The 57,044-nt window shown below is 72.5% G+C and carries 51 protein-coding genes and 1 pseudogene (2 of these 52 only partly in view); 31 read left to right on the plus strand and 21 right to left on the minus strand.

All coding sequences use genetic code 11. The features are described 5' to 3' along the window. The 3 genes in view from OG432_RS27870 to OG432_RS27880 are tightly spaced (each overlapping or abutting the next) and all read left to right on the plus strand, a layout consistent with a single transcriptional unit that may run on beyond the window. Positions 1-330 carry the 3' end of an AAA family ATPase gene (locus OG432_RS27870; protein WP_328313705.1) on the plus strand. It extends 753 nt beyond the left edge of the window, so only the last 330 of its 1,083 coding nucleotides appear in the window; the start codon falls outside the window, past its left edge; the stop codon is at positions 328-330. After that, positions 327-1,184 (plus strand): NUDIX hydrolase, encoded by an 858-nt coding sequence (locus tag OG432_RS27875; protein WP_328313706.1) that lies wholly within the window; start codon positions 327-329, stop codon positions 1,182-1,184. Before OG432_RS27870 ends, OG432_RS27875 begins: the two co-directional genes overlap by 4 nt. Next, on the plus strand, positions 1,181-2,194 hold the full coding sequence (locus OG432_RS27880) for an ADP-ribosylglycohydrolase family protein (protein WP_328313707.1): 1,014 nt from the start codon (positions 1,181-1,183) through the stop codon (positions 2,192-2,194). Before OG432_RS27875 ends, OG432_RS27880 begins: the two co-directional genes overlap by 4 nt. A gap of 6 nt (positions 2,195-2,200) precedes the next feature. Here OG432_RS27880 and OG432_RS27885 read toward each other — a convergent pair whose 3' ends face one another. The 3 genes from OG432_RS27885 to OG432_RS27895 form a co-directional block, all read right to left on the minus strand. Beyond that, complete coding sequence (locus tag OG432_RS27885; RefSeq protein WP_328313708.1) at positions 2,201-2,884, minus strand: nucleotidyltransferase domain-containing protein; 684 nt, start codon at positions 2,882-2,884, stop codon at positions 2,201-2,203. Positions 2,885-2,901: 17 nt separating this feature from the next. Continuing rightward, positions 2,902-3,369, minus strand: coding sequence for a Rieske (2Fe-2S) protein (locus OG432_RS27890; RefSeq protein ID WP_328313709.1), 468 nt, complete (start codon positions 3,367-3,369; stop codon positions 2,902-2,904). A gap of 176 nt (positions 3,370-3,545) precedes the next feature. Beyond that, complete coding sequence (locus OG432_RS27895) at positions 3,546-3,881, minus strand: DUF952 domain-containing protein (protein ID WP_328313710.1); 336 nt, start codon at positions 3,879-3,881, stop codon at positions 3,546-3,548. On the opposite strand from OG432_RS27895, the gene OG432_RS27900 reads away from it, so the two are divergent. The 6 genes from OG432_RS27900 (at position 3,839) to der (ending at position 9,091) form a co-directional block, all read left to right on the plus strand. After that, positions 3,839-4,447 (plus strand): YidB family protein, encoded by a 609-nt coding sequence (locus OG432_RS27900; RefSeq protein WP_443058472.1) that lies wholly within the window; start codon positions 3,839-3,841, stop codon positions 4,445-4,447. The genes OG432_RS27895 and OG432_RS27900 overlap by 43 nt on opposite strands. Before the next feature lie 150 nt (positions 4,448-4,597). Beyond that, the gene (gene aroH, locus OG432_RS27905) at positions 4,598-4,960 is read left to right on the plus strand and encodes a chorismate mutase (RefSeq protein ID WP_328313712.1); all 363 of its coding nucleotides are present in this window, start codon (positions 4,598-4,600) and stop codon (positions 4,958-4,960) included. Then, the gene (locus OG432_RS27910) at positions 4,957-6,042 is read left to right on the plus strand and encodes a prephenate dehydrogenase (RefSeq protein ID WP_328313713.1); all 1,086 of its coding nucleotides are present in this window, start codon (positions 4,957-4,959) and stop codon (positions 6,040-6,042) included. The genes aroH and OG432_RS27910 overlap by 4 nt, the downstream gene beginning before the upstream one ends. Positions 6,043-6,223: 181 nt before the next feature. Beyond that, a complete protein-coding gene (cmk, locus tag OG432_RS27915) occupies positions 6,224-6,931 on the plus strand; it encodes a (d)CMP kinase (RefSeq protein ID WP_328313714.1) in 708 nt (235 codons plus the stop codon). Then, the gene (locus tag OG432_RS27920) at positions 6,928-7,572 is read left to right on the plus strand and encodes a lysophospholipid acyltransferase family protein (RefSeq protein ID WP_328313715.1); all 645 of its coding nucleotides are present in this window, start codon (positions 6,928-6,930) and stop codon (positions 7,570-7,572) included. Before cmk ends, OG432_RS27920 begins: the two co-directional genes overlap by 4 nt. Positions 7,573-7,642: 70 nt before the next feature. Next, positions 7,643-9,091, plus strand: a complete 1,449-nt coding sequence (gene der / locus OG432_RS27925) for a ribosome biogenesis GTPase Der (RefSeq protein ID WP_328313716.1) — start codon at positions 7,643-7,645, stop codon at positions 9,089-9,091. A gap of 49 nt (positions 9,092-9,140) precedes the next feature. Here der and OG432_RS27930 read toward each other — a convergent pair whose 3' ends face one another. Then, positions 9,141-9,530, minus strand: a complete 390-nt coding sequence (locus tag OG432_RS27930; RefSeq protein ID WP_328313717.1) for a hypothetical protein — start codon at positions 9,528-9,530, stop codon at positions 9,141-9,143. Positions 9,531-9,811: 281 nt separating this feature from the next. Next, positions 9,812-10,579: a hypothetical protein gene (locus OG432_RS27935; RefSeq protein ID WP_328313718.1), complete on the minus strand. Its 768-nt coding sequence runs from the start codon at positions 10,577-10,579 to the stop codon at positions 9,812-9,814. A gap of 545 nt (positions 10,580-11,124) precedes the next feature. Between OG432_RS27935 and OG432_RS27940 the strand changes: the two genes are divergently transcribed. Together OG432_RS27940 and OG432_RS27945 are read left to right on the plus strand one after the other, a co-directional pair. Continuing rightward, positions 11,125-12,405: a glycosyltransferase family 4 protein gene (locus OG432_RS27940; protein ID WP_328313719.1), complete on the plus strand. Its 1,281-nt coding sequence runs from the start codon at positions 11,125-11,127 to the stop codon at positions 12,403-12,405. Then, positions 12,402-13,235, plus strand: a complete 834-nt coding sequence (locus tag OG432_RS27945; protein ID WP_328313720.1) for a hypothetical protein — start codon at positions 12,402-12,404, stop codon at positions 13,233-13,235. Before OG432_RS27940 ends, OG432_RS27945 begins: the two co-directional genes overlap by 4 nt. A 4-nt stretch (positions 13,236-13,239) precedes the next feature. On the opposite strand, the gene ctaD is transcribed toward OG432_RS27945, so the two are convergent. Further along, complete coding sequence (ctaD, locus tag OG432_RS27950) at positions 13,240-15,045, minus strand: aa3-type cytochrome oxidase subunit I (protein ID WP_328313721.1); 1,806 nt, start codon at positions 15,043-15,045, stop codon at positions 13,240-13,242. Positions 15,046-15,501: 456 nt separating this feature from the next. Between ctaD and OG432_RS27955 the strand changes: the two genes are divergently transcribed. Next, positions 15,502-15,717, plus strand: coding sequence for an I78 family peptidase inhibitor (locus OG432_RS27955; protein ID WP_328313722.1), 216 nt, complete (start codon positions 15,502-15,504; stop codon positions 15,715-15,717). A 101-nt stretch (positions 15,718-15,818) separates the two neighbouring features. Here OG432_RS27955 and OG432_RS27960 read toward each other — a convergent pair whose 3' ends face one another. Next, on the minus strand, positions 15,819-16,820 hold the full coding sequence (locus tag OG432_RS27960) for a phosphatase PAP2 family protein (protein ID WP_328313723.1): 1,002 nt from the start codon (positions 16,818-16,820) through the stop codon (positions 15,819-15,821). 523 nt (positions 16,821-17,343) lie between these two features. Here OG432_RS27960 and OG432_RS27965 point away from each other — a divergent pair. Then, positions 17,344-19,071: an MFS transporter gene (locus OG432_RS27965; RefSeq protein WP_328313724.1), complete on the plus strand. Its 1,728-nt coding sequence runs from the start codon at positions 17,344-17,346 to the stop codon at positions 19,069-19,071. Positions 19,072-19,144: 73 nt separating this feature from the next. Then, positions 19,145-20,338, plus strand: a complete 1,194-nt coding sequence (locus tag OG432_RS27970; protein WP_328313725.1) for an acyl-CoA dehydrogenase family protein — start codon at positions 19,145-19,147, stop codon at positions 20,336-20,338. A gap of 115 nt (positions 20,339-20,453) precedes the next feature. Here the strand turns inward: OG432_RS27970 and OG432_RS27975 are convergent, their stop codons facing one another. Continuing rightward, complete coding sequence (locus OG432_RS27975) at positions 20,454-20,894, minus strand: cell division protein SepF (protein ID WP_328313726.1); 441 nt, start codon at positions 20,892-20,894, stop codon at positions 20,454-20,456. A gap of 710 nt (positions 20,895-21,604) precedes the next feature. Here OG432_RS27975 and OG432_RS27980 point away from each other — a divergent pair. Beyond that, positions 21,605-22,510, plus strand: coding sequence for a S1 family peptidase (locus tag OG432_RS27980; RefSeq protein ID WP_328313727.1), 906 nt, complete (start codon positions 21,605-21,607; stop codon positions 22,508-22,510). A gap of 140 nt (positions 22,511-22,650) precedes the next feature. Continuing rightward, positions 22,651-23,130 carry a hypothetical protein gene (locus OG432_RS27985; protein WP_328313728.1) on the plus strand — a complete coding sequence of 160 codons (480 nt, stop codon included), beginning with the start codon at positions 22,651-22,653 and terminating at the stop codon, positions 23,128-23,130. Between the two features lie 20 nt (positions 23,131-23,150). On the opposite strand, the gene OG432_RS27990 is transcribed toward OG432_RS27985, so the two are convergent. After that, the gene (locus tag OG432_RS27990) at positions 23,151-24,047 is read right to left on the minus strand and encodes a DUF4231 domain-containing protein (protein ID WP_328315274.1); all 897 of its coding nucleotides are present in this window, start codon (positions 24,045-24,047) and stop codon (positions 23,151-23,153) included. Between the two features lie 236 nt (positions 24,048-24,283). Here OG432_RS27990 and OG432_RS27995 point away from each other — a divergent pair, with 236 nt between their 5' ends. The 3 genes from OG432_RS27995 (at position 24,284) to adhE (ending at position 29,041) form a co-directional block, all read left to right on the plus strand. Further along, on the plus strand, positions 24,284-25,129 hold the full coding sequence (locus OG432_RS27995) for an aminoglycoside N(3)-acetyltransferase (protein WP_328313729.1): 846 nt from the start codon (positions 24,284-24,286) through the stop codon (positions 25,127-25,129). A gap of 127 nt (positions 25,130-25,256) precedes the next feature. Further along, positions 25,257-26,129 (plus strand): slipin family protein, encoded by an 873-nt coding sequence (locus tag OG432_RS28000; RefSeq protein WP_328315275.1) that lies wholly within the window; start codon positions 25,257-25,259, stop codon positions 26,127-26,129. Positions 26,130-26,461: 332 nt separating this feature from the next. Further along, the gene (gene adhE / locus OG432_RS28005) at positions 26,462-29,041 is read left to right on the plus strand and encodes a bifunctional acetaldehyde-CoA/alcohol dehydrogenase (RefSeq protein WP_356614616.1); all 2,580 of its coding nucleotides are present in this window, start codon (positions 26,462-26,464) and stop codon (positions 29,039-29,041) included. A gap of 193 nt (positions 29,042-29,234) precedes the next feature. On the opposite strand, the gene OG432_RS28010 is transcribed toward adhE, so the two are convergent. Further along, a complete protein-coding gene (locus tag OG432_RS28010) occupies positions 29,235-30,281 on the minus strand; it encodes a DUF3533 domain-containing protein (RefSeq protein WP_328313731.1) in 1,047 nt (348 codons plus the stop codon). A 166-nt stretch (positions 30,282-30,447) separates the two neighbouring features. Here OG432_RS28010 and OG432_RS28015 point away from each other — a divergent pair, with 166 nt between their 5' ends. From OG432_RS28015 to OG432_RS28030, 4 genes are all read left to right on the plus strand, one after another. Then, complete coding sequence (locus tag OG432_RS28015; protein WP_328313732.1) at positions 30,448-31,233, plus strand: VOC family protein; 786 nt, start codon at positions 30,448-30,450, stop codon at positions 31,231-31,233. A gap of 122 nt (positions 31,234-31,355) precedes the next feature. Further along, entirely contained in the window at positions 31,356-34,853 is a 3,498-nt protein-coding gene (locus OG432_RS28020; protein ID WP_328313733.1) for a DNA polymerase III subunit alpha, read from the plus strand. Continuing rightward, positions 34,850-35,818 (plus strand): DNA polymerase Y family protein, encoded by a 969-nt coding sequence (locus tag OG432_RS28025; RefSeq protein ID WP_328313734.1) that lies wholly within the window; start codon positions 34,850-34,852, stop codon positions 35,816-35,818. Before OG432_RS28020 ends, OG432_RS28025 begins: the two co-directional genes overlap by 4 nt. 190 nt (positions 35,819-36,008) lie before the next feature. Next, a complete protein-coding gene (locus OG432_RS28030; protein WP_328313735.1) occupies positions 36,009-36,869 on the plus strand; it encodes an esterase/lipase family protein in 861 nt (286 codons plus the stop codon). Between the two features lie 73 nt (positions 36,870-36,942). Here OG432_RS28030 and OG432_RS28035 read toward each other — a convergent pair whose 3' ends face one another. Continuing rightward, entirely contained in the window at positions 36,943-38,022 is a 1,080-nt protein-coding gene (locus OG432_RS28035) for a lytic polysaccharide monooxygenase auxiliary activity family 9 protein (RefSeq protein ID WP_328313736.1), read from the minus strand. Positions 38,023-38,229: 207 nt separating this feature from the next. Between OG432_RS28035 and OG432_RS28040 the strand changes: the two are divergent. From OG432_RS28040 to OG432_RS28050, 3 genes and pseudogenes are all read left to right on the plus strand, one after another. Next, a pseudogene (locus OG432_RS28040) lies at positions 38,230-38,673 on the plus strand (GNAT family N-acetyltransferase); the annotation flags it as partial. A gap of 73 nt (positions 38,674-38,746) precedes the next feature. After that, positions 38,747-39,334 carry a class I SAM-dependent methyltransferase gene (locus OG432_RS28045; protein WP_328313737.1) on the plus strand — a complete coding sequence of 196 codons (588 nt, stop codon included), beginning with the start codon at positions 38,747-38,749 and terminating at the stop codon, positions 39,332-39,334. Positions 39,335-39,430: 96 nt separating this feature from the next. Then, positions 39,431-39,805: a GntR family transcriptional regulator gene (locus OG432_RS28050; RefSeq protein ID WP_328313738.1), complete on the plus strand. Its 375-nt coding sequence runs from the start codon at positions 39,431-39,433 to the stop codon at positions 39,803-39,805. A gap of 49 nt (positions 39,806-39,854) precedes the next feature. Here the strand turns inward: OG432_RS28050 and OG432_RS28055 are convergent, their stop codons facing one another. Next, entirely contained in the window at positions 39,855-40,958 is a 1,104-nt protein-coding gene (locus OG432_RS28055; protein WP_443058473.1) for a DUF5925 domain-containing protein, read from the minus strand. A gap of 117 nt (positions 40,959-41,075) precedes the next feature. Here OG432_RS28055 and OG432_RS28060 point away from each other — a divergent pair, with 117 nt between their 5' ends. Further along, entirely contained in the window at positions 41,076-42,521 is a 1,446-nt protein-coding gene (locus OG432_RS28060; RefSeq protein WP_328313740.1) for a xylan 1,4-beta-xylosidase, read from the plus strand. Here OG432_RS28060 and OG432_RS28065 read toward each other — a convergent pair. The 4 genes from OG432_RS28065 to OG432_RS28080 are packed head-to-tail and all read right to left on the minus strand — an operon-like array spanning position 42,494 to position 46,699. After that, on the minus strand, positions 42,494-43,819 hold the full coding sequence (locus tag OG432_RS28065) for a lipopolysaccharide biosynthesis protein (RefSeq protein ID WP_443058474.1): 1,326 nt from the start codon (positions 43,817-43,819) through the stop codon (positions 42,494-42,496). The genes OG432_RS28060 and OG432_RS28065 overlap by 28 nt on opposite strands. A 47-nt stretch (positions 43,820-43,866) precedes the next feature. Beyond that, the gene (locus OG432_RS28070; protein ID WP_328315276.1) at positions 43,867-44,640 is read right to left on the minus strand and encodes a polysaccharide deacetylase family protein; all 774 of its coding nucleotides are present in this window, start codon (positions 44,638-44,640) and stop codon (positions 43,867-43,869) included. Positions 44,641-44,672: 32 nt separating this feature from the next. Further along, entirely contained in the window at positions 44,673-45,839 is a 1,167-nt protein-coding gene (locus OG432_RS28075) for a glycosyltransferase family 2 protein (protein WP_328313741.1), read from the minus strand. Continuing rightward, positions 45,836-46,699: a glycosyltransferase family 2 protein gene (locus tag OG432_RS28080; protein ID WP_328313742.1), complete on the minus strand. Its 864-nt coding sequence runs from the start codon at positions 46,697-46,699 to the stop codon at positions 45,836-45,838. Before OG432_RS28080 ends, OG432_RS28075 begins: the two co-directional genes overlap by 4 nt. Positions 46,700-47,628: 929 nt before the next feature. Here OG432_RS28080 and OG432_RS28085 point away from each other — a divergent pair. Further along, complete coding sequence (locus OG432_RS28085; protein ID WP_328313743.1) at positions 47,629-48,438, plus strand: SGNH/GDSL hydrolase family protein; 810 nt, start codon at positions 47,629-47,631, stop codon at positions 48,436-48,438. 97 nt (positions 48,439-48,535) lie between these two features. On the opposite strand, the gene OG432_RS28090 is transcribed toward OG432_RS28085, so the two are convergent. Continuing rightward, positions 48,536-50,209, minus strand: a complete 1,674-nt coding sequence (locus tag OG432_RS28090) for a serine/threonine-protein kinase (protein ID WP_328313744.1) — start codon at positions 50,207-50,209, stop codon at positions 48,536-48,538. Between the two features lie 301 nt (positions 50,210-50,510). Here OG432_RS28090 and OG432_RS28095 point away from each other — a divergent pair, with 301 nt between their 5' ends. Then, a complete protein-coding gene (locus OG432_RS28095; protein WP_328313745.1) occupies positions 50,511-50,774 on the plus strand; it encodes a hypothetical protein in 264 nt (87 codons plus the stop codon). Positions 50,775-50,803: 29 nt separating this feature from the next. Here the strand turns inward: OG432_RS28095 and OG432_RS28100 are convergent, their stop codons facing one another. Continuing rightward, positions 50,804-52,000 carry a CaiB/BaiF CoA transferase family protein gene (locus OG432_RS28100; protein WP_328313746.1) on the minus strand — a complete coding sequence of 399 codons (1,197 nt, stop codon included), beginning with the start codon at positions 51,998-52,000 and terminating at the stop codon, positions 50,804-50,806. A 489-nt stretch (positions 52,001-52,489) separates the two neighbouring features. On the opposite strand from OG432_RS28100, the gene OG432_RS28105 reads away from it, so the two are divergent. Together OG432_RS28105 and OG432_RS28110 are read left to right on the plus strand one after the other, a co-directional pair. Next, the gene (locus OG432_RS28105; protein ID WP_328313747.1) at positions 52,490-53,503 is read left to right on the plus strand and encodes a Gfo/Idh/MocA family protein; all 1,014 of its coding nucleotides are present in this window, start codon (positions 52,490-52,492) and stop codon (positions 53,501-53,503) included. A 47-nt stretch (positions 53,504-53,550) separates the two neighbouring features. Next, a complete protein-coding gene (locus OG432_RS28110) occupies positions 53,551-54,144 on the plus strand; it encodes a helix-turn-helix transcriptional regulator (protein ID WP_328313748.1) in 594 nt (197 codons plus the stop codon). An 84-nt stretch (positions 54,145-54,228) separates the two neighbouring features. Here OG432_RS28110 and metK read toward each other — a convergent pair whose 3' ends face one another. The 3 genes from metK to OG432_RS28125 form a co-directional block, all read right to left on the minus strand. Beyond that, entirely contained in the window at positions 54,229-55,446 is a 1,218-nt protein-coding gene (metK, locus tag OG432_RS28115) for a methionine adenosyltransferase (protein ID WP_328313749.1), read from the minus strand. Between the two features lie 73 nt (positions 55,447-55,519). After that, positions 55,520-55,915, minus strand: coding sequence for a hypothetical protein (locus tag OG432_RS28120; protein ID WP_328313750.1), 396 nt, complete (start codon positions 55,913-55,915; stop codon positions 55,520-55,522). 228 nt (positions 55,916-56,143) lie between these two features. Beyond that, a protein-coding gene (locus OG432_RS28125) for an amino acid adenylation domain-containing protein (protein ID WP_328313751.1) crosses the window boundary here: on the minus strand, positions 56,144-57,044 show its 3' portion. Its footprint extends 659 nt past the window's final position; the window shows 901 of its 1,560 coding nt (coding positions 660-1,560); the start codon falls outside the window, past its right edge; its stop codon occupies positions 56,144-56,146.

Genomic DNA, 57,044 nt, shown 5'->3' on the forward strand with positions numbered 1-57,044 from the left:
GACTCCTTCGCCACCACCGTCTGGCACGAGCGCTACCTCGGCGGCCGCAACCCGCGCGTCGACGCGGTCGCCGAACGGGCCGCGCCCCACCACCTGTGGCTGCTCACCGACCACGAAGGGGTTCCCTTCGAGGACGACGGACTGCGCGACGGCGAAGAGCTGCGCCCCTGGATGACCGAGCGCTTCCGCTCCGAACTGGCCCGTACCGGCCGGGAGTTCATCGAACTGCACGGCCCGCACGAGGAGCGCCTCGCCACCGCGGTCGCCGCCGTGGACGCGCTGCTCGACCGGGGCTGGGCCCTCGCCGACCCGCTGCCGGAGCGACGATGAGCACCGCCGGACGGGCCGCCAGGGGCGAGCACCGCACGCCGGTCGCGACACCCGGCGAGCCCGACGTCACGGTGTCCGACGCCACGGTGTCCGATGCCACCGGGCCCGACGCCACGGTGTCCGAGGCCACCGTGCCCGAGGGGTACGACCCGGGCGCCTTCGAGCCGTTCGCCGTCACCGTGGACCTCGCCGTGTTCACCGTGCGCGGCGGCGCCCTGCACGCGCTGCTCATCCGGCGCGGCCAGGACCCGTACGCCGGGGCGTGGGCGCTGCCCGGCGGGTTCGTGCTGCCGCGCGAGTCCGCCGAACGGGCGGCCCGGCGCGAACTGGCCGAGGAGACCGGCCTGCCTGACGACCTGGTGGCCGGGCTGCACCTGGAACAACTGCGCACCTACAGCGAGCCCGACCGCGATCCCCGGATGCGGGTCGTGTCCGTGGCGTACACCGCGCTCGTGCCCGACCTGCCCGAACCCCACGGAGGCGGCGACGCGGCGCACGCCGAATGGGTCGCCGTGGGCCGTCACGGCCGGCTCGCCTTCGATCATGCCGACATCCTCGCCGACGCCCGCGTCCGCATCGGCGCCAAGCTCGAATACACCTGCCTCGCCACATCGTTCTGCCCGCCCGAGTTCACCCTCGGCGAGCTCCAGCAGGTGTACGAGACGGTCTGGGGCACCGTCCTGGACCGCCCCAACTTCCGCCGCAAGGTCCTTGCCACGCCCGGCTTCGTCGAGCAGGTGGCAGGTGCGTCGCGGCTGACCGGCGGCCGGGGCAAACCGGCCGCGCTCCACCGGGCGGGTCCGGCCACCGTGCTGCACCCGCCGCTTCTGCGCCCGGAGGGACGACAGGCATGAACCGTGCTGCGCAACACAAGGCGACCGGCGCTCTGACCGGCCTCGCGCTGGGGGACGCCCTCGGCTTCCCGACCGAGTTCAACGACGTGCCCGCGATCCTCGCGAAGTGCGGGCCATGGCGCGAGATGGCGCTGCCGGCACCCGCGATCGTCAGCGACGACACCCAGATGACGCTCGCGCTGGGCCGTGGGATCCGCACGGCCATGGCCCGCGGCCCGCTTTCCCCGGGCAGCCTCGAAGGGCCGGTCCGTGCCGAGTTCGTCGACTGGTACCACTCGCCCGAGAACAACCGCGCGCCCGGCCGCACCTGCCTGGTGGCGTGCGCACAGCTCGACAGCGGGCTGCCCTGGCAGCGGGCGAGCCAGATCGGCTCCAAGGGGTGCGGCGCCAACATGCGGGTCGCGCCCATCGGCCTGGTGCCGGGCCTGAGCGAGGAACAGCGCGCGGGCGCCGCCCAGTTGCAGTCCGCCCTCACCCACGGCCACCCCACCGCCCTGGCCGCCTCCGACCTCACCGCGCGCGCGGTGTACCTGCTCGCCCAGGGCGCCGACCCGGCGGGCCTCGTCGGCCGGCTGCGCTCGTACGCCTACGAGAACCGCACCCGCTACCACGACCGCTGGCTCGGCGACCTGTGGACGCACGCGCAGGACCCGACCCCGGGCCACTTCGTCGCGCGCGGCTGGGACGACTGCCTCGACGCCCTCGACCGGGTGCTCAAGGCGCTCCGCGACCCCTCGCCCGAGACCGACCCGTGCCTGGACACCGGCGACGGCTGGATCGCCGAAGAGGCCTTCGCCACGGCCCTGCTGTGCTTCCTGCTCTTCCCCGACGAGCCCCTCACCGCCCTGCGCCGAGCCGCCTGCACCCAGGGCGACTCGGACTCCATAGCCTGTCTGACCGGCGCGTTCGCAGGCGCCCACCTGGGCGCCGCGGCCTGGCCCAAGGACTGGGCCGAGCGCATCGAATACCGCAGCGAACTGCTGACCCTGGGGGCGCTCTGGGATGCTTGAGCCGTCCTACTCCAGAGCCGACTCGCGGCGCACCCGGAACAGGAAGTCCGCGACCCGGGCCCGGTCGGGGCCGGAGGGCAGGGGGGTTTGGGTGGCCGCGTCGTCGGACTGGGTCGCCAGGGTTGCCATCCAGGACTCCACCTCGGGCCAGGGCACCTCGCCGCGCTTGACCGCGAGGAGCCGTTCGCGCTCGCTTCCGGCGTCGATCGTGAGCACGCCGGTGCGCAGCAGGTCGCGGCAGCTCATCAGCAGCCGCAGCAGATGCATCGCGTGCTTCCACCGCGGCGCGCCGCGGTGGCGCACATCGGCGTCGAGCTTCTTGCGCTGGCCGAGCGCGTAGCGCGCGAAGGTCCGGTGTGCCTGGCGGGAGAGGAACGCCTCGCGCAGGGACAGGAGTTCCCGGCCGGTGTCGTCGGCGTACTCGACCAGCGGGGAGTGCAGACACTCCAGGATGTTCGGGTTGGCGCGCAGGGCCAGTTCGCAGAACCGCTCCAGCTCCCAGCTGAACTGCTCGTCGGCCGGGCCTTCCACATGGGTGGGCGGCTTTTCGAAGTGCCAGAAGAGGGGCGTCGGTGCGAGGTAGATCCCGCGTACGTCGGTGTCGCTGTCCTCGGTCGCCAGGCCGAAGGCGCGCGAACCCATGACACAGGAGTAGACGGTGTGGCCGGCGACGAGCTCTTCGGGCGTCATGACCCCATGGTCGCCGGTCAGGGCAGCAGGACCGCATCCTTTTCGATGGCGATCTGCCGCACGGGCAGGGGGCGCGTGGCCGGGCCCTGGGCGACCGAAGCGTCCGCGATGCGGTACTTGCTGCCGTGGCAGGGGCAGTTGATGGTGCCGTCGGACACGCTGGAGACCGTGCAGCCCTGGTGGGTGCAGATCGCCGAGAACCCCTTGAAGGTGCCCGCCTGCGGCTGGGTGACGACGACCTTCTGATCGGCGAACACCTTGCCGCCGCCGACCGGGATGTCGGAGGTCTTGGCGAGGACCCGGCCGGCCTGAGCCGGCGGACTCGACTGGCCCGGCGTGGCGGAGCCGGCACCGCTCGGCGTACCCGGCGCGCTCGGGGTGGGCGTCGAACTCCCGCCGCCGTCACCGGAGTTCGAGCAGCCCGCGAGGGCCGCGGCGCCCGCCGCCGCAGCGAGTACCGTCCGGCGGCTGTTGACTGCTTCCATCGTGCGCTCCTCAGGTCGTCACGCCGGCACCGGAAGGACGCGCGGCAGGAGCATCCTGGCGCCCGCGGCCCCCGCGACGAAGCACCGACGGGGCCGATGTCCCCATTTGCCCGTCGCGCGGGAGGGGCCCGCGGCGCGGCCTTAGTTCCGTGCGGGCCGTTGCGCGTGCGGCCGCGTCACCGCCGGGGGACGAGCTCCACCGCCCGCCCCCGAGCGTCCCGGCGCACTTCGAGGACCGCCGTCACCGCCGCCCGCTCGACGGGCCCGTACACATGCGGAAACAGGACGTCTCCGGCGCCCTCCCAACGGACCTCGGCGGCGAGCGCCGACTCGTCGACGCACAGCACCAGGAGCGGGCCCGGCGCCTCGCGGTAGTGGGCGTCGGCGACGGCCAGCGCCGACGGCCCGTCCGCCGAGCAGTGCACGAAGCCCTCGGCGGCCAGCGAGCGCGGCGCGTAGGGCAGGCCGGGTGCGGCCGACCACTCGTCCAGGGGAACCACATGCAGGATCATGCGTCGGTTCTACCCCCACCCCGGTCCGCGCGGGCCCGCGGGGGGCGGTTCGCCCAGGTGGCGCACGCGTCCCGCTCGGGCGAGATTGGCCGTGTCCCCCTGCGTACCCCCATGCGAAAGGAACGACGATGGCGGGAAATGACCTGGGCAGCCTCCTGGGCGGCCTCCTCGGCGGCAGCGGCAGCGGCAGCGGAGCCTCCGGATCCGGCGGCGCCGGCAGCATCCTCGGCGCGCTGCTCGGCGCCCTCGGCGGAGGCGGCCGGAGCAATGGCGACAACCCGCTCGGCGGCCTCCTGGACATGCTCACCAAATCCGGGCTCGCCGACCAGGCGCAGTCCTGGGTCGGCACCGGCGACAACCAGTCGGTGAGCGGCTCCCAGATCGCCGACGCGCTGCCCGACGGCGCCCTGCAGCAGGCCGCCGAGGAGGCCGGTGTCTCCCCGCAGGAGGCCGCCGACCAGATCGCGCAGCACCTGCCGCAGGCCGTCGACAAGCTGACCCCGAGCGGCGAGCTGCCGCCGCCGGGCACCTCCCTCCAGGACCTGATCAAGCAGCAGAACCTGTAGCGCGGACCGGCCGCGCCGGCCGCCCTCCCGTCCCGGAGGGCGGTCGCCGCGTCCGTCCCCCGGCGGCGCTGACTACGCTGAACGGGAACAACGATCGAAGGCCGAAGGCCGAAGGCCGAAGACCGAAGGCCGAAGTACGAGGAGTACGTCGTGGCGGTACGAGCGGTCCGCGGGGCCGTCCAGCTGGAGCGGGACGAGGCCGGGCACATGGACGAGCGGGTCGGCGCGCTGCTCACCGGGATCCTGGAGCGCAACGGGCTGACCCCCGACGACCTCATCAGCGTCTGGTTCACGGCCACCCCCGATCTGCACAGCGACTTCCCCGCCGCCGCCGCACGCCGGCTCGGCCTCGCCGACGTTCCCCTGATCTGCGCGCAGGAGCTGGACATCGCCGGTGCCATGCCCCGCGTGGTGCGCGTCCTCGCGCACGTCGAGACGTATCTCGACCGGTCCGAGATCACCCATGTCTACCTCGGCGCCGCCGCCGCCCTCCGCAAGGACATCGCCCAGTGAGAACCGCCCTCGTCATCGGTACCGGCCTGATCGGCACCTCCGCCGCCCTGGCCCTCGCGAGCCGCGGGATCACCGTGCACCTCGCCGACCACGACCCCGGCCAGGCCCGCACCGCGGCGGCGCTGGGCGCCGGCACGGACGAGGCCCCCGACGGGCGGGTCGACCTCGCGGTGATCGCCGTGCCGCCCGCGCACGTGGCCGCGACCCTGGCCGGGGCGATCCGCGACGGCGTGGCCCGCGCCTACATCGACGTGGCCAGCGTGAAGGGCGGCCCGCGCCGCGAGCTGCTCGCGCTCGGCTGCGACCTGGGCTCCTACATCGGTACGCATCCGATGGCCGGCAAGGAGCGCTCGGGACCGCTCGCCGCGACCGCGGACCTCTTCGAGGGCAGGCCCTGGGTGCTCACGCCGACCCGCGACACCGACACCGAGGTGCTCAACCTGGCCCTCGAACTGGTCGCCCTGTGCCGCGCCGTGCCGGTCGTCATGGACGCCGACGCCCACGACCGGGCCGTGGCCCTCGTCTCGCACACCCCGCAGCTGGTCTCCTCGATGGTCGCCGCGCGCCTCGAAGAGGCCGACGAGACGGCGGTACGGCTGTGCGGGCAGGGCATCCGCGACGTCACCCGCATCGCGGCGTCCGACCCCGGGATGTGGGTGGAGATCCTCTCCGCCAACCCGGGTCCGGTCGCCGACGTCCTGTCCAGGATCGCCGCCGACCTCGACGAGACGGTGGGCGCCCTGCGCTCCCTGGAGTCCGCCGACGAGGACAAGCGGCGCGGTGGCGCGGCCGGCATCAAGGACGTGCTGCGGCGCGGCAACGCGGGCCGCGTCCGGGTGCCCGGCAAGCACGGCGCCGCCCCCGCCACCTACGAGGTCGTCGCCGTGCTGCTCAGCGACGAGCCGGGCGGCCTCGCGCGGCTCTTCGCCGACGCGGGCCGGGCCGGGGTCAACATCGAGGACGTCCGCATCGAGCACGCCACCGGCCAGCAGGCCGGCCTGGTGCAGCTGATGGTCGAGCCGACGGCGGCCCCGGGTCTGACGGCCGCGCTGCGCGAGCGGGGATGGTCGATCAGACAGTGAGACGGCCATCCGGACGCCGACCGGTCGCCCTGCGCAGGGGCACGGCCGCCCTGGGCCGTGACGCGGCCGTCCGGAGCGTGACGAGGTCGTCGCGACCGGGCGGGACGGGCGGCCCGCACGAGCCAGTAACCTTGTACGGGGCGGATTTGCGTCCCGAGCATCCCCGCCCCGTACAAGGAAGGTGTCCGTCACCGTGGAAACCGCCGCCCGGACCGCTCCGGCAGCAGTGATTGTCGCCATCGACGGCCCCTCCGGCACCGGCAAGTCCAGCACCTCCAAGGCGGTCGCCGCCAAGCTGGGGCTGAGCTACCTCGACACCGGAGCCCAGTACCGGGCGATCACCTGGTGGATGATCACCAACGGGATCGACATCGGCGACCCGGCGGAGATCGCCGTCGCCGCGGCCAAGCCCGTGATCGTCTCCGGCACCGACCCGTCGGCGCCGGCCATCACCGTCGACGGCGAGGACGCGTCGGGCCCGATCCGCACCCAGGAGGTCACCTCCAAGGTCAGCGCGGTGAGCGCCGTCCCCGAGGTGCGGGCCCTGATCACCCAGCTCCAGCGCGACATCGCGGCCGGCGCCGGGCAGGGCATCGTGGTCGAGGGCCGTGACATCGGCACCACCGTGCTGCCCGACGCCGACCTGAAGGTGTTCCTCACCGCCTCGCCCGAGGCGCGCGCGGCCCGCCGCAGCGGTGAGATCAAGGGCGCGGACGTGGCCGCCACCAGGGAAGCCCTGATCAAGCGGGACGCGGCCGACTCCGGCCGCAAGACCTCCCCGCTGGCCAAGGCCGACGACGCCGTGGAGGTCGACACCACCGAGCTCACGCTCGACCAGGTCATCGAGTGCGTCGTCACCCTCATCGAGGAGAAGCGGGCCGCCAAGTGACGGTTCCCTCGAACCGAGGCGCCGAGATCGGGCGCCGGATCGGTGTCGGTCTGATGTACGGGCTGTTCAAGCCCCGGGTGCTCGGCGCCTGGCGGGTTCCGGCGAGCGGTCCGGTGATCCTCGCCGTCAACCACTCCCACAACATCGACGGCCCGATGGTCATGGGCACCGCCCCGCGCGGCACCCACTTCCTGATCAAGAAGGAAGCCTTCGTCGGGCCGCTCGGCCCGTTCCTCGAAGGCATCGGCCAGCTCAAGGTGGACCGCACGGTCGCCGACCGCACCGCGATCACCGACGCGCTGGCCGTGCTCGACCGGGGCGGCGTCCTCGGGATCTTCCCCGAGGGCACCCGGGGCGACGGCGACTTCGCCTCGCTGCGGGCCGGCCTCGCCTACTTCGCCGTACGGTCGGGGGCGCCGATCGTCCCGGTGGCCGTGCTGGGAAGCACCGAGCGCCGCGGACGGTTGATAAAGGGGCTGCCGCCGCTGCGCAGCCGCGTCGACGTGGTCTTCGGAGACCCCTTCCCGGCGGGTGACGGGAGCGGCAGAAGGACCCGCAAGGCGCTCGACGAGGCCACCGTCCGCATCCAGGACCGGCTCACCGGCCACCTGGCGAACGCCAGGCGCCTGACCGGGCGCTAGGCCAGACTTTCAGTAGTGGACCGCTCGATCGCGGTCCACCGATCACGACGATGAACGAGGTACGGACTTCATGAACGACCAGCACGACCACGGAGCACTCGGCGACGCCGAGTTCGCGGAGTTCATGGAGCTCGCCGCCGAGGAGGGCTTCGACGCGGAGGACATCGAGGACGCCCTCGACGAGGCGGGCCACGGCCCGCTCCCGGCCCTCGCCGTCGTCGGCCGTCCCAATGTCGGCAAGTCGACCCTGGTGAACCGCATCATCGGCCGCCGCGAGGCCGTCGTCCAGGACAAGCCCGGCGTCACCCGTGACCGCGTCACCTATGAGGCCGAGTGGGCGGGCCGCCGCTTCAAGGTCGTCGACACCGGCGGCTGGGAGCAGGACGTCCTCGGCCTCGACGCCTCCGTCGCGGCCCAGGCCGAGTACGCCATCGAGGCCGCCGACGCCGTCGTCTTCGTCGTCGACGCGACCGTGGGCGCCACCGACACCGACGAGGCCGTCGTCCGGCTCCTGCGCCGGGCGGGCAAGCCCGTCGTGCTCGCCGCCAACAAGGTCGACGGCATGTCCGGCGAGTCCGACGCCGCGACCCTGTGGTCGCTGGGCCTCGGCGAGCCGTTCCCCATCTCCGCTCTGCACGGCCGCGGTACCGGCGATCTGCTCGACGAGATCCTCAAGGCGCTGCCGGAGGCTCCCGAGCAGCGCTTCGGCACCGCGGTGGGCGGCCCGCGCCGCATCGCCCTCATCGGCCGTCCGAACGTCGGCAAGTCCTCGCTCCTGAACCAGGTCGCGAAGGAGGACCGCGTCGTCGTCAACGCGCAGTCCGGCACCACCCGCGACCCGGTCGACGAGCTCATCGAACTGGGCGGAATCACCTGGAAGTTCGTCGACACCGCCGGCATCCGCCGCCGTGTCCACCTCCAGGAGGGCGCCGACTACTACGCCTCGCTGCGTACCGCCGCCGCCGTCGAGAAGGCGGAGGTCGCGGTCGTCCTCATCGACACCAGCGAGTCGATCTCCGTGCAGGACCAGCGCATCATCACCATGGCCGTCGAGGCCGGGCGCGCGCTCGTCATCGCGTACAACAAGTGGGACACCCTCGACGAGGAGCGGCGCTACTACCTGGAGCGCGAGATCGAGACGGAGATGCAGCAGGTCGCCTGGGCGCCCCGCGTCAACGTCTCCGCGCTGACCGGCCGCCACATGGAGAAGCTGGTCCCGGCGATCGAGACGGCCCTCGCCGGCTGGGAGACCCGGGTCCCCACCGGCCGCCTCAACTCCTTCCTCGGCGAGCTCGTGGCCGGCCACCCGCACCCGATCCGCGGCGGAAAGCAGCCGCGCATCCTGTTCGGCACGCAGGCGGGCACCAAGCCGCCGCGGTTCGTGCTGTTCGCCTCCGGGTTCATCGAGGCCGGCTACCGGCGCTTCATCGAGCGCCGGCTGCGCGAGGAGTTCGGCTTCGAGGGCACCCCGATCCACATCTCGGTGCGGGTGCGCGAGAAGCGCGGGCGCAAGAAGTAACTCCCCCACGGGAGCCCGTGAGGGAGCGGTGTCCCTCACGGGAGACGGTTCAGAGCCCCCTGCGGGGGCCGGGCGGCAGTGCCGCCGGGAGCTGGTGCTGCCCGGTGTACTGCCGCCCGTTCGCGTTCATCGCGGGGTGCACGTGCCAGTTCCCGACGTACGTCGCCGGGAAGTGCTGGGTCTGGTGACTCGGCTGGTGGCCGGTGCGGGTGCCGTGCATCACCGGTACGAATCCGGTGCCGAGCGCTCCGAAGCCGACGAACCCGAGATCCTCCTCGCCCGACCGGTCACCGGGCAGGGCGCGGAAGGACCGGAGGTACTCCGAGTACAGCGCGTCGTAGATCGGCGTGGGGGAGTGGGCTCCCGATGCGTCGCCCGAAGGGCGCATCGCGGGGATCTGGGACTGGTACTGCTGGCGGGAGGGGTCGTATGAGTGCACGTCTGTGCCAACGACACCGTAGGGCCGGGGTTGCGGGGTATTTCCGCTTATCGGTAGTGCGGGCCGGTATGCCACACGCCCCTCCCGCCCGCCACCGGTTCCCCTGGCGGGGCCGGGCAGGGTGCGGAAGGGGCGCGAAGGAACGCGTCACACGCGCCTGACGGGGCGCGTCATAGGGGGCGTGTCACACGGGGCGTGTCACACGGGGCCGGCACGCGCCTTCGCACGGCGTGGGGGCCACGGCGCGCGCCTCGCACGGCGCGGGGGATTCGCGCGGGGGCTCAGGTGCCGGCCAGCGGCATGGCGGCGGCCACCAGGCGGCCGTCGGCGGCGGCCTTCTCCAGGGCGTCCCTGAGCAGGTCCTCGCGGGGCTGCTGGCCGATCACGCCGACGGGGACGGCGAAGACCAGCACGCGCTGCGACTTGTTCGCGGCGGCACGCCAGCCCTCGGTCACCTGGAGCGGCTGGTGGGCCTGCCACCAGGAGACCGAGCCGCTGCCGCCGGGGCCCGGCTGCAGGACCGCGTGCAGCTGGCCCATCGCGAGCAGCACGGACCAGCCCGGAAGCACCGACGGCAGCCGGCCCATGTCGGTGACCGGCACGAAGCCCTGCTCGATGAGGAGCGGGAGGAACTCGTCGCTGCTGCCGCCCGAGCCCGGCCGGGCGATCGGGACGGTCGGCTCCACGACGAGCGCGGGGTGCAGATCGCCCTCGATCAGCACCAGGCCGCTGGTGATGCCGAGCACCGCCTGCTCCGGGCCGCCGGCCGGCTCCTCGCCCGTGATGGACCGTACGGCGCCCTGGAGCTGCTCCTCGGCGACCTGGACGACCTGGGAGGGGATGCAGCTGGCGTGGGCGAAGGCCAGGACCGCGGTTTCCTCGCCGACGAACAGCACGGTGCTGGTGCGCTCCTGCTCGGAGTCGCCCGGCGTGCGGCAGGAGGTGCAGTCGTAGCTGCCCGGGGCGTTGTCGCCGGCGAGCAGCCGCTCGGCTTCTTCGTCGCCGATCTCGGCGCGGACGTCCTCACTGACGTCGAGCATGCGCGGCACGGGTGGCTCCTAGGAACTGAGTGGATGCGCCGGGCGGTTCCCGGCTTCTCTCGTACTGACGACAACGGACGATCTGTCGCCGGGGTCACGCGCGACGGCGAACGGAATGCGACCGCCCCGGGCGGAGGGCGAGTCCGGCCCCGGAATACCTCACTCCCTGTCAACGCATGCGGATTACATGGAAGTTGGGGCGGTGAACCGGGACACCGATCATCTTTTCCTCGGGTCATCGAATGCCGATGTGCCCGCTTCGGGGGTGTCCTGGTGGGGCGGCGGCCGACGGACCGGGGAACGGAGGCTCCGTCCGGCCGCCCGGACGGTGGCCCGCCCCCGCGCCCGCCCGCTTTCGATCATGTTCCAGTGGAGCGTGCGCCGATCGCGGTACCTCTGTGACCTGCGGTGATCTGCTGTCGGAGCGCAGACTCGGTCAATCCAAGTACAGTCCGTTCCAGACCGAAGGGTTTCGAATCCGACCGACCCGGTCGGCCGGATGATCAAGCGTGAGATCGACGGGACGACCGAACGACCAAAGGGACGCGTGGCGCATGCACCTCTCCTTCCTGCTGCACAACGCGTACAGCCTGGGCGGAACCATCCGGTCCACCTTCAACCTCGCCGGTGAACTCGCCCGCCGCCACGACGTCGAGATCGTCTCGGTCTTCCGGCACCGCGACGAGCCCACCCTGGCCGCTCCCGAGGGCGTGCGCATCCGGCACCTCGTGGACCTGCGCACGCACAGCCCCGGCTACGAGGGCGAGCACCCCCAGCACAAGCAGCCGGCCAGGGTGTTCCCGCGCGGCGACGGCCGCCACCGCCAGTACAGCCGGCTCACCGACGCCCGCATAGGCGCCCATCTGCGGGAGACCGGCGCGGACGTCGTCATCGGCACCAGGCCCGGCCTCAACGTGCACATAGCCCAGGAGACCCGGCCCGGCGTGATACGCGTAGGCCAGGAACACCTGACCCTCGACGGGCACGGCTACCGGCTGCGCCGCGAAATAGCCCACTCGTATCCGCTGCTCGACGCCATCACCACGGTCACCCGGGCGGACGCGGCGGCCTACCGGGAGCTGAAGCTGCCCGGCGTGCGCATCGAAGCGGTGCCCAACGCCGTGCCCGCCCCCGCCGTCGAACCCGCCTGCGGCGACGGCAAGCTCGTCGTGGCGGCGGGGCGGCTCACCCAGGTCAAGCGGTACGACCTGCTGGTGCGGGCCTTCGCGCAGGTGGCCGCCGTCCGGCCCGACTGGCGCCTGCGGATCTACGGCTCGGGCGACGCGTTCGGCAACGAACGCGACGCACTGCGCAACCTCATCGACGATCTTGGCCTCTACAACAATGTGTTTCTCATGGGCCTGGTCGGCGACCTCGACAGCGAGTGGGTCAAGGGCTCCGTCGCGGCCGTCACGTCGAGCCACGAGTCCTTCGGCATGACCATCGTCGAGGCGATGCGCTGCGGGCTGCCCGTCGTCTCCACGGACTGCCCCCAGGGACCACGCGAGATAATCGACGACGGCGTGGACGGCCGGCTCGTCGAGACGGGCAACGCCGACGCGGTGGCCTCGGCCCTGCTCGAACTGATCCAGGACGACGGACTGCGCCACCGCATGGCCAAGGCGGCGCTGGAGAACTCCGCACGTTTCGACCCCGCCAGGACCGCCGAACACCACGAGGCGCTCTTCGAGGAGCTGTACGCCGAAGGCGGCGCCGCGCGCTCCGCCGGACTGCTGCGCGGATCCCTGCACCGGGCCCGCAGCAGCGCCCTCGACGGGGCGTACGCCCTGCGCCACAAGGCCGCCTCCGTGCTCCGGAAAGGGCAGACCGCATGACCACCACCGCCGAGTCCCCGGACACGGGCAACGCCCCCGCGGCGCCGCGCGCCCACTGCATAGCCGATTCGGCGGGCGGGGTGACCTTCGACGTCACGGGCGCCGGGCAGCCGGGCGCCACGCTGGTACTGCGCCGGCGCGCCGCCGACCCGGGCGCCGATGCGCTGCTGCCCCTCACCCCGGCCGCCGAGGGGCTGCTCAGGGCGGTGCTGCCCAGCACGGTCGGGCTCCCCGAGGGCGTGTGGGACGCGTATCTGCGCCTGGGTGAGGGCGCCGAGCAGCGCCTCGAGCCGGGCGTACGCGATCTGCGCGCCCTGGTCGACCGGGAGCCGGGCCCCGACGCCGACGGGGTCGCGGTCCGCATCCCCCACGCCGACAGGTCGGGCGCGCTCGTGGTCCGCAGCTGGCTGCGCAGACCGCACGCCGAGACCGGCACGATCGGTTTCGGCGCGGACACGGTCACCGTGCGTGGACGGCTGTACGGAGCGGCGCTCGGCCCGGAGCCCGCGGTCGAGGCACGGCGGCGGGGCAGGGGCGGCCGGGTCCACCGCGTCCCGGCGAGCCCCGAGGGCGAGAGCGGCGGCTTCACCTTCACGCTGCCGTACGCGCCGCTCTCCGAGGGGCTCGACGCGAAGGAATGGCTCTGGGACCTGTGGCTGCTCACGGGCACCGACGGCGGGGCGGTCCGGCTCGCCCGGCTCCTGGACGACGTCCCCATGAAGCAAGTGATCTTCGTGTACCCGGGATCGAAGGTGGGCCCCGGCGTGGTCCGCCCGTACTACACCGGCACGAACGACCTGAGCGTGCGGGTCGACGCGGTACGGGACTGACCGCTCAACGCGACCCTCCGGGCCGGCCGACGCCGCCCTCCGCCCCGCCCTCCGCCCCGTCGCCCGTTCCGTTGTCGTCCGTCCCGCCGTCCGTCCGGCCGCCGGCCTCGCCGGGCCCGGACACCGCCGGCATCGCGACCGGCTCCTGCCCGGGGACCAGATCGTCGCGGAACGGGGCGAACTCCGGGTGATGGAGGTCGAAGGCGGGGGACTCGGTCCGGATCCGCGGGAGGGTCACGAAGTTGTGCCGCGGCGGCGGGCAGGACGTCGCCCACTCCAGCGAGCGGCCGAACCCCCACGGGTCGTCGCTCTCCACCTTCTCTCCGTACCTCGCCGTCTTCCAGACGTTGTAGAAGAACGGCAGCGTGGACAGGCCGAGCAGGAACGCCCCGATCGAGGAGATCGTGTTGAGCGCCGTGAAGCCGTCCGCCGCCAGATGGTCCGCGTACCGGCGCGGCATGCCCTCGGCGCCCAGCCAGTGCTGGACCAGGAACGTGATGTGGAAGCCGAGGAAGAGCGTCCAGAAGTGGATCTTTCCGAGCCGCTCGTCGAGCATCCGCCCGGTCAGCTTCGGCCACCAGAAGTAGAAGCCGCCGAAGGTCGCGAAGACCACCGTGCCGAACACCACGTAGTGGAAGTGGGCCACCACGAAGTACGAGTCCGTGACGTGGAAGTCCAGCGGGGGCGAGGCGAGGATGACGCCGGTCAGGCCGCCGAACAGGAAGCTCACCAGGAAGCCGACCGACCACAGCATCGGCGTCTCGAAGCTCAGCGAGCCCCGCAGCATCGTGCCGGTCCAGTTGAAGAACTTCACCCCGGTGGGCACCGCGATCAGGAACGACATGAAGGAGAAGAAGGGCAGCAACACCGCCCCGGTCGCGAACATGTGGTGCGCCCACACCACGATGGAGAGCCCGGTGATGGCCGCCGTCGCCCCGATCAGCGCCGTGTAACCGAAGATCGGCTTGCGCGAGAAGACCGGGATGATCTCCGTGATGATGCCGAAGAACGGCAGCGCGATGATGTAGACCTCGGGATGGCCGAAGAACCAGAAGAGGTGCTGCCAGAGCAGCGCGCCCCCGTTCTGCGCCTCGAACACCACCGAGCCGAACCTGCGGTCCGCCTCCAGGACGAGCAGCGCCGCCGCGAGCACCGGGAACGCGATGAGCACCAGGATCGAGGTGAACAGGACGTTCCAGGTGAAGACCGGCATCCGGAACATGGTCATGCCGGGTGCGCGCATGCCGATGATGGTGGTCAGGAAATTGACCGCGCCGAGAATGGTGCCGAAGCCGGAGAGCGCCAGGCCCATGATCCACAGATCGGCGCCGGCACCCGGGGAGTGGGTCAGCGAGTTGAGCGGGGCGTAGGCGAACCAGCCGAAGCTCGCGGGTCCGGACGGCAGCAGCACCGAGCCGAGCACGATCAGTCCGCCGAAGAGGAAGAGCCAGTACGCGAGCATGTTCAGCCGCGGGAAGGCCACGTCGGGGGAGCCGATCTGCAGCGGCATGATCGCGTTGGCGAAGCCGGCGAAGGTCGGCGTCGCGAAGAGCAGCAGCATGATCGTGCCGTGCAGCGTGAAGAGCTGGTTGTACTCCTCGTTGGTCATGATCTGGAGCCCGGGGCGGGCCAGTTCGGCCCGCATCAGGAGCGCCATCAGACCGGCCACGAGGAAGAAGAGGAACGACGTGATCAGGTAGAGGTGCCCGATCCTCTTGTGGTCGGTGGTGGTCAGCCACTCCACGATCACCGCCCCCCGCCGGCGGGCTCGTGCGGGTCGTGCCGCGGGGGCCTTTGTCTGCGTGTCCATCGCATCCCCAGGGGTCCTCGGCGTCGGGCCAGGGCCATGATGCTCGGGCCGGAGCCCGCCGCAACAGAGGGCCTACGCCATCCGGCCGACCGGCGAGGGGCCGCGGCCGTGAGACCGCGGGGGCCGACCGGGGGCCGGGACGATGAATTGACCACGCGCCGTCAATTCCGTTCGAGCTGCCGCCGAGTGGGAATTCTCCGAGGCGCGGACGAGGGAATTGCAGCCATAACGGAAATGCGTTCCACCGGCTGGAACCGCCCAGTGCGATAACCGGGCAAGGGGTCAGGAACTGCCCGTACGAGTGACGGAGTTCGAGCCGGGACGGGCCCCCGATCCTGTGACAGAAGTGTGACTGGCGGGGCACCGGGGGCGGACAACCGGTGGGTTCCGCGCGGGCTCCGGGGACCGCCGCGGCCCCCGCTTCCGTCGCCCGGCGGGTCCGCCTACGGTGGTCGCATGGCACCGATACCGTCCCACCCCGCACATCCCGACGACGCTCCGGAGTCCTATGTCGGCCTCGACGCCGACGACGCCGGGCGGCTCGCGGCCTCCCGCGGCTGGTCGACCGTCAGGTCGCTCCCGCCGGGCTCGGTCATCACGATGGAATACATGCCAGGGCGCCTGAACTTCGAGGTCCAGGAAGGCACCGTGACCCGCTGCTGGCACGGCTGAGCCGCCGCCACACCGCACCGCACCGCACGGACACGGCGAAGGCCCCCGGTGGACACCGGGGGCCTTCGTGCTGTCGCGTACCGGGCCGGGCGCCCGCGCCGTCAGCCGCCCAGGGGGCGGGCCGGCGCGCTGCGCGGGGACCGCTCGGTGTGCGGGGGGCGCCGGGTGCCCGCGGGGACGACCGGGGGCCGTTCCGAACGGGCCGGCTGGTGCGGCCGCACGGGGAGGGGCCGGGCGGGGCCGCGTCCGCTCGACACGCCGACCGGCTCGCGCAGCGGTGCGTCGTCCTCGTCGTGGCCGCGCGGGGGCACCATCGCGGGCACCGGGGACGCGGGCACCGGGACGGGCAGTGCGGCGCCGCGGGAGCGCATGCGCTCGCGCACCTTCTCGCGCACCGCGAAGACGAAGGCCTCGGCGCGGGCGATCAGCGGCTCGAACCAGGGCAGGGCCAGCAGGATCAGCAGACCGGCGGCCCAGCCGAGCAGCACGTCGCTCACCCAGTGCGTCCCCAGGTAGACGGTGGTCGCCCCCACGCCGAGGGCGACCATGGCCGAGGTGACGGACAGCCAGCGTCTGGCGCGCGGAGTGGTGGCGAGGTAGCCGAGGATGCCCCAGGTCACGACCGCGTTGGCGGTGTGCCCCGAGGGAAATATGTCGCCGCCCGCGAAGAGCTCCGCGGACCCTATCTGCGTGGCGTAGTGCGGGCCGAGCCGGCCGAGACCGAGCTTCACCGAACCGACCGTGATGTTGAGCAGCAGAAGGGCCGCCCCGAGGCTCAGGAGCGGCCGCAGTGTGTGCTGGCGCCAGGAGCGCCAGCCCAGCCAGGCCATCACCATCACGGCGGTGGGGCCGCGCTGGCCGAGGACCACGAAGTAGTCCAGGAAGGCGTGCAGCTGGGGCCACCGCTCGTACGGCCGGAACAGCATGACCTTCCAGTCCAGCTCGACGAGCCAGGACGACCCCAGCACGGCCACGACGATGGCGAGGTAGAACGCCAACGTCGCGCCGAAGAGGACCCCGCGGTGACGGCTCATCCGCGGGATCTCTATCTTCGGTGGCTCGGGCTCCCGGTCCAGGCGGGCGAAGATTCGGTCAGTACGCACTCAATCGACGTTACAGCGAGTGAGAGAGTGCCCAGGCCGATCCGGGATCTTCGTGATGACGATGTGATGTGGAGTATGTCTCACTCGGCCTTTTATTCCTGGCGCCGACGAATACCCCGGGACCGCCCCATCCATTCACCCGGACCCGTTCCGGAACGCATTTTTCGGTATGCCGAGGAATTCCCTTTGCCAGGCGGGGAAGTGGAATTAATCCTTCGGTCACCGGCCCGGTACGCAGCGTAAAGATCACTCCGGGGTGCTCCCCGCGTGGCGTACACCACACCGTGGCCCGCTGTGCGGTGAGAGGTGGGCCACGCGCCACCCGGACGAACTCGCGTACGCTGACGAATCACTCGCCCGCAGGCGCCGGGCCCCGGCCGGACCGTTCCGCTCAGGTCCTGGCCGCGAGTCACCGGGTCCCGGGCCCGCCGACCGCGAGGGCGGTGAGGGAGCGGACCGCGGCGGCAGAGCCGTCCCGGGTCGCGGAGGCCCGCGGTACTTGGAGTACTTGGGAGGTACCTACATGACAGGGACGACCATGGCCGGTGCACGACCGCGTGCCGCCGCCGGCGGCGGCAACCGCTGGGTCATCCTCGTCGTCCTCTGCGTGAGCCTGCTGTTCGTGGCGCTCGACGCCACCGTCCTCCACGTCGCGATCCCCTCCGTCACCGAGGACCTGCGGCCGGGCTCCGTCGAACTCCTGTGGATCGTCGACGCCTACCCCCTGGTCTGTGCCGCGCTCCTGATCCTCTTCGGCACGCTCGGCGACCGGGTGGGCCGGCGCCGCGTCCTGCTGCTCGGCTACGGAATCTTCGGCGCCGCCTCCGCGGTCGCCGCACTCGCCGACTCGGCCGCGGTGCTCATCGTGGCCCGCGCGCTGCTCGGCATCGGCGGCGCGATGATCATGCCGGCCACCCTCTCCATCCTGCGCGTCGTCTTCCCCGACCGCCGCGAGCGTGCCACCGCCATCGGCATCTGGACGGCGGTGGCCGCGATAGGCGCCGCCGTCGGGCCGGTGCTCGGCGGCTTCCTCGTCCAGCACTACTGGTGGGGCTCGGTCTTCCTCGTCAACATCCCGCTGATGGCGCTGATCCTGCCGCTCGGCCGGTGGATCCTGCCCGAGTCCAAGGGCAGCTCCGACGGGCCGTGGGACGTGCTCGGCGCGCTGATGGCGGCCGGCGGCATACTCGCCGTCGTCTTCGGCGTGAAGCGGCTCGGCGCCGGCGACGGCTTCCTCGACGGCCCCGCCCTCGCCGCCCTGTGCGTCGGAGCCGCGCTGCTCGTCGTCTTCGTACGCAGGCAGCGCCGCCGCACCCATCCGCTCGTCGACATCCGGCTGTTCTCCCGGCCCGCGTTCGCGACCTCGGTCGGCTGCATCATCATCGCCATGCTGGCGCTGGTCGGCCTCGAACTCATAGCCGTCCAGTACCTCCAGCTCGTCCTCGTCCTCTCCCCGCTCCAGACCGGTCTGCGCATGCTGCCGCTGACCTTCGCCGCGATGGCGGCGGGTGCGACCGGCTCCTACACGCTGCGCAGGCTCGGCCCGCGCCGGATGGTCTGCACGGGCTTCGCCCTGGTGGCGGCCGCCGTGCTGCTGCTCGTCCCGATGGGCCAGACCGACTGGCCGCTGCTGATGACCGTCTCGTTCGTCGTGCTCGGCTTCGGGCTCCAGACCACCCTGTTCGCCGCGTACGAATCGATGCTCAGCGAGGCCCCGCCGGAGCGGGCCGGCGGCGCGGCCGCCATCGGCGAGACCTCCTACCAGCTCGGCGCGGGCATCGGCATCGCGCTGCTCGGCAGCGTCATGAACGCCGCCTATGCGCCGGGCCTCGCCTCGGTCGGCGGGGTCCCCGCCCCCGCGTCGGCCGCCGCGTCCAACTCGCTGGGCGAGGCCTACGAGGTCGCCGCCCGTCTCGGCGGCCCGGCCGGCGCCGCGCTGCGCACCGCGGCCCGCGCCTCGTTCGTGCACGGCCTGCACGTCACGTTGTTCGTCAGCGCGGCGCTCCTGCTCCTGGGCGCCGTGGCCGGGCTTCGCCTGCCCCGCATCATGGACTGCTCGGTGGCGGGCCAGGACCGCGGGTGCGAGCCCGAGTGCGAGACGCGCTCCACGACGAGCCCCGAGCCGCACCCCGAGCCGCACCCCGGGTCCCGGCCCGAGCAGGGGCCCTCGCAGCAGCTGAGCATGAAGCTGCCCTCGCCCGCGCGGCCCGGCGATGTGGCGGCCGTGGAGTCTGGACGCACGGGACACTGACCCGTAACGTCAGCGCTCAGGTAATAACTAACACTGCTAGTTTTAGTTGAGCGAGAGCCGCGGAGGCGCCCCCATGTCCGCTCCTTCCTCCAAGCTGCCCCCCTTCGACCCGGCCGACCCGCTCGGCGTCGACGACCTGCTGAGCGCCGAGGATCTCGCGATCCGCGACACCGTGCGCTCCTGGGCCGCCGACCGGGTCCTGCCGCACATCGCCGAGTGGTACGAGAACGGCGAGCTGCCCGGCATCCGCGAACTGGCCCGCGAACTGGGCTCGATCGGGGCGCTCGGCATGTCCCTGACCGGCTATGGCTGCGCGGGCGCCACCGCCGTCCAGTACGGGCTCGCCTGCCTGGAGCTGGAGGCCGCCGACTCCGGTATCCGCTCCCTCGTCTCCGTACAGGGCTCGCTCGCCATGTACGCGATCTGGCGGTTCGGCTCCGAGGAGCAGAAGCGGCGCTGGCTGCCGGGCATGGCGGCGGGCGAGATCATCGGCTGCTTCGGCCTCACCGAGCCCGACCACGGCTCCGATCCGGCCGGCATGCGCACGTACGCCAAGAAGGACGGCACCGACTGGATCCTGAACGGCCGCAAGATGTGGATCACCAACGGTTCGGTGGCCGGCGTCGCGGTGGTCTGGGCCCGGACCGACGACGGCATCCGGGGCTTCGCCGTGCCGACCGACACCCCCGGGTTCTCGGCCCCCGAGATCAAGCACAAGTGGTCGCTGCGGGCCAGCGTCACCAGCGAACTGGTCATGGACGAGGTCCGGTTGCCCGCCGACGCGGTGCTCCCGGAGGTCACCGGGCTCAAGGGCCCGCTCAGCTGCCTCTCGCACGCGCGCTACGGAATCGTCTGGGGCGCGATGGGCGCGGCCCGTTCCTCCTTCGAGGCGGCGCTCGACTACGCGAGGACCCGCGAGCAGTTCGGCAGGCCCATCGGGGGATTCCAGCTGACCCAGGCCAAGCTCGCCGACATGGCGCTCGAACTGCACAAGGGCATCCTGCTCGCCCACCACCTGGGCCGCCGCATGGACGCGGGCAGGCTCCGCCCGGAACAGGTCAGCTTCGGCAAGCTCAACAACGTGCGGGAAGCGATCGAGATCTGCCGCACCTCGCGCACGATCCTCGGCGCCAACGGGATCTCGCTCGAATACCCGGTGATGCGGCACGCCACCAACCTCGAATCGGTGCTCACCTACGAGGGCACCGTCGAGATGCACCAACTGGTGCTCGGCAAGGCGCTCACCGGACTCGACGCCTTCCGCTGAGCGACCCGCCCCGCCGGGCGGGGCGCGCGGTCGACTCCCGGGGGTGCCGTGCCCCACGGCGATCACGCCGTGGGCCGGCCCCCCGGCCGGGAGGCATCTCGTGCATCTCGGTGGTTCAGCTCTGGTTGAAGAACCCGCCGGTCCGGCGGCCCGCGGCCTCGCCGTTGACGATCTCCGTGTCCGCGGGCGTCAGCAGGAAGACTCTGGTCGCCACGCGCTCGATGGAGCCGCGCAGACCGAAGGTGAGCCCCGCGGCGAAGTCGACGACGCGCTTGGCGTCACCGGCGTCCATCGCCGTCAGGTTCACGATCACCGGGACGCCCTCGCGGAACAGCTCGCCGATGCCCCGCGCGTCCCGGAAGCCGTCCGGCGTGACGGTGGCGATCCGGCGGCCCTGCTCCTCGGCCGACTCGGAGGCCACCCGTACCCGCGGGTCCGTCACCCAGGCCTCGCCGGGCTCGGGAGCGGCACCTTCGGTGTACTCGTCGTCGTAGTAGCGGTCGTCGTTGTCCTCGACAAGTCCCAGCCAAGCACTCGCCTTGCGCACCGATCCCATGGACGCCTCCTCTCGCAGCGGTCTTCTTCTTGCGACTTCTTCTGTTCCCTATCCCTATGGTCGTCCATGATGCGGATCCCGCGCCAAGTGGATAGTCGCCGCGCAGGTGATTCGTGACGGTACTGGCACAGAGGATGTGGCGATTCGTCAGGAAACTTCTGGGATAAGGCCGGTACGGGAAGTCCGGTGTAACAAAATGACGAATCCACCTCCACATGAGTGATGCGGGGGTCGTACGGGTGAACGGATCGCTCGATCCGGTGCGTGCCGCACTGAAGAACGACGCCTCGGACGCCGCGCCCGACGGTATGCGCAGGGAGCTGTGCGCACGACGACGGCCTGCTCGTCGCGGTTCTGACGGAGGCTCAGGCCGGGCGGCGCTCCCGCGGCCGGCGCTGCGAGTGCTGCGAACACCTCGGCGGCGCCGGCCGCCGAGAGACCCGCACCGCCCAACCCCGGGACGCCGCGCCCCAGGTGGCGGGCGCCGGCCGGGGAGCGCTCCGTACGCACCGGGCCGCACCGGCGTGCGCGGCCCCGCGAGATCCGGCCACGAGGCCCCCTTGCGCGCCCCGCCCGGACCCCCGAATACTCCTCCGCAGCGCTTGTCAGGAGCACGGCCGGCGTCTGTCTGTGCTGCCGTCATCCTTGGCTGCGCCTCACGGGGTCCCCCCATTTCACGGGCCCCTCGATTCCCCTCGGGAGGAAAAGAAGTGAGGATCAAGCGCACCACCCCCACAGCCCCCTCCGGTCCGGCCAGACGCGCCAAGATCGGTGCCGTCGCCACCGGGCTGCTCGCCGCCGTGGCCATCGCCGTACCCAACGCCAGTGCCACCCCGGCCCACACGTTCGGCGCCGCCGCCCTGAACGCCGCCAGTGACGCCGTCCGCGGCGCCGACGTCGCGGGAACCGCCTGGAGCGTGGACAGCGCGACCGGCAAGGTCCTGCTCACCGCGGACTCGACCGTCACGGCGGGGGACCTCGCCAGGATCAGACACGCGGCCGGGGCCAACGCGGACGCGATACGCATCGAGCGGACCCCGGGCAAGTTCACCCCCCTGCTCTCCGGCGGCGACGCCATCTACACCACCAGCTGGCGCTGCTCCCTCGGCTTCAACGTCAAGAAGGGCTCCGTCTACTACTTCCTGACGGCGGGTCACTGCACCGAGGGCAAGCCGAACTACTACACCAACTCCTCGCACTCGACGAGCATCGGCCCGACGGTGGGCACCAGCTTCCCGGGCAACGACTACGGTCTCGTCCAGTACACCAACACCTCGCTCGCGCACCCGAGCGCGGTGGGCAGCCAGCCCATCTCCAGCGCCGCCAACCCGACGGTCGGCCAGACGGTCACCCGGCGCGGCTCGACCACCGGCGTCCACAGCGGCAAGGTCACCGCGCTCAACCAGACGGTCAACTACGGCAACGGCGACATCGTCTCCGGCCTCATCAAGACCACCGTGTGCGCCGAACCCGGCGACTCCGGCGGCCCGCTCTACGCCGGCTCCACCGCGCTCGGACTCACCTCGGGCGGCAGCGGCGACTGCACATCCGGCGGAACCACGTTCTTCCAGCCCGTGGTCGAAGCCATGAACGCCTATGGCGTGACCCTGTTCTGACCCCGTTCCGGCCCCCGTCCGGGAGAACCGGACGGGGGCTTTCCGCTGGACGTGATGCGCTGATTTGAGAGGATGTGCAGGGGGCGGGACGCGCGACGGGTCCGCCGGTGACCGGCGCCGGACACACGGGGTGAGACGCAGTGAAGCGCATCGGAGTGACCGGCCACCGCGACATCCCGCCCGACGCCTTCGAGGAGATCCGCGACCGGCTGCGCGCGCTGCTGTGCGGCCACGACGGCTCCCTCGAAGCGCTCTCCAGCCTCGCCACCGGCGCCGACCAGCTCTTCGCCGCCATCGCCCTCGACTGCGGCGCCGCCCTCACCGCGGTGATCCCGAGCGGCGACTACGAGACGGGCTTCGCCGACGCCGCCGAACTGGCCCGCTACCGGGGCCTGAAACGCCGGGCGAGCCAGGAGGTCGCCCTCGGCTACCCGCACTCCACGGACGAGGCGTACTACGCGGCGGGCGCCTACATCGCGGACAACTGCGACCGCCTCGTCGCCGTCTGGGACGGCCTGCCGGCCCGCGGGCTCGGCGGCACCGGGGACATCGTGCAGTACGCCCGCAGCCTGGGCCGCCCGGTCACGGTCGTCTGGCGCGAGGGCAGCCGCAGGAAGTGACCCGGAGAGCGCGGGCCCGGTCAACTCCGCAGCCGGGCCAGCCAGTCGGTGTGCTGGGGCGAGACGATGCGCTCGGTCTCGTACACGGCCTGCGGCCACTGCCGCTCGGTCACCCTGTTCTCCATCGCCACGTGCATCTCCATCAGGTCCTGCTCCACCAGCGCGTGGGCCGATATCAGCGGCTGGTGACGGCGGATCTCGCTCCAGGCGAGACAGGCGGCGGCCGACGCCGACAGCACACCCGCCATGTTCACCTCCTCCGCGACCGAGAAGGTCCGCAGCAGGGCGAGGCCGAGCGCGAGGAGCGTCAGGAGCGTGATCGCCGTCGACCACAGCCGGGTCGCGCGCCGCGAGGTCTCCTGACGGCGCCGGTACCAGTTGCGCTGCTCGATCAGGCGGTCGCGTACGTACGTCTCCTTGCGCACGTTGAACGACTTGGCCCGTAACTCCCGCATGCTCGGGGTGATCAGGTCCTGCGGGGCGGGCCCGCCCCCGTCGCGCGGGTCGTGCCAGCCCACCTTCCGCAGCTCCCGCAGTCCCTCCTCGACGCGGGTGACGAACAGCGCGTCCGGGTCGGGGGAGGCGAGGTCGAAGGGGGCGCCGTGCACGGCGTAGCGCCAGCACATCGACTTGACGAACTCCGCCGCGGACCGGTTGAGCTGCCAGTGCGAGGCGGCATGGTGGCGGGCGGCGCCGAAGCTCGCGAGCAGCACCCCGGCGTAGGCGAGCGCACTGAGCGCGCCGAACAGCTGGACGTCCTGGCCGACGCGGACCTGCGGCAGCGCCGCCGCCACCGCGCCCGCCACCAGGAGCGAGAGCTGCGTGCGGGTCAGGTTGACCGCCGACTGCCGGCGGCCGACCGCCAGCGTGTCCGCGTGGTGAAAGAGGCCCGGCAGATCCGCGTTCCGGAAGACCATGCTCTGCAGTGGGCCGGGAATCGCCGTCACGTGCACCCCCGTCTGCGGTTTTTCGGTTCATGTCGGGGGATGGCAGGTGTGCGCCCCGTTTCGCGTGCTCCATCCGCCGGTGGGGACGAGGGTAAAGTCGTCCCGCCGACACTGCAACGGTGCACAACTCCACGCACCGGAGCGCCAGTTGGCGACGGTGCCCCCCGGATGGCAGGTCTCCCGGGCAGGAAGGGAAGGTATCTCGCGTGGCCGAGGACATCGCCGGGGCCGGGGCCGGGGCGGCGGGCACCGCTGCGAGCGGCGCCGCGAGGCCGGGGGCATCGGGGTGCGGCCCGGCGGCGGACCCTGTTGCCCAGCTGCGGGCCCTCGGGGTCCCCGACGGCGCGACCCTCCTCGTGCACGCCTCGCTGCGCGGCACCGGGCTGCGCGACGACGCGCTCCTCGACGCGCTGCGCACGGTGCTCGGGCCCCGGGGCACGCTGGTGGTCCCCGCGTTCACCCCCGAGAACTCCGACACCTCCCCGGCCCACCTCGCCCTCGTGAGCCGGGCCCCCGACCCGGCCGCCTTCCGCGCCGCGATGGCGCCCTTCGATCCGGACCGCACCCCGTGCCCGGGGATGGGCCGCCTCGCCGAACGGGTCAGGACCACCCCCGGCGCCGTCCGCAGCGGCCACCCCCAGACCTCCTTCGCGGCGCTCGGCGACCGGGCCTGCGAGCTCATGAAGGGGCACGCCCCCGACTGCCACTTCGGCGAGGACTCGCCCCTTCCGCGCCTGATCGCCGCCGACGCGCGGGTCCTGCTGGCCGGCGTGGGATTCGAGGCGTGCACCGTCTTCCACTTCGCCGAATACCTGGTGCCGACGCGTCCGGCACGCACTTATCGTGCGGTGATCAGGGACGAGAGCGGCGAGGCGGCCTGGTTCACCTATCAGGACGCCGCGCTCGACGACAGCGACTTCGCCCGCATCGGCGCGGACCTCCCCGCCCGGCACGTGCGCCGCGGCCCCCTGGGGCGGGGCGGCGCGCTGCTCTTCCCCGTCCGGGCGGCCGTCGAGCACGCGGCCGCCTGGATGGCCGGCCACCGGACCTGACCCCTCCCGGCCGCCGCCCGCTCGTGCGCCGATCGGAGCGGACGAGGGGCTCCGGGGGCTCCCTCTGGGCGGAAAGCGGAGTTACCGTCGAAGGACACGCCCGATTCGCCCACCCTTGGGGGCCGTGATGGTCGAGGCACTCGTAACGGCGGGCATCGCCGTCGGCTCCGCCGGCGCCGTCTATCTGCTGGCGGCGGCCCGGGTCGTCAAGCAGTACGAGCGGGGAGTGGTGCTGCGGCTCGGCCGTCTGAAGGACTCGGTGCGCGGGCCGGGGCTGACGATGATCGTCCCCTTCGTCGACCGCCTGCGCAAAGTGAACATGCAGATCGTGACGATGCCGGTGCCCGCGCAGGACGGCATCACCCGGGACAACGTCACGGTCCGGGTGGACGCGGTGATCTACTTCAAGGTCATCGAGCCGGCGGACGCGGTCATCCAGGTCGAGGACTACCAGTTCGCGGTCGCGCAGATGGCGCAGACCTCGCTGCGCTCCATCATCGGCAAGAGCGACCTGGACGACCTCCTGTCGAATCGGGAGAAGCTCAATCAGGGCCTTGAGCTGATGATCGACAGCCCGGCCATCGGCTGGGGCGTACAGATCGACCGCGTCGAGATCAAGGACGTGTCGCTGCCGGAGACGATGAAGCGCTCGATGGCCCGCCAGGCGGAGGCCGACCGCGAGCGGCGGGCGCGGGTGATCAACGCGGACGCCGAGCTCCAGGCCTCGAAGAAGCTGGCCGAGGCGGCCGGGGTGATGTCGCAGGAGCCGGCCGCGCTTCAGCTGCGGCTGCTGCAGACGGTGGTGGCGGTGGCCGCCGAGAAGAACTCGACCCTGGTGCTGCCGTTCCCGGTGGAACTCCTGAGGTTCCTGGAACGCGCCGCCCCGCCGCCGGCCGCCCCATCGCCGCCGGCCCCCGGCGAGGCGCCTGCCGCGCCCGCCGCGCCCGCCGTGCCCGCCGTGCCTCCCGGGCCGCAGGCCGCGCCGGAGGAAAACTTGTGAAAGTTTTCACAAGCGCACAGGGGTCCTAAGTCCTCAGGTATCCATGCAGCTCAGCGGCGTGTTTTTGATGACGTCCGGTCAGCTGGAAGGACCTTCTGCCCTCGGGAACAGGGCTTTGTCGGGCCCGCGAGCACCGCGAACAGATGTCGAATGGAGACATCGGACAAAGCATCGCAACGCTCGCATGCTCGTAGCGCTCGACAGAAGGAGTTCCTGCCATGGAGGCCAAGAACACCGAGGACGTCATGACCGAGGGAGGCGTCACGGCCACCGTCGACGCCACGGCCGCCGCCGACGCCACGGCCGCGGGAAACGTCACGAGCGCCGAGATCATGGTCGACGCGCTGGTGCGGGGGGCCCAGGAGGCCCTCGGCCGGTTCGAGACGTTCACCCAGGAGCAGGTCGACCACATCGTCAAGAAGGCCTCGCTCGCCGCGCTGGGCGAGCACGGCGAACTGGCCCGGCTCGCCGTCGAGGAGACCGGCCGCGGCCTCTTCGAGGACAAGGCCGTCAAGAACCTCTTCGCCTGCGAGCACGTCGTCAACTCGATGCGGGGCCTGAAGACCGCCGGGGTGATCAGCCGCGACGAACTGAACGGCATCACCGAGATCGCCGAACCCGTCGGCGTCATCTGCGCGATGACCCCGGTCACCAACCCCACCTCGACGACCCTCTTCAAGGCGCTGATCGCCCTGAAGACCCGTAACCCGATCGTCTTCGCCTTCCACCCCTCCGCACAGAACTGCTCGGCGGCGGCCGCCCGGGTGGTGCGCGACGCCGCGATCGCGGCCGGGGCGCCCGAGGGCTGTGTGCAGTGGATCGAGACCCCGTCGATGGAGGCCACCGGGCTCCTGATGAACCACGAGGGCGTCTCCACCATCCTGGCCACCGGCGGCAACGCCATGGTCAAGGCCGCCTACTCCTGCGGCAAGCCCGCGCTGGGCGTCGGCGCGGGCAACGTACCGGCGTACGTCACCAGGAGCGGCAAGCTCGCCCGTGCCGTGCACGACATCGTGCTCTCCAAGTCCTTCGACCACGGCATGATCTGCGCCTCGGAACAGGCCGTCATCCTCGACAAGGAGGTGTACGAGCGGGGCCTCGCCGAGTTCCAGCGGCTGGGTGCATACGTCCTGAGCGCGGCCGAGAAGACCAAGCTGGAGGAGTTCGTCTTCGGCACCACCGCCTTCGCGAGCAACTGCGCGGGCGCCAGGCTCAACGCCGCGGTCGTCGGCAAGTCGCCCCGGTGGATCGCCGAACAGGCGGGCTTCGAGGTGCCGGAGACCACCTCGGTCCTGGTCGCCGAGTGCGCGGAGGCCGGCGAGGGCGAGCCCCTCACCCGCGAGAAGCTGTCCCCGGTCCTGGCCGCCCTCAAGGCCGACTCCACCGAACACGGCCTCCAACTCTCCGCTCGCATGGTCGAGTTCCACGGCCTGGGTCACAGCGCCGCCATCCACACCGAGGACGACGAGCTCGCCGAGGAGTTCGGCAAGCGCGTCAAGGCGATCCGCGTGATCGTGAACGCGCCCTCCACCTTCGGCGGCATCGGCGACGTCTACAACGCCTTCCTGCCCTCCCTCACCCTCGGCTGCGGCTCCTACGGGCACAACTCGGTGTCCAACAACGTCTCCGCGGTCAACCTCGTCAACGTCAAGCGGATCGGACGGCGCAACAACAACATGCAGTGGTTCAAGGTTCCGCCGAAGATCTACTTCGAGCGCAACTCCATCCGCTACCTCGGCGAGATGGACGGCCTGAAGCGGGTCACGATCGTCACCGACAAGACGATGGGCAGGCTCGGCTTCGTCCAGAAGGTCAGCGACATCCTCCGGGCCCGCCCCGGCTCGGTCGTCCTCCAGGTCATCGACACCGTCGAGCCCAACCCGGAGCTGTCGACGGTACGGGCCGGCGCCGCGATGATGCGCGACTTCGAGCCGGACACGATCGTCGCGCTCGGCGGCGGCTCGGCCATGGACGCCGCCAAGATCATGTGGCTGATGTACGAGCACCCGGAGGTCGAGTTCGCGGACACGAAGGAGAAGTTCTTCGACATCCGCAAGCGCGCCTACACCTTCCCGGCGCTCGGCGAGAAGGCCCAGCTGGTCGCCATCCCGACCACCTCGGGAACGGGCAGCGAGGTCACCCCCTTCGCGGTCATCTCCGACCCGGAGGCCGCGCAGAAGTACCCGCTGGCCGACTACGCGCTCACGCCGAACGTCGCGATCGTCGACCCGGTGCTCCCGATGGGCCTGCCCGCCACCGTGACCGCCGACTCCGGCTTCGACGCCCTGACCCACGCCACCGAGGCGTACGTCTCGGTCTACTCCAACGACTACACCGACGGCCTCTGCCTCCAGGCCATCAAGCTGATCTTCGAGAACCTGGAGCGCTGCGTGGTGGACGGGGCGGCCGACCCCGAGGCGCGCGAGAAGATGCACAACGCCTCGACGGTGGCGGGCATGGCCTTCGCCAACGCCTTCCTCGGCCTGGTGCACGCCATGGCGCACACCCTCGGCAACACCTTCCACGTCGCCCACGGCCGCACCAACGCGCTGCTCCTGCCGCACGTCATCCGGCACAACGGCCAGGTGTCCGGGAAGGCGACCCCGTGGCCGAAGGCCGAGGTCTACCGGGCCCCGGAGCGCTTCCAGGAGATCGCCAGGATGCTGGGCCTGCCGGCCGCGACCCCCGAGGAGGGCGTCGAGTCCTACGCGCGGGCCGTCGAGGACCTGCGCGCCAAGTGCGGCATCCCCGCCTCCTTCCAGGAGGAGGGCGTCGACGAGAGCGCCTTCATCGAGGCCCTGCCGGTCCAGGCGATGAACGCCTACGCCGACCAGTGCGCCCCGGCCAACCCGCGGATGCCGATGATCGACGACATGAAGGAGCTCATGACGCGGGCGTACTACGGCAAGTAGGCCCGCGGGTCCCGGCGGGCACAGGGCCGCCCGTCGCGGGCGGGCGGCCCTGCGCCATGTCGCCGGGGGCCGGTCGAGCCTCCGGCGGCCCGGTCACGTCTTCAGGTGCTCGGACCGGGCCGCGCCTGTGCGCTCGGCTCCATCCGCCTTACGGAGAGGGCGTGTTCGGCCGGGCCGGAGCGGCGCGGGATGCTCACACGCCTGACGGCCGCTCGGCTGCCGGCCACTCGCTTGCCGGCCGCTCGCCGCGGTCGCGGTTCAGACCGGCCAGGACCACGGTGATGACGGCGCCGGCCACCGCCCAGATCGAGAGCACCAGGAGCGGGCCGGTGACCGCCTCGCCCCTGAAGTACGCGATCGAGCGCGCCGACCAGGTGCCGGCGCCGGGCGGAAGACCCGGTCCGATCGTCCGCCAGAACGGCGGGAGCAGCGGATACGGATAGGCGCCGCCCGCGCTCGGATTGCCGAGGACGACGATGACGAGGATCGCGAGGCCGATGCCGACGACACCGGCGAGCCCCTGGAAGGCGAGCGTCGTGGCGCCCACCGCGAACACGACGAGCGCGCCGAGCCCGGCCAGGCCGAGATAGCTGCCCGGCAGCGCGCCGAGCACCGGCCCGATGATGAGCGAGCCGAGCAGCCCCGCGGCGATCGAGTACACCGCGAGCACCGCGAGCCGGATCAGCGCGCGATGGGTGTTGGCGGGCCGGGCGCCCGCGCTGATCGCCAGGATCGCGGCACACAGATAGCCGCCCACGCACCAGCCGACGACGAGGTAGAACGCGGACAGAGTGCGCGAGTCGCCCGCGGAACCGGGGGCGACGTCGACCACCTCGACGGTGCGCCGCTGCGCCTTCTCGGCAGCCGTCGTGATCGTTTCCACGGCCTGTGCGAGCGAGGCCCCGCCGCCGCTCGCCACGAACAGCTTGTCGGTGGTGCCCCGGGGGTCGACGAGCAGCGCCCCGTCGATGCTGCGGTCACGCATCTGCCGCAGGGCGTCGGCCGCGTTCTCGGCCGTCCGTACGTCGAGCGGATCGCCGGGCAGTGAGCCGAGACGCTGGGTGAGCTGACCGCTGATCTGCTGGGGCGCGACCACGGCGAAGGGAATGTCCTTCGGCTTGGGGTTGTGGAAGGCGCCCGCGTAGGACGCGATGAAGGCGACCATCAGTCCCAGTACGCCGATGACCAGCAGGGCGGCCCGCACGGTGACGGCGTTCTTCACCTCGTCGACGAAAGTCATGCCCCTACGCTCTGCCGCGCCGCGCACGCACGCAGTCGGGGCGGGGCCGAATGGCTGAGCCCGGCCGTCCGGCTGTCGGGGCGGGCCGCCCGCTGCCACGCTGGGGGAGAGCAGGCCCCCGGGGCCGCAGCCCCGGGGCATACGCAGCACGTGACAGGAGCACCCCATGCTGACCTCCACACAGGTGCCGGGCGGGCCGAACTGGTTCGACCTCGGCGCCCCCGACATCGACGCGGCCGTCTCCTTCTACACCGGCCTGTTCGACTGGCGGTTCCAGTCCGCGGGGCCGGAGGCCGGGGGCTACGGCTTCTTCCAGAAGGACGGCCGGACGCTGGGCGCGGTGGGCCCGCTCGACCAGGGTGCGAGCCCCGCGTGGACCGTGTACTTCCGCACCGTCGACGCCGACGCCACCGCCAAGGCGGTCGAGCGGGCGGGCGGCACGGTCCGCTTCCCGCCCATGGACGTCTTCACGGCCGGCCGGATGGCGGGCTTCACCGATCCGACGGGCGCCGAGTTCGCCGTGTGGCAGCCCGGGGACACCGATGGCATCGAGATCGTCAACGACCCCGGCAGCGTCAGCTGGATCGAGCTCTACACCACCGACGCCGCCGCGGCGAAGTCCTTCTACGGCTCGGTCCTGTCGTGGGAGACCCGTGACATGCCGGTGGACGCGGGCATCGACTACGCGATCGCCGGACCGGCCGGGGGCGGTGAGCGGACCATGCACGGCGGCATCATGCAGCTGCCCCGGGAGAACCTGGACGCCGGATCGACCTCCGAGTGGCATCCCTACTTCGAGGTCGAGGACTGCGACGCCGCGGTCGCGACCGCCCAGGAGCTCGGTGCGACGATCATCATCGGGGCCATGGAGACCCCGGGTGCGGGACGCATCGCCATGATGCTCGACCCCTTCGGCGCCCCTTTCGCGGTCATCAAGAGCGCCACGGCCTGACCCCGGCGGGCACCTGCCGGAGCGGTCCGGCAGGTGCCCGTTCGAACATGTCGCACGTACGTTCGAAACTGGTCTATGGTGGAAGGGAGGGGGTGGTGAGAACGGATCGGTAGGAGGTGCGGATGCCCGGCTTCACGCATCTGCACACCGTTTCCGGGTTCTCCCTGCGGTACGGGGCCTCCCACCCGGAGCGGCTGGCCGAACGCGCCGCCGACCGCGGCATGGACGCCCTCGCGCTGACCGACCGGGACACCCTCGCGGGCACGGTCCGCTTCGCCAAGGCCTGTGCCGAGGCGGGAATCCGGCCGCTGTTCGGAGTCGACCTCGCCGTGCCGGAACACCTCGCGGACGTGGGCCACACCCGGGGCCGGGCCCGGCGCACCCCCGTGCGGGGCGGCGCGTTCGTCGACGAATCCGCCCCCAGGGTCACCTTCCTCGCCCGTGACGGCGCGACCGGCTGGGCCGAGCTGTGCCGCCTGGTCAGCGCCGCGCACACCGCCGAGGGGCGCCCGCTCCTGAGCCCTGCCGATCTGCCCGCCGAAGGACTCACCGTGCTGCTCGGCCCGGCCTCCGAGATCGGCCGCGCGCTCAGTGCCGGCCGCCCCGACCGGGCCGCGCGGCTGCTCGCGCCCTGGCGGGAGATCTACGGCGACGCGCTCCGCCTCGAAGCCGTCCACCACGGGCTGCGGGGGACCGGCCCCGGCTCCCTCCGGCTCGCCGCGCGCACCGTCGGCTTCGCCGCCGACCAGGGCGTACGCGCCGTCCTCACCAACGCCGCGCGCTACGCCGACCCCGGGCAGGGCCCGGTCGCCGACGTGCTCGACGCGGCGCGGCGCCTGGTGCCGGTGCGGGCGCCGTTCGACAGCGGCGAGCGCTGGCTCAAGGGCCCGGACGCCATGTTCAAGATCGCCGAGCGGGTCGCGGAGGCGGCCGGCTGGCGGCGCGACGTCGCCCACCGCCTGCTCGCCATGACCGAGGAGACCGCGGCCGCATGCCTCGTCGACCCCCAGGACGACCTCGGCATCAAGACCTTCGCCCACTTCCCCGAGCCACACCTGGTCGGCGCGGCCGACCGTACCCCGCAGCGCGTCCTCGCCTCGCGGGCCGCCGCCGGCATGGTGCTGCACGGCTACGCGGGCCGGCGCGCGTACTGGGAGCGGATGCACCACGAGCTGGACATCATCGCGCACTGGGGATTCGCCTCGTACTTCCTCACCGTCGCCCAAGTCGTCGACGACGTACGGGAGATGGGCATCCGGGTGGCGGCGCGCGGCTCCGGCGCGGGCTCGCTCGTCAACCACCTCCTCGGCATCGCCCACGCCGACCCCGTCGAGAACGGGCTCCTGATGGAGCGCTTCCTGTCCAAGCAGCGGCCGGTGCTGCCCGACATCGACATCGACGTGGAGTCCGCCCGCCGGCTCGACGTCTACCGCGCGATCATCGACCGCTTCGGCACCGAGCGGGTCGCCACCGTCTCCATGCCCGAGACCTATCGGGTGCGGCACGCGATCCGGGACGTGGGCGCCGCCCTGTCCATGGACCCGGCCGTGATCGACGAGATCGCCAAGTCCTTCCCGCACATCCGGGCCCGCGACGCCCGCGCCGCCCTGAAGGAACTCCCCGAACTGCGTTCCCTGGCAGGGGAGATGGAGAAGTACGGCAAGCTCTGGGAGCTCGTCGAAGCGCTGGACGCCCTGCCGCGCGGCATCGCCATGCACCCGTGCGGCGTGCTCCTCTCGGACGCCTCGCTGCTGCGCCGCACCCCGGTGATGCCCACCAGCGGCGAGGGGTTCCCCATGTCCCAGTTCGACAAGGAGGACGTGGAGGACCTCGGCCTGCTCAAGCTGGACGTCCTGGGCGTACGGATGCAGTCCGCGATGGCCCATGCCGTGGCCGAGATCGGCCGGGCCACCGGCGAGGAGCTCGACATCGACGACCCCGCGCAGGTCCCGCCGGGCGACGGCGCGACCTATCGACTCATCGCCTCCACCGAGACGTTGGGCTGCTTCCAGATCGAATCGCCCGGCCAGCGCGACCTGGTGGGCCGGCTCCAGCCGTCGACCTTCCACGACCTCGTCGTCGACATCTCGCTGTTCCGGCCCGGCCCGGTGGCCGCCGACATGGTGCGCCCCTTCATCGAGGCCCGGCACGGCCGGGCCCCGGTCCGCTTCCCGCACCCCGACCTGGCCGACGCGCTGCGCGACACCTACGGCGTGGTCGTCTTCCACGAGCAGATCATCGAGATCGTGAACATCATGACCGGCTGCGGCAGGGGCGAGGCCGACCGGGTGCGGCGCGGGCTGTCCGACCCTCAGTCGCAGGCGCGCATCAAGGTCTGGTTCGCCCGGCGCGCCCAGGAGCGGGGCTACGCGCCCGAGGTGATCGCCCGCACCTGGGAGATCGTCGAGGCCTTCGGGTCGTACGGGTTCTGCAAGGCGCACGCCGTCGCCTTCGCCGTGCCGACCTACCAGTCGGCCTGGCTCAAGGCGCACCACCCGGCCGCCTTCTACGCCGGACTGCTCACCCACGACCCCGGGATGTATCCGAAGCGCCTGCTCCTCGCGGACGCGCGGCGGCGCGGGGTGCCGATCCTGCCGGTGGACGTGAACCGTTCCTCGGCCGCACACATAATCGAACTGGTGTCCGGTACGTGGGGGGTGCGGCTCGCGCTCCGCGACGTCCACGGGATCAGCGAGGCCGAGAGCGCCCGCATCGAGGCCGGCCGGCCCTACGCCTCGCTGCGCGACTTCTGGCAGCGGGCCAGGCCCAGCCGGCCGGTGGCCGAGCGACTCGCCCGGATCGGCGCGCTCGACGCGTTCGGCGGCAACCGGCGCGACCTGCTGCTCCACCTCTCCGAACTCCACGGCACACGTCACGCGGCCGGCGGTCAACTCCCTCTGGACGGAGGCGCCTTGACGGCCGGCGCGGGCCTGCCCGACCTGGACGGGGCGGAACGGCTCAGCGCCGAACTCGGCGTCCTCGGCATGGACGCCTCGCGCCACCTGATGGAGGACCACACCGCCTTCCTGCGCGAACTCGGCGTCGTCTCCGCCAAGCGACTGCGTGCCGCCGAGCACGGGCAGACCGTCCTGGTCGCGGGCGCCAAGGCGGCCACCCAGACCCCGCCGATCCGCTCCGGCAAGCGGGTCGTCTTCAGCACCCTCGACGACGGCACGGGGCTGGTCGACCTGGCCTTCTTCGACGACAGTCACGACGCCTGCGCCTACACCGTCTTCCACTCCTGGCTCCTGCTCGTGCGCGGCGTGGTGCAGCGCCGCGGCCCGCGCAGCCTCAGCGTGGTGGGCGCTCGCGCCTGGAACCTCGCCGAACTCGTGGAACTGCGCCGCGAGGGCGGCCTCGACGCGGTCGCGGCCCGCCTCGCCGCCCCGCCCGAACGGACCGGCCCCGCCGAAGCGGCCGAACGGTCCGGAGTGGCGGAACGGTCCGGAGCGGCGGAGCCGGCTGCCGCGACGACGGCCGGGCCGTCCACCGACAACGGCCGCCGCATCCACCTGTCCACCGGCTACGAACTGAACCCCTGGGCGGACCTGCGCCCGGCGGGCGAACAGGCCGCCACCGGACGGAAGTTGTGGCACTCCAGCCCAGGGAGCGCGGGATGATCCTCTGTGCACGCTTCGCCCTCGCGGACGCGGGAGCGCTGCTTCCCCCGCTGATCGCGCTGACCGAGAACCTCACCCCGGTCGTCCAGGCCCTGCCGCCCGACGGCCTCCTCGCCGACCTGGGCGGTGCCGAGAAGTACTTCGGCCAGGGCGCCGGACAGCTCGCCGCGGTCCTGCGGGTGCGCGCGCTGGCCCACTTCGGCCTGGAGTGCGCCATCGGGCTCGCGCCCAACCCGATGCTGGCCAGGATGGCGGCCAGGGACGCCGGCCCCGGGACGACCCGGACGGTCCGCCCCGACGAGGTGGACCGCTACCTCGCCACGCAGCCGGTCCGCGCCCTCGACGGCATCGGCCGCTCGACCGCCCGCACCCTCTGCGCGTACGGACTCGACACGGCGGGGCGACTGGCCGGGGCCCCGCCGGGCACCGTGCAGCGGATCCTCGGCGCGAAGGCGGGCCGCGACCTCCAGGAACGCGCCCGCGGCATCGACCGCACCCCCGTGGTCCCGAACGCGTCCGCCCGCTCCCTGGCCGCCGAACGGACCTTCCCCCGCGACGAGTTGGACCCGGTGCGCCAGCGTCGGGCGCTGCTCTCCCTCGCGGAGGAACTGGGTGTCCGGCTGCGCGGCGCCGACCAGGTGTGCCGCTCCCTCAGCCTGGCCGTGCGCTACGCCGACCGGTCCACCACGACCCGCACCCGCGGCCTGCGCGAGCCCTCGGCCCACTCGCCCGCACTGGCCGACCTGGCCCAGGGGCTCCACGCCTCCCTCGGCCTGCAACGCGCCAGGGTGCGCGGCATCGCGCTGCGGGCCGAGGGCCTCGCGGCGGCGGAACACGCCGCACACCAGCTCACGTTCGACCCCCGGGACGAACGGGCGCGCCGCATCGAGGTGGTGGCCGACCGCGCCCGCGCCAAGTTCGGCCCCCGCGCCATCATCCCGGGATCGCTGTCGGACGCGGCCTGAGCGCATCCCGGCGGGAACGGCACCCTCGACACGACAAGTTTTACCGACGCGTAACTTCACTCCTACGCTACCCGTGCGTAATTTGGCGTGAGCACGCCCCGTACGCACCCAGTACGGCACCTCACTTGTGGTCCGGGCCGCAGGGCGAATCCCCCATCGCAACTCCCTTGAGCCGCAAGGAGATCACCCGATGCTGCCCTGGAAACGTGTGCTCAGACCGCTGTCCGCGCTGCTGCTCGCGGCCGCCGCCGCGCTCGCCCCCGCAACCGCCGCGCACGCCCAGTCCGCGCCGAGCAGTGGCTGGAACGACTACGCCTGCAAGCCGTCCACCGCCCACCCCCGGCCCGTCGTCCTGGTGCACGGCACCTTCGGCAACGGCACCGACAACTGGCTGGCCCTCGCCCCGTACCTGGTCAACCGCGGGTACTGCGTCTTCTCCCTCGACTACGGCCAGCTCCCGGGCGTGCCCCTGTTCGACGGCCTCGGCCCCATCGACAAGTCCGCGGCCCAACTCGCCACCTTCGTCGACAAGGTGCTCGCCGCGACCGGCACGCCCAAGGCCGACCTGGTCGGCCACTCCCAGGGCGGCATGATGCCGCGCTGGTACCTGAAGTTCCTGGGCGGCGCCGCCAAGGTCAACGCCCTCGTCGGGATCGCCCCCGACAACCACGGCACCACCCTCGACGGCCTCACCCAGCTGCTGCCCTACTTCCCCGGCGCCGAGGACCTGCTGACGCTCGCCACCCCGGGCCTCGCCGACCAGATGGCGGGCTCGCCCTTCGTCACCAAGCTGAACCAGGGCGGCGACACCGTCCCCGGCGTCCACTACACCGTCATCGCCACCAAGTACGACGAGGTGGTCACCCCCTACCGCTCGCAGTTCCTGAACGGCCCCGACGTCCACAACGTCCTCATCCAGGACAAGTGCGCGCTCGACCTCTCCGAACACGTGGCGATCGGCCTCACCGACCGCGTCGCCTACCACGAGGTGGCCAACGCGCTCGACCCGGCGCACGCCACCCCCACCACCTGCGCCTCCGTCGTCGGCTGACCCGCGCCGCCGGACCGCGTCCCACGCCGACCGCCCCTCCCGGAACCCGGGAGGGGCGGTCCGTTCGTTCGGGTCAGCGGCCGTGACGGCCAACCGCGGCCCTGCGGCGCAGCGTTGCGAAGAGCGCCGCGGCGCCCACCGCGATCGCGCCCGCGCCCCCGATGGCCAGGTACGGGGTGCTGCCGTCACCGCCGGTCTCGGCGAGGTTCTGCGTGCCGGACGCACCGGTCGTGGTGCTCGTTCCGGCCGTTCCCGTCGTTCCCGTCGTGCCGGTGGCGTCGACCGGAGCGGCCGCCGACCCGTCCGCCTGCGGCTCGTTGCCCGTTGTCCCACCACTGCCGGCCGGGGCCGCGCCCGGCTGCGTGCTCGGGGCGGCGGAGTCGTGGTGGTGCTGGACCGTCGACTTGCCGGCGCCGTCCGCGATCTCCTGCTCGGAGGGCGCGGAGGCCGTCGGAGCCGGGGCGCCCGCCGTGCCGCTGTCCTTGCCGAACACCACGTCGGAGCAGGTGTAGAAGGCCTCGGGGCTGTCCGAACGCTGCCAGATCGAGTAGATCAGGTGGCGGCCGGACCGGGCCGGGATCTTCCCGTCGAAGACGTAGTCGCCGCCCTGCATCGGCGGGTCGGTGACCTTGACGAACGGAGTCGCCTCCAGGTCCGACCACTTGAGCGGCTTCGACGGGTCGTAGCCGTCCTTGGTGATGTACAGCTCGAACGAGCCCTTGTGCGGCGCGGTTCCCTTGTAGTGGAACGTGTGGTTGCCCGCGGACAGCTTGCTGGCCGGCCAGTCCGCGCGCGGCAGATCGAGCCCCTTGTACTTGTCGTTGCCGCCGCTGCACAGCTGACCGTCCGGGATGATCTCCTTCGACTTGCCCGCGGCGTTGGCCATGTTCACCGCGGCCCAGTCGTAGAAGGCCTGCGCGCCGCTGGCCGCGACGGCGGCCTTGCACGCCGCCGACTTCGGGCTCTCCGGGCCCTCCGCGTAGCAGGCCGAGACCCGGCTGACCGGATCCGTCATGGAACCGTGCGCGGCGGCCGGCCCGGCCGCGAGACCCGTCAGAGCGAGCGGCACGAAGCCGACCGCGGCGACGACGGCGGCCCTGCGCCGACGGGGACCCCGCTGCTCGGACGCGGTGGAGAGCTGGGGGAAGGTCATCGTGACGTACTCCTTCGGTGATGCACGGGCGTGGGGGTCGTGTGGGGGTTCGCGATAGCCGGAAGTCCCGTCCGGCGATCAGCACGCTAGCCCCAAGAAACCGTGAAATCCCCTGCTGGGAGCGGGTGGTGGCCATCCTTATGGTCGCTTTAAGGAGCCACTCAGAACCGATTAAGAACGGGCCCGCCCGCGCCGTACCGTGGACCCATGAACGAGGAGATCCGGCTCGCGAACGCCGGCGACGTGGCCCGGGTGAAGGACGTCACCGACGCCGCCTACCACCCCTACATCGCACGCATCGGTGTCGTTCCCGCCCCCATGCGGGCCGACCACGCGGCGGACATCGCGGCGCGACGCGTCTTCGTGGCCGGCGACCCGGTCGTCGGGGTGCTGGTCCTCGTCCCGGAGCCCGGCCACCTCTTCCTCGACTCGATCGCCGTCCACCCGGACGCCCGGGGCACCGGCCTCGGCCGGCGGCTGCTGCACTTCGTGGACGAGCACGCGCGCGCCCTGGCCCTGCCCGAAGTGCGGCTCTACACGGACGCGTTGATGTGGGAGAACCAGCGGATCCATCCGCGCTACGGGTACGAGCTCGTCGAGCGCCGCGTGGACGGACCCTACGACCGCCTGCACTACCGCAAGGCGCTGGACCCCCCGGCGGGGGCGAGCCGGGCCCGAACTGATCATCCGGCCGATTGTCAGTGGTGCCTGGCACGATCGGGGCATGGACATCGACTGGAACGAGGCCGCCGCCACCTTCGACGAGGACGCGGACCACGGGCTGCGCGACCCCGCCGTGCGGGCCGCCTGGGACGAGCGCCTCGGAGGGTGGCTGCCGGACCGCGCGGGCGATTTCCTCGACCTCGGCTGCGGCACGGGCAGCCTGTCCCTGCTGGCCGCCGAACGGGGGCACCGCGTCACGGCCGTCGACCTGGCGCCCCGCATGACGGAGCGGGCCCGGACCAAACTGGCCGGTACCGGCGCCGAGGTGCTGACCGGTGACGCGGCGCGGCCGCCCGTCGAAGGCCGCACCTTCGACGCGGTGCTCGCCCGCCACGTGGTGTGGACCCTGCCCGACCACGAAGCGGCGCTGCGGCACTGGTGGTCGCTGCTGCGCCCGGCCGGCCGGCTGATCCTGGTCGAGGGGGTGTGGGGCGGCGCCGGCATACCCGCCGAGCGCCTCATGGCGGCGCTCGCCCCGCTGAACGCCGAGGCGCGGTACGAACGGCTCTCCGAGGACGCGCGGTTGTGGGGCCGCGCGGTGGACGACGAACGGTACGTGGTGGTCGCGACGGCGTCAGCGGGCGGATGACGCGTCGGCCTTCGAGGGCCGTGAACCGGCCGAATTCGTGGCCGTGATGTACCTCGGTGGCACGGATCGAGGAGCAGGACGGGGGAGAATCGAGGGGTGACCCTCAAGATCGTGATTGACCAGGGCGCGCCCACCGCGCCGTACGAGCAACTGCGCGCCCAGATCGCCGGGCGGGCCCGTTCCGGGAGGCTGCCGGTCGGCTACAAACTGCCCACGGTCCGCGGCCTCGCCGAGGAGCTCGGGCTCGCCGCGAACACGGTGGCCAAGGCGTACCGGGCCCTGGAGGCGGACGGCGTCATCGAGACCCGGGGCCGCAACGGAACGTTCGTCGCGGCGGCGGGGGACGCGTCGGCGCGGCTCGCCGCGACCGCCGCGGCCACCTACGCGCGAGAGGCCCACCGCCTCGGCCTCGCCCGGGACGCCGCCCGCGCCGTGGTCGAGGACGCGCTGCGGGCGGTGTACGGGAAGTGAGGACCGGGGGGACCCCGGCCGGCGCCGGGGTGAAGCCCCCTCGCCGCCCTTACAGGTAGAGCCCCGCGTCCGATCCGGGACGCTGGTCCGGCACGGACGCCGGGGACGCGCCGCGCCGCAGGGCGTACAGCTCGGCCAGGGTGGAACCGTCGCGGGGGACGCCTTCCTCGGTGCCAAGCCAGCCGACCGCCTCCGCCCGGGTCAGCGCGCCGACCTCGATGCGCGCCAGGCAACGGCCCGGACGCACCACCGCCGGATGCAGGCGCTCCAGGTCCTCGTTGGTGGTGACGCCCACCAGGACGTTGCGGCCCTGCCCCAGCAGTCCGTCGGTCAGGTTCAGCAGCCTCGAAAGGGCCTGTCCCGCCGTGTGCTTGGCCTCGCCGCGGATCAGCTCGTCGCAGTCCTCCAGGAGCAGCAGCCGCCAGCGGCCCTTCGCGCTGCCGTCGTCCTCACCGATCGCGATGTCCATCAGATAGCCGACGTCGTTGAAGAGCCGCTCCGGGTCGAGCACGCAGTCCACCTGGCACCAGTCGCGCCAGGACCGGGCCAGGGTGCGCAGCGCCGACGTCTTGCCGGTGCCCGGCGGCCCGTGCAGCAGCAGGAGCCGGCCCGCGATGTCGTCGGGGGTGACCTTCATCAGCCGGTCGAGCGCGTCGGCGACCGGCGCCGTGTAGTTGGGCCGCACCTCGTCCCAGGTACCGGCCGCGATCTGCCGCGTCGTGCGGTGCGGGCCGCGCCGCGGCGACACGTACCAAAAGCCCATCGTGACGTTCTCGGGCTGCGGCTCCGGCTCGTCCGCCGCGCCGTCGGTGGCCTGTTTCAGCACCTGCTCGGCCAGCTCCTCGCTGGTCGCGGTCACCGTCACGTCCGCGCCCCGGTTCCAACGGGAGACCAGCAGCGTCCAGCCCGCGCCCTCGGCCAGTGTGGCGCTGCGGTCGTCGTCGCGCGCGGCCCGCAGCACCTTCGCGGCCGGCGGCAGCAGACTGACGCCCTTCTTGACCCGGTCGATGGAGGCGCTGTACGAGAACGGCTGCTCGCCCGTGGCGAAGCGGCCGAGGAAGAGTGCGTCGACGACGTCGGACGGCGAGTCGCTGTCGTCCATGGTCAGCCGAATCGGCAGCGCGCCTTCTGGGTTCGCAGACATGCCGCCCATGATCCGGCAACGGGGCCTTCCCCGCACGCGCTTTGTCCCGTTGGCGGCCCCAGCGGCGTGCCGGGGGCGTCCCGGCGAAACTGGCCGGAACGCCAACTACCGCGGCTACGCTCATCCATGATGGAACGTCACCGTGAAATCACCGTCCGGGGCGGCAGCGCATCCGCCCGCGGACCCGGGCACGGCTCCGGCGGCGCCTTCGCCCGCCGGCGCGGCGCAGGCGGCGCTGTGCCCCGGCGCTGGGTCTCGGTCGTCGTGGCGGCCCTGCTCGTCGCCGCGTTCGCCCTCACCGGGTGCGACGGCGGTGCCCCGGACACCGGCGGCCCCGGCCCAGGGCCGACCGGGGGGAGCAACACCGACCCCGCGCTCGGCTGGGGCTTCACCCACACGCAGCACAGCGCCGACACCGGCGACGGGGATGCCGTGGCGCGCGCCCGCGAGCTGCTCTCGGGGCGAGGCCTGCCGCAGGACCAGGCGATCATGGGATGGGGCGTGGGCAACCCCGAACCCTCGCCCGGCACCTACGACTTCGCGGACCTCGACCGGCGCATCGCCTACATCCGCTCCACCGGCGCCACCCCCGTCATCACCCTGTGCTGCGCGCCCGACTGGATGAAGGGCGGCCGCGCCGGAGCGAGCCGGACGGACTGGAGCGTGGAGTCCCTGGAAGCGGCGCCGCTCCCCGCGCACTACAAGGACTTCGCCGCCCTGGCCGCCAGGGTCGCCGAACGCTATCCGGACGTACGCCACTTCATCGTGTGGAACGAGTTCAAGGGCTTCTTCGACGACGCCCGCGGGCAATGGAACTACCAGGGCTACACCCGGCTCTACAACGCCGTCTACGACGCCGTGAAGAAGGCCGACGCGGACAATCTCGTCGGCGGGCCCTATCTGGTGATGGACAGTTACGGTCCGGGGGAGCGGTCGTACGCGTCCTCGCTCAAGGGCCCCTGGGGCTCGGTCGACCAGCGGGTCCTCGACGCCTTCACATACTGGAACGAGCACAAGAAGGGCGCCGACTTCGTGGTCGTCGACGGCGCCAGTCCCACTCGGACCGGCCAGACGCTCCCCGACGCCTTCTCCGCCACCGACAAGCTGACGGCCGTCAGCGCATGGGTGCGCGAGCGGAGCGGGCTCCCCCTGTGGTGGGCGGAGTACTACGTCGAGCCGCCCGCGTCGGGCTGGAGCGAGCAGCGGCGCCTCGCCACCCAGGCCGTCGCCATGGCGGCCCTGGCCCGCGGCGGGACCGACACCGCCTTCTACTGGAGCCCCGAGCGGCAGAGCGGGCCGTGCCCCGGCTGCCTGTGGAGCCCCACCCAACGCGCGGACGGGGGAGGCCAGCTGCCGATGTACGCGCTCCTCGCGAAGTTCGCCGCCGCCTTCCCGCCGGGCACCCGGTTCACCGGCGTCGACCCGGCCCCGGGGGACGCCCCGGACGTCCGCGTGCTGGCGAGCGCCAAGGACGTGCTCGTCGTCAACACCCTCGACCGTGCCGTCGACGCGAACGTCGACGGCACGTCGTTCCCGATGGGGGCCTACGAGGTGCGCTGGCTGCGCCGCTGAGGGCCCGGCGAGCGCAGTACCCCGAACAGCTTCACCGCCGCGATCACCGCGATCACCGAGAGGCTCGCGACTTCCGCGACACCCACCCCGGTCAGGCCCAGCGCAGGCAGCAGCGCGAGGGTGCACCCGAGCACCGAGGCGCACAACGCGCCCTGGATCAGGGCGAGTCCGGCGGTACGGCTCTGCACGCGGAGCACCGCGAAGTACACCTCGATCACCACCCGCAGCACCGCGCCGATCGCCAGCCAGCGCAGCAGCGCCGTGGCATGGAGGGCGTACCCCTCGCCGAACACGTGGAGGATGTGCGGCGCGAAGGCGAACAGGAAGCCGCAGACCGGCAGCACGATCTTGACCATCCGGATCAGCGCCGCCCGCGCGTTGCGCCCCAGGCGCTCCGGATCGTGTGCGCCCTCGACGGTCAGCGAGGCGCCCATGTTGATGGCGAGCAGTTCCACGGTGCCGCCGATGGTCGCCGTGATGTAGAAGTACGCGTTGTCGGCCGCGCTGATCCGGGAGGCCACGATCACCGGCACCAGATAGACCACGGCCAGCGCGAACAGCGATCCGGTGCAGTCCCCGGCCAGGAAGCGTCCCATCTGCCGGTAGGCCGGCGGCCGCGCGATGTGCGCGGTCAGTTCCACATGGCGGGGTACCAGGCGCCGGAAGACCAGCCAGCCCAGCGGCAGGACCGACACCGTGATCGCCGCGACCCACGACACGAAGACGCCGCTGGTCGGCAGCGAGGCCGCGACAGCCACCAGGAGCAGCAGCTTGACCGCGGAGAACGCGGTGTTGCCGACCGGCACCCAGAACGCGCTGCGCAGCCCCGTCAGCACCCCGTCCTGCAACGTCAGGACCGACCAGGCGACCACGGCGGCGATGAATCCGAGCCCGGTGACCGGGCCGTGCAGGAACCGGTACGAGGGCCCCCAGAAGTCCAGTGTCTCCACGAAGACCAGGGTGGCCACGGCGACCACACACGCGCTCACCGCGTACGTGCGCGCCACGAGACGACCGGTGGCGGCGCCCGACACCGGGATGAACCGTGCCATCGTCCCGGTCAGGGTGAGCGCACTGATCCCGGCCAGGAACTTCATGGCGGCGATCGCCGCCGAGCCCCGGCCGACCGCGTCGTCGGTGTAGTACCGGGCGGCGACCAGCCAGAAGCCGAGCCCGAGCACGGCGCTGATGCCGGTGTTGAGCATCAGCGCGTAGGCGTTGCGGAAGAGGGGCGCGCCCCGGTGCCCGGCCGGGTTCCGTGCGGCGCGGCCGCCCTTGGCGGTGCTCACGTCACGCACGGGCAGCGCCCACCTTCTGGATCCGGTCGGTCGTGTCCACACGGTCGTCACGGACCGCCGCGCTTGCGCCCGGCCCTGCGAGCCCCGCGGACCAGGGCGTAGCCCTTCGTCAGGACGCGGTCGGCGGCGAAGGCGCGCGCGATGTCGCGGCCCGTGCCCACGACGAGGCGCTCGAACGCGTCGAGGCCGGTGTCACGCCGGACCGTCACCCGTTCCAGCGCGTACGGCCCTTGGCGGCGCTCGGCGAGCGCGTTGCCCACGGCGAGCGCCTGGCCGAAGCCCGCCGACCGTACGGTACGCCGCACCCGGCGGCTGGAGTAGCCGTACGGATAGGCGAAGGAGGACGGCGGGCGGCCCAGCTCCTCGGTGAGGATCTCCTTGCAGCGCACCGTCTGCGACCGGAGCCGCTCGTCGGTGAGCTGGTCCAGCTGGGGGTGGGTGTGGCTGTGCCCGCCGATCTCGGCCCCCGCCGCGGCGAGTTCACGCACCTGGTCCCAGTCCAGCATGGTGTCCAGGGCGCCCCCTTCGTCGTGGGCGCCCCGCAGCCAGCCCGTCGTGACGAAGAGCGTGGAGGCGAAGCCGTACGAGGCGAGCACCGGCAGGGCGTGGCGGTGCACCCCTTCGTACCCGTCGTCGAAGGTGATCAGGACGGGCCGGCGCGGAAGCGCGCCCGCGGTGCGCCAGGCGTGCGCGAGCTGCGCCGTGGTGACCGGCGTGCAGCCCAGTTCGGCCAGCAGTTCCATCTGGTCCGCGAAGGCCCCCGGCGCCACGGAGAGCCCGTACGCCGCCCGCGCGGGGGAGTGCGCCACGGAGTGGTACATGAGAATGGGCACCGGTCCGGTGCGCGCGGCGGTCACGCCGCCTCGCCTTCTCCGGCGGGGGCCGTGCGCACCGTCATGTCCGCCTCGCCTTCTCCGGCGGGGGCCGTGCGGGTGGCCGGGATGTGCGCCTCGCCCTCCCGGGCCGGACCCGTAGCCGTGACCCTCATGTCCTCCCCGGCCTCCCCGACCTCCCCGGCCGGTTCCGGCCGCCACGTCCTCTCGATGGGGGCAACGGTGAAGGCCGCCTGGCCCCGGCGGGCCCGCAGGGTGCCGAGCAGGTAGCCGCCGGCCGCCGCCGCGACTCCGGTCACGATCGCGCCCGCGCGTCCCGCGCCGCCGGGCCGGCCGAGCACCGCGTCGCGCACCCCGCGTGCCACCCCGGCCGGCAGTACGCGGCTGGTGTAGCGCCGCTCGGCCTCAAGTCCCTTTCCAGCCCCCACACTTCGGGCGACCAGGGCCTTGGAGAGCCCTTCCGCGTACGCCCTCGTACGGAAGTAGCCGAAGCGTTCGCGCGCCGCGGGCACCCGATGATGGATCACGGCGCGGTCGTCGATGAGCAGGACGGCGTCGGGCAGCGCCTTGCTCAGGCGGATGCACAGCTCGGTCTCCTCGCAGCCGAGCGGGCGCTTGTCGCCGTCGCGGCCGATCCCGGTGGCGAAGCCGCCCGCCGCCTCGAACGCCGCGGTGCGGAAGGAGGCGTTGCCGCCGAGGACGTTGCGCACCGGGACCCGGCCAGGCGGCAGACCGCGGTAGGTGCAGCCGACGATCCAGTCGAACTCCTCGGGGAACCAGGCGGGCCTGCGCCCCGAGGCCCAGGCCGGCAGGGTGCGGCCGCCGACCGCCATCACGCGCGGGTCGTCGTATCCCTCGGCGAAGCGGCGCAGCCAGTCGGGCTCGGCCACCGCGTCGTCGTCGAGGAAGGCCACGAACTCGCCCCGGGCCACGGCGATCGCGGTATTGCGGCCGGCCGAGAGGCCGCGGGGGCCCGCGTTGGCGAGCAGCCGCACGGCGCCCGAGGCCGTGTGCTCCGCGTACTCCCGGGCGAGCCGGTTCAGGAGGCGCTCGTTGTGGTCCACCACGAGCAGCGTCTCCAGGGGCGGCAGGCGCTGCGCGCGAACCGAGGAGACCGCCGCGAGGATGTCCTCCCAGCGGTCCTCGGTGTACACGCAGATCACCACAGAGAAGTGACGTTCCGTCAAGTCGCCTCTCCTCGCCGCGCGTTGAGGAAGACGGCCTGGGTGCGCCGGTGGGCACGGGGCACGGCCTTCTCCTTGAGGATCACCTTGAGCACGCGGATGCCGTCGTGCACCGCGCTGAGGTGGGAGACGCCGTGGATCCGGTTGTACTCGTAGCTCGGGACCTCCTGGACGCGCAGGCCCGCCTTGACGATCCGGATGTTGATGAGGGTCTCGATCTCGAACCCGGAGCAGTCGAGCACGATCTTGTCCAGGCAGCGCTTCCAGAAGGCGTTGTAGCCGTAGCAGAGATCGGTGTAGCGGGCGCCGAACTTGTGGTTGACGATGCCGCACAGGACCGCGTTGCCGAGCCTGCGGACCGGCGTCATGTCGTCGGTGCCGCCGCCGTTGGCGAAGCGGGAGCCCTTGGCGAAGTCGGCTCCGCCGACCAGCGCGGAGACGTAGCTGACGATCTCATCGCCGTCCGCCGAGCCGTCCGCGTCGACCATGACGATGATGTCGCCGGTGCAGGCGGCGAATCCGCTGATCAGGGCGTCTCCCTTGCCCTTGCCGACCTGCTTGACGACCTTGACGTCCGGCCGCAGCTCGCGGGCCACGCGCACCGTGTCGTCCGTGGAATTCCCGTCGACCAGGACCACTTCGTGGATCCAGTGGGGAAGCGTCTTGAACACATGGGGGAGATTTTCGGCCTCATTCATCGCCGGGATCACGACGCTCACGGGCGGTGCAATGGCGAGATTCGCGGAAACCGGGCGGTAGGCACGGGATATTCGGCTGTCCGTAGCGACGGCCGGGTCGCGGTCGGGAGTTTCCGCAATTAATTGATCTTGGCCCGGTACGGCCGGGTGTACGGAAGGAGTCATGATGATGTATCGGTCCCTCTCGTCCGGTGGACCGCCCGCCCCCGGGCGGTCCGGCTGAGTTTCCGGTAACGAAAAGGGGGCTCTCACGCCGGTCATGACGGCATGGCACACCGCACTCCTCGGGTGAGCCGGCATTGCTGGCCGCGCGGCCCGTTCTCCGGCCCGCACAGGGCGAAGGCCGGTCACGGTACCCCCCTACCGCGCCCCGCTCCGGTATTCGTCGCGACGCTCGAAACCTCCCCCGGTGTCGCTTTGCATGAGGGACCGGTGCGGATGGATGTAGACGGTATTGATGATGGGGACTGTAGGGCAAGGGCTGAAGCCGGGCCTTACTTTTCTGTGATGTGCACCGGATTTTTCCGATCGAGCCCGGAGCCCTTCACCTCCGTTCCCGCGTGAAGTCGAGCAACAGCCCGTACAGGAAAAGGAGAAGGCCGATCGCGCGAGAGATTCCCGGCGGCGCAGCAGGAACGCGAGGGCCTCGGCCGGCGTGGCCACCAGGTGGAAGAGTGCGAGCGGGCGCGCGGCGGGGAGTCCGGGGCGAAGGGGATCAGGGCCGCGCCGGTGGCCGAAACGGTCAGCGCCGCTCCCGCGAGGCCGGGCAGCACATCGGCGCCCAGGAGCGCACTCCCTGCCGGTCTGTCACTGATGGTCTGCATTGGCGACGGTTCCCCCCGATGCGCCGGATGCGAGGCTTCAATGTGGCGCAGTCCGGACAGTCCCGTCAAGACGGCGATTCGCTTGCGGTGAACGGATCTTGACGCATCGTCAGCGGAGTGTGGCGCTCCGGTGAAGGATTACTCGCGAGTTGCTGACGGATCACCGGATAAGCGCAGATGTCCCTCCGATGTTCTTGGCATGGACACTTCCCGCGGCTCGTACTGGCTGGTACCACTGCCGTGGCGGAAAACCCGCTACAAGGAGGTTCCATGAAACTGTCCCGAATCGCGGCATATGCATGGGCGCTCGTGCTGGCTGTCGCGCTTTCCCTCACCGGGGCCGGCGTGGCGGCAGCGGCAACCCAGGCGGCCGGATCCCACTACGTGGCCCTCGGCGACTCGTACTCATCCGGTGTCGGTTCCGGTAGTTACGACAGTTCGAGCGGCAGCTGCAAGCGCTCCACCAAGGCCTATCCGGCCCTGTGGGCGGCGGCGCATTCACCCGCCTCGTTCAACTTCACCGCTTGCTCGGGCGCTCGTACGGGTGATGTGACGGGGAGCCAGCTCGGACCGCTCAGCTCCACCACCGACCTCGTCTCGATCACCATCGGAGGCAATGACGCCGGGTTCTCGGACGTCATGACCAACTGCGTCCTGTACTCGGAGTCCACCTGCCTCAGCAAGGTGGCGGCGGCCCGCGGTTACGTCGACTCGACGCTGCCGGGACTGCTCGACTCGGTGTACTCGGCGATCAGATCCAAGGCCCCCAACGCCCACGTCGTCGTCATCGGATACCCGCACTTCTACAAGATCGGCGGCAGCTGCATCGCGGGCCTCAGCGACAACTCCCGCTCGGCGATCAACGGCGCGGCCGACGAGCTCAACTCGGTGACCGCCAAGCGCGCCGCCGACCACGGCTTCAGCTTCGCGGACGTCGTGTCGGGCTTCACCAACCACGAGATCTGCTCCAGCAGCCCGTGGCTCAACAGCGTCGTATGGACCAACATCGGCGAGTCCTACCACCCCACCGCCGCCGGCCAGTCGGGCGCCTACCTGCCCGCCTTCACCCGCGCGGCCTGATCCCGCGCCCGACCCGGCGCGCGTGACGGCGCGCCCGATCCCGCACCATCCCATCCGATCCCGTCCGAGCCCCTCGGTCCCGCCCGTCCGGCCGTGCTCATCCGGCGGGCGGGGACGAAGCGCCCGTCGGAGTCGGTGACGGCGACGGTGACGAGGAGGGCCCGCCCGGCGGGGTCTCCTCGTCGCACGTCACCGCGTACGCGACCGCGTCGGACGCCCCCTTCACCGGTGCGCGCACCTCGACATGGACCTCGTTGGAGCCACCGCGCGCGGGCGACTCGGTGTGCGCCACCTGCCGGGTCCGCGGCCCGCCCGCGGCGAAGGAGAGCGTCTTCCACTCCGGGGCGGACGAGCGGCCGTCCCGGGTGACCCAGCGGTACTCCAGCTCCGCCGGCGTACGCCCCACGGTGAACGCGACGACCATCTCCGGCGCCGATGCCACCGGCGCCGGGCACGCGCCGCGGTACCGCGCGCGCACCACCTGGACGGCGAGCCGCACCGACTGGGCGGCCGGCGGCGCGGGCGAGGGGCTGCCGTCCGCGGTGCTCGCGGACGGGGAAGGGGCGGGCACGCTGCTTTCCGGCGTGCCGCCGGTCGCCCCGGCCGCCGACGGGGAGTGCGGCACGGAGGGGACGGGGGCGCCGCCCGTGGGTGAACCTCCCGACGCCGTGCCGGAGTTGTCGCGCACCAGCAGCCAGACGAGCCAGCCCAGCGCGCACAACAGGACCAGAGCCCCGGCCAGCAGAACGGTGCCGGTGTGCCGCGGCCCCGTACCGCCCCGGCCCGTCGCGGTCCTAGCGCCGACGGATGCGGCCCCGACGGACGCGGCCCCGGAGTGCGGCAGTACGGACGTCCGCGGGGCAGATGCCGGGACCGGGGCCGGCGGTGCGCCGGGAGGCCCGGTCACCACCGTCGTCGCCTCGGACCCGCCCACCGGCGTGCCGCCCGCCGCCACACGACGCAACCGGTGCTCGGCCTCGTCGGCCGGCAGCCGCTGCGCGGGATCCTTGCGCAGCAGCCCCTCGATCACGGGCGCGAGCGCTCCCGCCCGACGGGGCGGCGGCAACGCGTCGTCCACCACCGCCCGCAGGGTCGACAGCGGGGTGTCCAGCCGGAAGGGGGAGCGGCCCTCCACCGCCACGTACAGCAGCACCCCGAGCGACCACAGGTCCGACGCGGGGCCCGGTGTACGCCCCAACGCCCTTTCGGGGGCCAGGAATTCGGGCGATCCGACGACCTCCCCGGTCATCGTGAGCGTCTGGCTTCCCGCCACCGTCGCAATGCCGAAATCGGTCAGGACCACCCGCCCGTCGTCGGCGAGCAGCACATTGGCCGGCTTCACGTCGCGGTGCACCACCCCCGCCTCGTGGGCGGCCCGCAGCGCGGCGAGCACCTCGGCGCCGATGAGTGCGGCGCGCTGGGGGGCCAGCGGGCCCCGCGCCTCCAGCACGTCGGACAGGGCGAGCCCGCGCACCAGCTCCATGACGATCCACGGCCGTCCGTCCTCGGCCGCCACGTCGTACACCGTGACCACGTTGCGGTGCGAGATCCGCGCCGCGGCCCAGGCCTCGCGCTCCAGCCGCGCGTACAGCCGCCGTACCTCGGGGGTGTCGAGGGCCGCCGGGGCCCGGACCTCCTTGACGGCGACCTCGCGGCCCAGGACCTCGTCGCGCGCCCGCCACACCACGCCCATGCCGCCGCGGCCGAGAGGGGAGAGGAGCCGGTAGCGTCCCGCGATCAACCGCCGCTCAGTGCCCGGCACTTCGCTCACTCGCGGGCCTCCCGTCCGAGGCGGAGAAACCCTTCCACGTTAACCGAGGGCCATGCGGTTGCCGCCCCCTTGAACGGCATTGCACCGTCAGTGCGAACATGGGTCGCGACTGTGTGTGAGGGTCGGTCGTAGATCTGTCCGGCACTGTCCAACTCGCCCTGGAATCAGATGTATTCGGAGCGGTGTCGTCAACCTGCGCCCCCTCCAGGTGAATCGCGTCACCGGGATGCACACGTGTGAACCAGGGGCGATAGGGTTACCCTGCCCGGGGCCGGGTGCCCTCGTACGGGTGGGGAGTGACATGGAACAGATAACAGTGCGCAGCAGGGCGCGAGTGCCTGCGATCACCTGCGGAAGCGGCGCGACCAGCTCGCGGCTCGACCGCCATCTCTCGGTGCTCGGCGGTCCCGCCGTCCCGCAGCGCGAGGCGGCCGAGGCGACCCTGCTGATGCGGGAGCTGACCTCGCGTGACCTTGCGCACACCCGCAGGAGCAAGACCGCTCGCGTCTCGCTCTTCGCGCCACTGCGGCGGCTGCGCCGCTCGCTCTTCGGCAGCCGCGGCTGAACCCACTCCCGACATCACGCGCGCCGCGTTCAGGCGATCACGCCCTCCCTGCGCAACCCGGCCATCTGCTCGTCCGTCATTCCCAGGGCCCGCAGGGTTGCGCAGGTGTGCTCGCCGAGCGCGGGAACCGCACCCATCACAGCCTCCTGGCTGCCGCCCAGATTGATGGGCGGCAGCAGTGCCCGGAGCGGCCCCACCGGTGACCCGACCTCCCGCCACCGGCCGCGCGCCGCGAGCTGTGGATGCGCGGCGACCTCGCCGACCGTGTTGAGCCCGGCGCACGCGATCCCGGCCGCCTCCAGGCGCTCGACCGCCTCGGCCGCGGTCAGGCCGGCCAGGGCCCGTGCCACCACCTCGTCCGTCCTCGTCCGGTGCGCGACCCGGGCCGCGTTGGTGGCGAAGCCGGGATCGTGCGCCAACTCGGCGCGCTCCAGGACCAGTTCCGCCAGGCGCCGCCACTCGCGGTCGTTCTGGACCGACAGCAGTACCTGCCCGCCGTCGGCCGTCGTGTAGGCGTCGTACGGCGCGATCACGGCGTGCGCGAGCCCGGTGCGCGCCGGTTCGGTGCCTCCGTGCATCACATGGTGCAGCGGATGCCCGAGCCATTCGGCGAGCGCCTCCAGCATCGAGATCTCCACCGGCCCGCCGAGCCCCGTGGTGCCGCGCCGCACCAGGGCCGCCAGGACGCCCGAGAAGGCGTACATGGCGGCCGCGATGTCGGCGGCCGGGATTCCGGCCTTGACGGGCTGCTCGGGCGTCCCGGTGACCGACACGAGGCCCGCCTCGCACTGCACCAGCATGTCGTAGGCACGCTTGTGCGCGTACGGTCCCTCGGCGCCGTAGCCGGAGATGTCGACCGCCACGAGCCGCGGGTGGGCGGCGCACAGGGTGGCCGCGTCCAGGCCGAGCCGGGCGGCCGCGCCGTGCGCCAGGTTCTGCACGAACACATCGGCGCCCGCGACGAGTTGGCGCAGGATGTCGAGTCCCCTCGGGTCCTTGAGGTCGAGGGCCACCGACTCCTTGCCGCGGTTGCACCACACGAAGTGCGAGGCGAGACCCCGGGCCGCGGTGTCGTAGCGGCGGGCGAAGTCGCCGCCGTCGATGCGCTCGACCTTGATGACGCGGGCCCCGAGATCGGCGAGCTGCCGGGTCGCGAACGGCGCGGAAACGGCCTGTTCGACGGAGACGACGGTGATGCCTTCGAGGGGCAGCGGCTGAGTGCTCATGACAGCCGTACCTATCGTGCGCGGGCCGCTCTTGTCACCCCGTCACCACCAGGCGGGACGGCCGGCGGCCGGGAGGCGCGGCCGAGTGCGGTGCCGTGGGCGCCGCGCGTGCGTGCCGGTGTCCAAACAGGTGCGGAACGTGATTTTCTCCGGCGGAACGACGGGTAAATCTCACGATGTGAGACGTCGGTCGGGTGTGGCCATGAGGCGTCATGGCCACTGACCGCCATCCGGAGGCGTTGATCACCCCCTGTCCGGCCGACACGATGGAAGCCGTACTTCGCGGCAATCACATCGCTCTCACGTTCGGGGGAACATCATGGAGAAAGCTCTGCGCGTACGGATATGTACGGCCGCCGCATCCCTGGCGCTCGCGGTGGGAGCCGTGGCCGCGGGCCATGCCGTCGCTTCACCGTGGTCGCCCGCGGCCCCGCACGCCCTGGCCGACGGGCCGTCCGCCGCGGTGGCCGCCCCCGGGGACGACAACGGGTGGTGGTAGCCGCCCCGGCCACCTCGGACGTGCCCGTCGCCTCGGAGGTGCCCGTCGTCCTGGACGCGCCGGACGCGCCGGACGCGCCGGACGCCCCGGACGTCAACGTCGGCCTCGTCGGCTTCGGAGTGGCGGGGCGTCAGCACGCCGAGGCCCTGGCCGGCGTGAGGGGATTCCGGGTCGCCGCGGTGGTCGAGGCGAACGCGGGCCTGACGACGGGCTCGCTGCGGCGCCTTCCCTCGTGGGAGGTGCTGCTCGCCGACCCGGGCATCAACCTGGTGGGGCTCTGCCTGCCGCCCGGCGGCCGGGCGGCACTCGCCCTGGAGGCGCTGAAGGCCGGCAAGGCCGTCCTGCTGGAGGCTCCGCCCGCCCTCAGCGAGGGGGAGGTCGACCTCATGGTGGCCACGGCCGAGCAGGTCGGCAGACCCATCGGTGTCATGCTCCAGCACCGGCACCGGCTCCCGGAAGCCGTCCGTGCGGCCGACTGGTCCGCGCCCTCGGTCACGGCGACGCTCGAAGTGTCCCGGTTCCGGCCGCCGGCCCACTTCCACCGGGCCGGATGGCGCTCGGATCCGGCCTCGGCCCTGGGCGGCACGGCCGCCCACCTCGCCGTCCACTACGTGGATCTCGCCTGCCAACTCCTCGGCGCCCCCTCGGGTGTGTGGACCGCCCCGCTGCGGGAGGTGCGCCGGGGCATCGACACCCGCGTCACCGGCGTCGTCGAGTTCGTCAGCGGGGCCACCCTCTCCTTCACCGCGACCTCCGAGGCCGCCGCCTCCTCGGAACGCCTGAGGGTGCTCGGCCCCGACCACAGCCTGTCGGTCGACAACGGGACCGTCAGCGCGCGGATCGGTGACGCCGAGGGGGTCTGGCCCACCCTGCGGGGCCCTTCGCTGCGGCGGCTCGTCTACCAGGACATGGCCGAGGCCATGAGGTCGGGAGGCAGGCCACGCCGCAGCGATCTGGAAGGCGCACGCGCCGTGACCCGGATCCTGCGGGCGCTGCGCGCGTGAACCCGTCCGTGCCCGGCACTCCGAACAGTTCACCCTGCGAGGTTTCGTTGTTCGAGATCGGTCTCATCCACAACCACCCGCTCATCGAGTGGGCCGTCAGCCAAGCCCTCGCGGGAGCACAGGACATGTGCGTCCACGTGCTGAGCGCCGACCGTACCGGGCCTGCGGGGCAGGGCGCCCTGCCCGGCCGTCTGGACGTCCTGGTGATGGACCGGCCGCCCGGCCGGTCGCCGCTGGCCGAGGCCGCGGCGACCCGCGCGTCCTGCGTGCTGCTCATGTCCGCCACGGGCGCCGAGGGCGCGTACCCGGGGGTCAGCGGCTGGCTGTCCGAGCGGTCCGACCCGGTGGCCCTCGCGGCCGAGATCCGCGCGGCGGCCCGCCGCTCCCGCGCGGCGGCCGACCGCTCGCGCCGGGCACGGACCCGGCCCGCGAGCACCCCGGACGACGTCACGCTGCTCTCCGTCCGCGAGCACCAGGTGCTGCGCATGCTGGCCCGGGGCCTGACGCACGACCAGACGGCGCGCAGACTCGGCATCAGCTGTCACACCGTGGACACGTACGTCAAGCGGGTCCGCTGCAAGCTCGGCGTCGGCACCAAGGCGGAGCTGGTCAGGGCGGCGATGGCGTACGGCTGCGACTGACACCGCGCCCCGGCCGCCCCGCCGCCCCGCCGTCACGCCCTCACGCCCTCGGGCCCTCGGGCCTCGGGCCTCGTCCTTACGCCGTCACGTCGCCCCGGCCGCCGAGCGCAGCCGTTCGGCCCGGTCGGTCCGCTCCCAGGTGAAGTCGGGCAGCTCGCGGCCGAAGTGGCCGTAGGCGGCGGTCTGGGCGTAGATCGGCCGCAGCAGGTCCAGGTCCCTGATGATGGCCGCGGGGCGCAGGTCGAAGACCTCCGTCACGGCGTCCTGGATCCTCGCCACGGGCACGGTCTCGGTGCCGAAGGTCTCCACGAAGAGGCCGACCGGCTCCGCCGCCCCGATCGCGTACGCGACCTGCACCTCGGCCCGTCGCGCCAGCCCCGCCGCCACGATGTTCTTCGCCACCCAGCGCATCGCGTACGCGGCCGAACGGTCCACCTTCGAGGGGTCCTTGCCGGAGAACGCGCCGCCGCCGTGGCGGGCCATGCCGCCGTACGTGTCGATGATGATCTTGCGACCGGTGAGGCCGGCGTCGCCCATCGGGCCGCCGATCTCGAACCGGCCGGTCGGATTCACCAGGAGCCGGTAGCCCTCCGTCTCGATGCCGAGGCGGGCCAGCTCGGGCTCCACGACGCACTCGTGGACGTCCGGCACCAGGACCGAGTCGAGGTCGACGTCGGGGGCGTGCTGCGCGGACACCACGACGGTGTCGAGGCGGACCGGCCGGTCGCCGTCGTACTCGACGGTGACCTGCGTCTTGCCGTCCGGGCGCAGATAGGGGAGCGTGCCGTCCTTGCGCACGGCGGCCAGGCGCCGGGCCAGCCGGTGCGCCAGCATGATCGGCAGGGGCATCAGCTCAGGCGTCTCGTCGCAGGCGTAGCCGAACATCAACCCCTGGTCGCCTGCGCCCTGTTGGCTCAGCTCGTCCACGGCCGCGCCCGCACCGCCGGGGCCGCCCGTGGTGCGGGACTCGTACGCGCTGTCCACCCCCTGGGCGATGTCAGAGGACTGCGCCCCGATGGACACGGACACCCCGCAGGACGCGCCGTCGAAGCCCTGGAGCGAGCTGTCGTAGCCGATGTCCAGGATCCGGTCCCGCACGAGGGAGGCGATCGGCGCGAAGGCGGCGGTGGTCACCTCGCCCGCGACGTGCACGAGGCCCGTGGTGACGAGGGTTTCCACGGCGACCCGCGAGGCGGGGTCCTCCTTGAGCAGGGCGTCGAGAATGGTGTCGCTGATCTGGTCGGCGACCTTGTCGGGGTGCCCTTCGGTGACGGACTCCGAAGTGAACAGGCGTCTGGACACGGAACTCCTCTGGAGGCGTGATCGGTGGATCCGATCGGCGTACGAGAGCGGCCGGCGGCCGGGCCGGCCGTGGTCAGGAGCCGGAGCGGGCGGCGGCAGGCGGATCCGCCTGCCACACCTCCCCGCGCACCAGCAGTTCGCCTGGGACGGCCCGGCGCACGACGAGGTAGACCTCGTCGGCCGGCACGGACAGGACCGCGCTCAACTCGTCGCGCAGCAACCGCAACAGCCGTTCCACGCTCTCGCGCGGGTACGTCTCCTTGCAGGTGACGAAGCCGATGGGCGCGTGCGGTCCCGCGGATCCCGGCTGCCACTCGGCGCGGTGCACCGAGTCGGCGTCGAGCCGCTGCCAGAGCAGCCAGCAGTGCTCCTGCGGGATGCCGAGGAGCCCGGTGACGGCCTTGGCGAGCCGGGCGAGAGCCGGGCGTCCGGGGCTCGCATCGGGCGACATGAGGGTGATGACGGGCATGGGCGGGGGCCTCTCGGTGGTGGGTGCGTCGGGGCGCGCGGCGGGGGAGCCCGGCCGGGGTGAGGACGACCGCGGCGCGTGCAGTGGGCTGTGGTGCGCGGCGGTTGGGGGGCGGTGACACGTCAGGTGGAGCGGGTGCGGCGGGCACGCCCGGACGGCGGCCGCGGCGGCCGCGGTGGCCGGAGTGCGTCGGCACGGGTGGGTTCGGGCAGGTCGGGGCGGGCTCGGTCAGCCGGTGAGGGCGGCAAGGAGCAGCGAGCGGTCGACCTTGCCGTTGGCGGTGACCGGCAGCCGCTCGACCCGCTGGACGATGTCGGGAACGGCGTGCGGAGGCAGCACGTGCTGGAGCGAACGGCGTACCAGTTCGGGCGGCCCTGCCGCGTCGCCGTCGGCGGTGTAGAAGAGCGCGAGCCGGTCGTAGGTGCCCAGTTCGCCGGGGACCGGAACGGCCACACAGCCCGCGACGCCCGGCAGCGCGGCCGCATGGGCCTCGATCTCCTCCGGCTCGATGCGGTGCCCGCGGATCTTGACCTGCCGGTCCGTACGCCCGGTGAAGTGCAGGACCCCCTCGGCGTCGCGGAACCCGCGGTCGCCGGTCCGGTAGAGACGCAACTGCCGTCCTTCGAGCGCCAGTTCGGGGAAGCGGGCCGCCGTCAGGGCGGCGTCGCCGAGGTATCCGACGGCCAGGCCCGTCCCGCCGATGCACAGTTCACCGACGGCGCCCGCGGGGCACGCGCCGCCCTCGGCGTCGAGCACGTGCACCCGGGTCCCGGGGACCTCGCCGCCGAGGGGAACCCCGTGCGGCAGGTCGCAGTCCTCGGGGGTGATCGGATGGACGGTGGCGAAGACGCAACTCTCCACCGGACCGTAGCCGTTGAGCAGCCGTATGCCGGGGTGACGGGTGAGGAACCGGCCGACGTGCGCAGTGGAGAGCCGCTCGCCGCCGATGAACAGCCGGCGCAGTCCCGCGAAGCACTCCACGTCGATCTCGGTGAACAGGTTGAACAGCGAGGCGGTCAGCCAGGCCGTGTCGACCCCGTGCGTGTCGATCAGGCGCCGCAGGGTGTCCGGAAGCAGATAGTCCTCCGCCGCGGTGACACAGGTGCCGCCGGTGGTGAGCATGCCCCAC

The organism is Streptomyces sp. NBC_00442 (genome assembly GCF_036014195.1).
Taxonomy (GTDB): Bacteria; Actinomycetota; Actinomycetes; order Streptomycetales; family Streptomycetaceae; genus Streptomyces.

Coding starts and splice junctions, on each gene's coding strand:
- OG432_RS27975 (WP_328313726.1), bottom strand. CDS start 20,894: ATGGGATCGGTGCGCAAGGCGAGTGCTTGGCTGGGACTTGTCGAGGAC.
- OG432_RS27885 (WP_328313708.1), bottom strand. CDS start 2,884: ATGACGCCCGAAGAGCTCGTCGCCGGCCACACCGTCTACTCCTGTGTC.
- OG432_RS27890 (WP_328313709.1), bottom strand. CDS start 3,369: ATGGAAGCAGTCAACAGCCGCCGGACGGTACTCGCTGCGGCGGCGGGC.
- OG432_RS28070 (WP_328315276.1), bottom strand. CDS start 44,640: ATGTACCACTCCGTGGCGCACTCCCCCGCGCGGGCGGCGTACGGGCTC.
- ctaD (WP_328313721.1), bottom strand. CDS start 15,045: ATGGACACGCAGACAAAGGCCCCCGCGGCACGACCCGCACGAGCCCGC.
- OG432_RS27875 (WP_328313706.1), top strand. CDS start 327: ATGAGCACCGCCGGACGGGCCGCCAGGGGCGAGCACCGCACGCCGGTC.
- OG432_RS27895 (WP_328313710.1), bottom strand. CDS start 3,881: ATGATCCTGCATGTGGTTCCCCTGGACGAGTGGTCGGCCGCACCCGGC.
- OG432_RS28055 (WP_443058473.1), bottom strand. CDS start 40,958: ATGGGCGGCATGTCTGCGAACCCAGAAGGCGCGCTGCCGATTCGGCTG.
- OG432_RS28025 (WP_328313734.1), top strand. CDS start 34,850: ATGATCCTCTGTGCACGCTTCGCCCTCGCGGACGCGGGAGCGCTGCTT.
- OG432_RS28045 (WP_328313737.1), top strand. CDS start 38,747: ATGGACATCGACTGGAACGAGGCCGCCGCCACCTTCGACGAGGACGCG.
- OG432_RS27990 (WP_328315274.1), bottom strand. CDS start 24,047: ATGGTCTTCCGGAACGCGGATCTGCCGGGCCTCTTTCACCACGCGGAC.
- OG432_RS27945 (WP_328313720.1), top strand. CDS start 12,402: ATGACCACCACCGCCGAGTCCCCGGACACGGGCAACGCCCCCGCGGCG.
- OG432_RS28000 (WP_328315275.1), top strand. CDS start 25,257: ATGGTCGAGGCACTCGTAACGGCGGGCATCGCCGTCGGCTCCGCCGGC.
- OG432_RS28030 (WP_328313735.1), top strand. CDS start 36,009: ATGCTGCCCTGGAAACGTGTGCTCAGACCGCTGTCCGCGCTGCTGCTC.
- adhE (WP_356614616.1), top strand. CDS start 26,462: ATGGTCGACGCGCTGGTGCGGGGGGCCCAGGAGGCCCTCGGCCGGTTC.
- der (WP_328313716.1), top strand. CDS start 7,643: ATGAACGACCAGCACGACCACGGAGCACTCGGCGACGCCGAGTTCGCG.
- OG432_RS28015 (WP_328313732.1), top strand. CDS start 30,448: ATGCTGACCTCCACACAGGTGCCGGGCGGGCCGAACTGGTTCGACCTC.
- OG432_RS28100 (WP_328313746.1), bottom strand. CDS start 52,000: ATGAGCACTCAGCCGCTGCCCCTCGAAGGCATCACCGTCGTCTCCGTC.
- OG432_RS28035 (WP_328313736.1), bottom strand. CDS start 38,022: ATGACCTTCCCCCAGCTCTCCACCGCGTCCGAGCAGCGGGGTCCCCGT.
- OG432_RS28080 (WP_328313742.1), bottom strand. CDS start 46,699: ATGACTCCTTCCGTACACCCGGCCGTACCGGGCCAAGATCAATTAATT.
- OG432_RS28060 (WP_328313740.1), top strand. CDS start 41,076: ATGATGGAACGTCACCGTGAAATCACCGTCCGGGGCGGCAGCGCATCC.
- OG432_RS28085 (WP_328313743.1), top strand. CDS start 47,629: ATGAAACTGTCCCGAATCGCGGCATATGCATGGGCGCTCGTGCTGGCT.
- OG432_RS28120 (WP_328313750.1), bottom strand. CDS start 55,915: ATGCCCGTCATCACCCTCATGTCGCCCGATGCGAGCCCCGGACGCCCG.
- OG432_RS27880 (WP_328313707.1), top strand. CDS start 1,181: ATGAACCGTGCTGCGCAACACAAGGCGACCGGCGCTCTGACCGGCCTC.
- OG432_RS27970 (WP_328313725.1), top strand. CDS start 19,145: ATGTCCGCTCCTTCCTCCAAGCTGCCCCCCTTCGACCCGGCCGACCCG.
- OG432_RS28095 (WP_328313745.1), top strand. CDS start 50,511: ATGGAACAGATAACAGTGCGCAGCAGGGCGCGAGTGCCTGCGATCACC.
- OG432_RS28010 (WP_328313731.1), bottom strand. CDS start 30,281: ATGACTTTCGTCGACGAGGTGAAGAACGCCGTCACCGTGCGGGCCGCC.
- OG432_RS27965 (WP_328313724.1), top strand. CDS start 17,344: ATGACAGGGACGACCATGGCCGGTGCACGACCGCGTGCCGCCGCCGGC.
- OG432_RS27940 (WP_328313719.1), top strand. CDS start 11,125: ATGCACCTCTCCTTCCTGCTGCACAACGCGTACAGCCTGGGCGGAACC.
- OG432_RS28020 (WP_328313733.1), top strand. CDS start 31,356: ATGCCCGGCTTCACGCATCTGCACACCGTTTCCGGGTTCTCCCTGCGG.
- OG432_RS27955 (WP_328313722.1), top strand. CDS start 15,502: ATGGCACCGATACCGTCCCACCCCGCACATCCCGACGACGCTCCGGAG.